At 35.1% G+C, this 57,671-nt stretch carries 62 protein-coding genes and 3 pseudogenes (2 of these 65 cut by a window edge); 51 read left to right on the forward strand and 14 right to left on the reverse strand.

The genetic code is table 11. The features are described from left to right. The 3 genes from B3D98_RS08370 to B3D98_RS08380 form a co-directional block, all read left to right on the forward strand. Positions 1–307: the 3' portion of an NADP-dependent oxidoreductase gene (locus B3D98_RS08370; protein ID WP_288582337.1), read on the forward strand. 692 nt of this gene lie to the left of the window's left edge; 307 of the gene's 999 nt are visible here — the last part of the coding sequence; its start codon lies beyond the left edge, outside the window; the stop codon is at positions 305–307. Positions 308–633: 326 nt separating this feature from the next. Continuing rightward, positions 634–1,176, forward strand: coding sequence for a pyridoxamine 5'-phosphate oxidase family protein (locus B3D98_RS08375; protein WP_066036685.1), 543 nt, complete (start codon positions 634–636; stop codon positions 1,174–1,176). 360 nt (positions 1,177–1,536) lie between these two features. Beyond that, entirely contained in the window at positions 1,537–1,821 is a 285-nt protein-coding gene (locus B3D98_RS08380; protein ID WP_259950213.1) for a hypothetical protein, read from the forward strand. A gap of 424 nt (positions 1,822–2,245) precedes the next feature. On the opposite strand, the gene B3D98_RS08385 is transcribed toward B3D98_RS08380, so the two are convergent. Next, on the reverse strand, positions 2,246–2,629 hold the full coding sequence (locus B3D98_RS08385) for a hypothetical protein (protein WP_004224262.1): 384 nt from the start codon (positions 2,627–2,629) through the stop codon (positions 2,246–2,248). 180 nt (positions 2,630–2,809) lie between these two features. Next, positions 2,810–3,352 (reverse strand): DUF402 domain-containing protein, encoded by a 543-nt coding sequence (locus B3D98_RS08390; RefSeq protein ID WP_259950211.1) that lies wholly within the window; start codon positions 3,350–3,352, stop codon positions 2,810–2,812. Positions 3,353–3,728: 376 nt separating this feature from the next. Between B3D98_RS08390 and B3D98_RS08395 the strand changes: the two genes are divergently transcribed. From B3D98_RS08395 to B3D98_RS08440, 10 genes are all read left to right on the forward strand, one after another. Beyond that, complete coding sequence (locus B3D98_RS08395) at positions 3,729–4,967, forward strand: IS110 family transposase (RefSeq protein ID WP_288582342.1); 1,239 nt, start codon at positions 3,729–3,731, stop codon at positions 4,965–4,967. Between the two features lie 584 nt (positions 4,968–5,551). Continuing rightward, positions 5,552–6,778 (forward strand): benzoate/H(+) symporter BenE family transporter, encoded by a 1,227-nt coding sequence (locus B3D98_RS08400; RefSeq protein WP_081011023.1) that lies wholly within the window; start codon positions 5,552–5,554, stop codon positions 6,776–6,778. A gap of 14 nt (positions 6,779–6,792) precedes the next feature. Continuing rightward, the gene (hemL, locus tag B3D98_RS08405; RefSeq protein ID WP_376748062.1) at positions 6,793–8,094 is read left to right on the forward strand and encodes a glutamate-1-semialdehyde 2,1-aminomutase; all 1,302 of its coding nucleotides are present in this window, start codon (positions 6,793–6,795) and stop codon (positions 8,092–8,094) included. A gap of 133 nt (positions 8,095–8,227) precedes the next feature. Continuing rightward, positions 8,228–9,667 carry a PLP-dependent aminotransferase family protein gene (locus B3D98_RS08410; RefSeq protein ID WP_066036688.1) on the forward strand — a complete coding sequence of 480 codons (1,440 nt, stop codon included), beginning with the start codon at positions 8,228–8,230 and terminating at the stop codon, positions 9,665–9,667. A gap of 40 nt (positions 9,668–9,707) precedes the next feature. Continuing rightward, on the forward strand, positions 9,708–10,070 hold the full coding sequence (locus tag B3D98_RS08415) for a hypothetical protein (protein WP_288582346.1): 363 nt from the start codon (positions 9,708–9,710) through the stop codon (positions 10,068–10,070). A 163-nt stretch (positions 10,071–10,233) separates the two neighbouring features. Next, complete coding sequence (locus tag B3D98_RS08420; protein ID WP_115673645.1) at positions 10,234–10,734, forward strand: sigma-70 family RNA polymerase sigma factor; 501 nt, start codon at positions 10,234–10,236, stop codon at positions 10,732–10,734. Continuing rightward, positions 10,731–11,987, forward strand: coding sequence for a DUF4179 domain-containing protein (locus tag B3D98_RS08425; protein ID WP_288582349.1), 1,257 nt, complete (start codon positions 10,731–10,733; stop codon positions 11,985–11,987). The genes B3D98_RS08420 and B3D98_RS08425 overlap by 4 nt, the downstream gene beginning before the upstream one ends. Positions 11,988–12,265: 278 nt before the next feature. Then, entirely contained in the window at positions 12,266–12,781 is a 516-nt protein-coding gene (locus tag B3D98_RS08430; RefSeq protein WP_288582351.1) for a hypothetical protein, read from the forward strand. 58 nt (positions 12,782–12,839) lie between these two features. Further along, positions 12,840–13,136: a hypothetical protein gene (locus B3D98_RS08435; RefSeq protein WP_048393027.1), complete on the forward strand. Its 297-nt coding sequence runs from the start codon at positions 12,840–12,842 to the stop codon at positions 13,134–13,136. Between the two features lie 72 nt (positions 13,137–13,208). Then, positions 13,209–13,961, forward strand: a complete 753-nt coding sequence (locus tag B3D98_RS08440) for an SDR family NAD(P)-dependent oxidoreductase (protein ID WP_288582354.1) — start codon at positions 13,209–13,211, stop codon at positions 13,959–13,961. 126 nt (positions 13,962–14,087) lie between these two features. Here B3D98_RS08440 and B3D98_RS08445 read toward each other — a convergent pair whose 3' ends face one another. Next, positions 14,088–14,855, reverse strand: a complete 768-nt coding sequence (locus B3D98_RS08445) for a sulfite exporter TauE/SafE family protein (RefSeq protein WP_269898423.1) — start codon at positions 14,853–14,855, stop codon at positions 14,088–14,090. 104 nt (positions 14,856–14,959) lie between these two features. On the opposite strand from B3D98_RS08445, the gene B3D98_RS08450 reads away from it, so the two are divergent. Next, positions 14,960–15,844, forward strand: a complete 885-nt coding sequence (locus B3D98_RS08450) for a LysR family transcriptional regulator (RefSeq protein ID WP_288582357.1) — start codon at positions 14,960–14,962, stop codon at positions 15,842–15,844. A 102-nt stretch (positions 15,845–15,946) separates the two neighbouring features. On the opposite strand, the gene B3D98_RS08455 is transcribed toward B3D98_RS08450, so the two are convergent. Beyond that, on the reverse strand, positions 15,947–16,846 hold the full coding sequence (locus B3D98_RS08455) for a PhzF family phenazine biosynthesis protein (RefSeq protein WP_281216396.1): 900 nt from the start codon (positions 16,844–16,846) through the stop codon (positions 15,947–15,949). A 124-nt stretch (positions 16,847–16,970) separates the two neighbouring features. Here B3D98_RS08455 and B3D98_RS08460 point away from each other — a divergent pair, with 124 nt between their 5' ends. Further along, positions 16,971–17,852: a LysR family transcriptional regulator gene (locus tag B3D98_RS08460; RefSeq protein WP_288582360.1), complete on the forward strand. Its 882-nt coding sequence runs from the start codon at positions 16,971–16,973 to the stop codon at positions 17,850–17,852. Positions 17,853–17,975: 123 nt separating this feature from the next. Here the strand turns inward: B3D98_RS08460 and B3D98_RS08465 are convergent, their stop codons facing one another. Then, positions 17,976–18,887, reverse strand: coding sequence for a DNA-3-methyladenine glycosylase 2 (locus tag B3D98_RS08465; RefSeq protein WP_288582362.1), 912 nt, complete (start codon positions 18,885–18,887; stop codon positions 17,976–17,978). Between the two features lie 161 nt (positions 18,888–19,048). On the opposite strand from B3D98_RS08465, the gene B3D98_RS08470 reads away from it, so the two are divergent. The 4 genes from B3D98_RS08470 (at position 19,049) to B3D98_RS08485 (ending at position 21,834) form a co-directional block, all read left to right on the forward strand. Beyond that, positions 19,049–19,762, forward strand: a complete 714-nt coding sequence (locus tag B3D98_RS08470) for a 2OG-Fe(II) oxygenase (RefSeq protein ID WP_288582364.1) — start codon at positions 19,049–19,051, stop codon at positions 19,760–19,762. 85 nt (positions 19,763–19,847) lie between these two features. Next, positions 19,848–20,468 carry a bifunctional transcriptional activator/DNA repair enzyme AdaA gene (locus B3D98_RS08475; protein ID WP_259419463.1) on the forward strand — a complete coding sequence of 207 codons (621 nt, stop codon included), beginning with the start codon at positions 19,848–19,850 and terminating at the stop codon, positions 20,466–20,468. Next, a complete protein-coding gene (adaB, locus tag B3D98_RS08480; RefSeq protein ID WP_259419687.1) occupies positions 20,452–20,985 on the forward strand; it encodes a methylated-DNA--[protein]-cysteine S-methyltransferase in 534 nt (177 codons plus the stop codon). The genes B3D98_RS08475 and adaB overlap by 17 nt, the downstream gene beginning before the upstream one ends. 30 nt (positions 20,986–21,015) lie before the next feature. Further along, on the forward strand, positions 21,016–21,834 hold the full coding sequence (locus B3D98_RS08485; RefSeq protein WP_288582369.1) for an SPL family radical SAM protein: 819 nt from the start codon (positions 21,016–21,018) through the stop codon (positions 21,832–21,834). Positions 21,835–21,921: 87 nt separating this feature from the next. Here the strand turns inward: B3D98_RS08485 and B3D98_RS08490 are convergent, their stop codons facing one another. Continuing rightward, positions 21,922–22,071 carry a hypothetical protein gene (locus B3D98_RS08490; RefSeq protein WP_016992948.1) on the reverse strand — a complete coding sequence of 50 codons (150 nt, stop codon included), beginning with the start codon at positions 22,069–22,071 and terminating at the stop codon, positions 21,922–21,924. 455 nt (positions 22,072–22,526) lie between these two features. On the opposite strand from B3D98_RS08490, the gene B3D98_RS08495 reads away from it, so the two are divergent. From B3D98_RS08495 to B3D98_RS08510, 4 genes are all read left to right on the forward strand, one after another. After that, a complete protein-coding gene (locus B3D98_RS08495) occupies positions 22,527–22,976 on the forward strand; it encodes a GNAT family N-acetyltransferase (RefSeq protein ID WP_288582372.1) in 450 nt (149 codons plus the stop codon). A gap of 1,802 nt (positions 22,977–24,778) precedes the next feature. Beyond that, a complete protein-coding gene (locus B3D98_RS08500; protein ID WP_288582374.1) occupies positions 24,779–25,189 on the forward strand; it encodes an SHOCT domain-containing protein in 411 nt (136 codons plus the stop codon). Positions 25,190–25,265: 76 nt separating this feature from the next. Next, on the forward strand, positions 25,266–26,144 hold the full coding sequence (locus B3D98_RS08505; RefSeq protein ID WP_288582378.1) for an SHOCT domain-containing protein: 879 nt from the start codon (positions 25,266–25,268) through the stop codon (positions 26,142–26,144). Positions 26,145–26,185: 41 nt separating this feature from the next. Next, positions 26,186–26,476, forward strand: coding sequence for a hypothetical protein (locus B3D98_RS08510; protein WP_288582395.1), 291 nt, complete (start codon positions 26,186–26,188; stop codon positions 26,474–26,476). 64 nt (positions 26,477–26,540) lie between these two features. Here B3D98_RS08510 and B3D98_RS08515 read toward each other — a convergent pair. Beyond that, positions 26,541–27,409, reverse strand: a pseudogene (locus B3D98_RS08515) (LysR family transcriptional regulator). Between the two features lie 182 nt (positions 27,410–27,591). On the opposite strand from B3D98_RS08515, the gene B3D98_RS08520 reads away from it, so the two are divergent. Continuing rightward, positions 27,592–28,485 carry a DMT family transporter gene (locus tag B3D98_RS08520; protein WP_054550207.1) on the forward strand — a complete coding sequence of 298 codons (894 nt, stop codon included), beginning with the start codon at positions 27,592–27,594 and terminating at the stop codon, positions 28,483–28,485. 188 nt (positions 28,486–28,673) lie between these two features. Here B3D98_RS08520 and B3D98_RS08525 read toward each other — a convergent pair whose 3' ends face one another. Then, positions 28,674–29,294, reverse strand: coding sequence for a class I SAM-dependent methyltransferase (locus tag B3D98_RS08525; protein WP_048392989.1), 621 nt, complete (start codon positions 29,292–29,294; stop codon positions 28,674–28,676). Positions 29,295–29,794: 500 nt separating this feature from the next. Here B3D98_RS08525 and B3D98_RS08530 point away from each other — a divergent pair, with 500 nt between their 5' ends. Next, a complete protein-coding gene (locus tag B3D98_RS08530) occupies positions 29,795–30,115 on the forward strand; it encodes an ArsR/SmtB family transcription factor (RefSeq protein WP_288582397.1) in 321 nt (106 codons plus the stop codon). Between the two features lie 548 nt (positions 30,116–30,663). Here the strand turns inward: B3D98_RS08530 and B3D98_RS08535 are convergent. Next, complete coding sequence (locus B3D98_RS08535; protein ID WP_048395961.1) at positions 30,664–30,939, reverse strand: YqhV family protein; 276 nt, start codon at positions 30,937–30,939, stop codon at positions 30,664–30,666. A 372-nt stretch (positions 30,940–31,311) separates the two neighbouring features. On the opposite strand from B3D98_RS08535, the gene B3D98_RS08540 reads away from it, so the two are divergent. From B3D98_RS08540 to B3D98_RS08565, 6 genes are all read left to right on the forward strand, one after another. Beyond that, the gene (locus B3D98_RS08540) at positions 31,312–32,022 is read left to right on the forward strand and encodes a cytochrome c biogenesis CcdA family protein (protein WP_112118605.1); all 711 of its coding nucleotides are present in this window, start codon (positions 31,312–31,314) and stop codon (positions 32,020–32,022) included. 38 nt (positions 32,023–32,060) lie between these two features. Then, entirely contained in the window at positions 32,061–32,594 is a 534-nt protein-coding gene (resA, locus tag B3D98_RS08545; protein ID WP_115673636.1) for a thiol-disulfide oxidoreductase ResA, read from the forward strand. A 31-nt stretch (positions 32,595–32,625) separates the two neighbouring features. Next, positions 32,626–32,808, forward strand: a complete 183-nt coding sequence (locus B3D98_RS21665; protein ID WP_082148192.1) for a DUF1541 domain-containing protein — start codon at positions 32,626–32,628, stop codon at positions 32,806–32,808. Positions 32,809–33,050: 242 nt separating this feature from the next. After that, entirely contained in the window at positions 33,051–33,923 is an 873-nt protein-coding gene (locus tag B3D98_RS08555; protein WP_288582404.1) for a C39 family peptidase, read from the forward strand. 50 nt (positions 33,924–33,973) lie between these two features. Further along, positions 33,974–34,513, forward strand: a complete 540-nt coding sequence (locus B3D98_RS08560; protein ID WP_115673635.1) for a TVP38/TMEM64 family protein — start codon at positions 33,974–33,976, stop codon at positions 34,511–34,513. A 125-nt stretch (positions 34,514–34,638) separates the two neighbouring features. Beyond that, positions 34,639–36,174, forward strand: coding sequence for a multicopper oxidase family protein (locus tag B3D98_RS08565; RefSeq protein ID WP_288582406.1), 1,536 nt, complete (start codon positions 34,639–34,641; stop codon positions 36,172–36,174). A 446-nt stretch (positions 36,175–36,620) separates the two neighbouring features. Here the strand turns inward: B3D98_RS08565 and B3D98_RS08570 are convergent, their stop codons facing one another. Beyond that, positions 36,621–38,048 (reverse strand): serine hydrolase domain-containing protein, encoded by a 1,428-nt coding sequence (locus tag B3D98_RS08570; RefSeq protein WP_288582408.1) that lies wholly within the window; start codon positions 38,046–38,048, stop codon positions 36,621–36,623. Positions 38,049–38,607: 559 nt separating this feature from the next. On the opposite strand from B3D98_RS08570, the gene B3D98_RS08575 reads away from it, so the two are divergent. Further along, on the forward strand, positions 38,608–39,102 hold the full coding sequence (locus B3D98_RS08575) for an NUDIX hydrolase (protein WP_054550199.1): 495 nt from the start codon (positions 38,608–38,610) through the stop codon (positions 39,100–39,102). A gap of 469 nt (positions 39,103–39,571) precedes the next feature. On the opposite strand, the gene B3D98_RS08580 is transcribed toward B3D98_RS08575, so the two are convergent. After that, positions 39,572–39,718, reverse strand: a complete 147-nt coding sequence (locus B3D98_RS08580; protein WP_081011020.1) for a YrzI family small protein — start codon at positions 39,716–39,718, stop codon at positions 39,572–39,574. A 605-nt stretch (positions 39,719–40,323) separates the two neighbouring features. On the opposite strand from B3D98_RS08580, the pseudogene B3D98_RS08585 reads away from it, so the two are divergent. The 4 genes and pseudogenes from B3D98_RS08585 to B3D98_RS08600 all read left to right on the forward strand — a co-directional run bounded on the left by B3D98_RS08585 (position 40,324) and on the right by B3D98_RS08600 (position 42,913). Next, positions 40,324–40,664 (forward strand): annotated as a pseudogene (locus tag B3D98_RS08585) (NUDIX pyrophosphatase). Positions 40,665–40,876: 212 nt separating this feature from the next. Beyond that, the gene (locus B3D98_RS08590; RefSeq protein WP_288582412.1) at positions 40,877–41,824 is read left to right on the forward strand and encodes a helix-turn-helix transcriptional regulator; all 948 of its coding nucleotides are present in this window, start codon (positions 40,877–40,879) and stop codon (positions 41,822–41,824) included. 67 nt (positions 41,825–41,891) lie between these two features. After that, on the forward strand, positions 41,892–42,428 hold the full coding sequence (locus B3D98_RS08595) for a DinB family protein (RefSeq protein WP_259950174.1): 537 nt from the start codon (positions 41,892–41,894) through the stop codon (positions 42,426–42,428). A gap of 11 nt (positions 42,429–42,439) precedes the next feature. Beyond that, positions 42,440–42,913 carry an EVE domain-containing protein gene (locus B3D98_RS08600; RefSeq protein WP_259950173.1) on the forward strand — a complete coding sequence of 158 codons (474 nt, stop codon included), beginning with the start codon at positions 42,440–42,442 and terminating at the stop codon, positions 42,911–42,913. Between the two features lie 401 nt (positions 42,914–43,314). On the opposite strand, the gene B3D98_RS08605 is transcribed toward B3D98_RS08600, so the two are convergent. Further along, complete coding sequence (locus B3D98_RS08605; RefSeq protein WP_066036717.1) at positions 43,315–43,767, reverse strand: hypothetical protein; 453 nt, start codon at positions 43,765–43,767, stop codon at positions 43,315–43,317. A gap of 458 nt (positions 43,768–44,225) precedes the next feature. Here B3D98_RS08605 and B3D98_RS08610 point away from each other — a divergent pair. The 10 genes and pseudogenes from B3D98_RS08610 to B3D98_RS08655 form a co-directional block, all read left to right on the forward strand. Then, positions 44,226–44,330 (forward strand): annotated as a pseudogene (locus B3D98_RS08610) (DNA mismatch repair protein MutT); the annotation flags it as partial. Positions 44,331–44,762: 432 nt separating this feature from the next. Continuing rightward, positions 44,763–45,089, forward strand: coding sequence for an ArsR/SmtB family transcription factor (locus tag B3D98_RS08615; RefSeq protein WP_066036718.1), 327 nt, complete (start codon positions 44,763–44,765; stop codon positions 45,087–45,089). Next, complete coding sequence (gene arsB / locus B3D98_RS08620) at positions 45,082–46,140, forward strand: ACR3 family arsenite efflux transporter (RefSeq protein ID WP_054550190.1); 1,059 nt, start codon at positions 45,082–45,084, stop codon at positions 46,138–46,140. Before B3D98_RS08615 ends, arsB begins: the two co-directional genes overlap by 8 nt. Before the next feature lie 12 nt (positions 46,141–46,152). After that, the gene (arsC, locus tag B3D98_RS08625) at positions 46,153–46,572 is read left to right on the forward strand and encodes an arsenate reductase (thioredoxin) (protein WP_103118159.1); all 420 of its coding nucleotides are present in this window, start codon (positions 46,153–46,155) and stop codon (positions 46,570–46,572) included. A gap of 1 nt (position 46,573) precedes the next feature. Next, positions 46,574–46,933 carry an arsenite efflux transporter metallochaperone ArsD gene (arsD, locus tag B3D98_RS08630; protein ID WP_103118158.1) on the forward strand — a complete coding sequence of 120 codons (360 nt, stop codon included), beginning with the start codon at positions 46,574–46,576 and terminating at the stop codon, positions 46,931–46,933. A 1-nt stretch (position 46,934) separates the two neighbouring features. Continuing rightward, entirely contained in the window at positions 46,935–48,704 is a 1,770-nt protein-coding gene (arsA, locus tag B3D98_RS08635; protein WP_288582417.1) for an arsenical pump-driving ATPase, read from the forward strand. After that, a complete protein-coding gene (locus B3D98_RS08640; RefSeq protein ID WP_288582419.1) occupies positions 48,701–48,982 on the forward strand; it encodes a Fe-S cluster assembly protein HesB in 282 nt (93 codons plus the stop codon). Before arsA ends, B3D98_RS08640 begins: the two co-directional genes overlap by 4 nt. A 64-nt stretch (positions 48,983–49,046) precedes the next feature. After that, positions 49,047–49,271: a hypothetical protein gene (locus B3D98_RS08645; RefSeq protein ID WP_103118155.1), complete on the forward strand. Its 225-nt coding sequence runs from the start codon at positions 49,047–49,049 to the stop codon at positions 49,269–49,271. A gap of 104 nt (positions 49,272–49,375) precedes the next feature. Further along, positions 49,376–50,731, forward strand: a complete 1,356-nt coding sequence (locus B3D98_RS08650; RefSeq protein ID WP_288582420.1) for an FAD-dependent oxidoreductase — start codon at positions 49,376–49,378, stop codon at positions 50,729–50,731. Positions 50,732–50,788: 57 nt separating this feature from the next. Continuing rightward, complete coding sequence (locus B3D98_RS08655) at positions 50,789–51,277, forward strand: GNAT family N-acetyltransferase (protein WP_288582421.1); 489 nt, start codon at positions 50,789–50,791, stop codon at positions 51,275–51,277. A 29-nt stretch (positions 51,278–51,306) separates the two neighbouring features. On the opposite strand, the gene B3D98_RS08660 is transcribed toward B3D98_RS08655, so the two are convergent. After that, on the reverse strand, positions 51,307–51,516 hold the full coding sequence (locus B3D98_RS08660) for an Lrp/AsnC family transcriptional regulator (RefSeq protein WP_376748061.1): 210 nt from the start codon (positions 51,514–51,516) through the stop codon (positions 51,307–51,309). A 503-nt stretch (positions 51,517–52,019) separates the two neighbouring features. Here B3D98_RS08660 and B3D98_RS08665 point away from each other — a divergent pair. The 3 genes from B3D98_RS08665 (at position 52,020) to B3D98_RS08675 (ending at position 54,955) form a co-directional block, all read left to right on the forward strand. Next, a complete protein-coding gene (locus tag B3D98_RS08665; protein ID WP_288582422.1) occupies positions 52,020–52,508 on the forward strand; it encodes a C39 family peptidase in 489 nt (162 codons plus the stop codon). Between the two features lie 23 nt (positions 52,509–52,531). Then, positions 52,532–53,014 carry a hypothetical protein gene (locus B3D98_RS08670; protein ID WP_288582424.1) on the forward strand — a complete coding sequence of 161 codons (483 nt, stop codon included), beginning with the start codon at positions 52,532–52,534 and terminating at the stop codon, positions 53,012–53,014. Between the two features lie 1,059 nt (positions 53,015–54,073). Continuing rightward, entirely contained in the window at positions 54,074–54,955 is an 882-nt protein-coding gene (locus B3D98_RS08675) for an alpha/beta fold hydrolase (protein WP_376748063.1), read from the forward strand. 990 nt (positions 54,956–55,945) lie between these two features. Here B3D98_RS08675 and B3D98_RS08680 read toward each other — a convergent pair. Further along, complete coding sequence (locus B3D98_RS08680) at positions 55,946–56,284, reverse strand: winged helix-turn-helix transcriptional regulator (RefSeq protein ID WP_288582426.1); 339 nt, start codon at positions 56,282–56,284, stop codon at positions 55,946–55,948. A 370-nt stretch (positions 56,285–56,654) separates the two neighbouring features. Here B3D98_RS08680 and B3D98_RS08685 point away from each other — a divergent pair, with 370 nt between their 5' ends. Then, complete coding sequence (locus tag B3D98_RS08685) at positions 56,655–57,206, forward strand: NAD(P)H-dependent oxidoreductase (RefSeq protein ID WP_288582429.1); 552 nt, start codon at positions 56,655–56,657, stop codon at positions 57,204–57,206. A gap of 33 nt (positions 57,207–57,239) precedes the next feature. Further along, positions 57,240–57,671, forward strand: the 5' portion of a protein-coding gene (locus B3D98_RS08690; protein ID WP_288582432.1) for an SDR family oxidoreductase. It continues 282 nt past the right edge of the window; the window shows 432 of its 714 coding nt (coding positions 1–432); its start codon is at positions 57,240–57,242; its stop codon lies off the right edge, out of view.

A 57,671-nucleotide genomic window follows, 5' to 3' on the forward strand; every position in this document is an offset into this window, starting at 1 on the left:
TGTCTCCGTATCAGGCACGCCGAATGCACGTTTCGCCAAAGAATATGGTTCAGGATTTTTCAAAACATTATTATTTTCAGCAGCAAGTCATAAACTGACCTCACTTGAAAAGAAATATCATGCTCAATATTCCTTCTTATTTATGAAACCAAGTGGCGATCAATTACGCATAATCGCCAATTTAATTGAATCTGGTAAAATCAAACCAGTCATTGATAGAACTTTTTCATTTGAAGATGCTCAAAAGGCGATGGAATATGCGGAGTCAGGTAGAGCAAAAGGGAAGATTATCGTAAAAATGAAATAGCCTTTATATTGTATTTTGTTTGTAATAACCGCAAACCTCAAGGATTCTCCTTTTATAGGATAGATGTAGCCCAATATTGAGATGAGCGATGGTTCACCACTTGCGTTCTTTGAAGGTAAATATAGCAAAGTTAGTCAGCCAATAAGTTTATAATTACCTATCTCCTAAACAATAGAAACCATCGTTTGAGCATTATTTGTTCGAACGGTGGTTTTGTCTTTGGTTCAAGTTGGAAAATGGATTGCTTAATTGCTGTAATTATGGACGTTTTTATTCAATCCAAAGGTTGATAAAATCACATCATACTACAAGTAGGAGTGATATCAATGGATAAGGTACGTTATAAAGTAAGAGAAGTGTTGGATAAGAACAAAATTGAGGCATTTTTGCAGCAAGCCCGCATTGGGCATTTGGGTATGGCTGATGGTCATTTGCCGTATGTTGTCCCCCTTAATTTTGTGTGGACAAATGGAGTGCTTTATTTCCATGGAGCCACTGGCGGGAGACGAAATCAAGTGATGGAAGAGAATCCAGAGGTTTGCTTTACGGTTTGTGATGAATATGGAACCATTACAAATCCAGTACCTGCAAAGACGGACACGGCTTATATGAGTGTCATGGTTTTTGGCAAGGCTCAGCCTATTTTCGATTTGGATGAAGCGACACACATGTTGCAAGAGATGATAAATAAATATGTACCTGGTTACTATAATCGCCCCTTATCCCAGCAACACGTGGACAAATATCGATCAGCCGTTTTCGGAGGGCCTGTTCAAGTTTACCGTATTGATCCTCAACATATTACCGCGAAAGAAAATCCAATTGCCTTAGGGGAGATGTTCAATATTGAGAAAATCCCACATACATAGTATTGGTTTTCAGAAATTAGTACATCAAATCACTGCAAGCACCACTAACTCTAGTCAGATGTAGCTTTGGAATAAAGATGGATTAACAAATAGCTCTTAATCCTTATCTAATAGCAACATCAAAAACTCCATTTTGAAAAATTGATCAAAATGGAGTTACTCTCTTTAGATAAGTATGAGATTTTTATAAAAAAGTTTGATCATTTTTCAGCTATGTTGTTCCACAATTGCGCCCGATTGTTGAATAACGAGTGCCATTACAAGGTTATGATCTGCAATACTCACAAAAGTCGCTTAGGGAACTTTATTATTCCATTTTATGTCTATATTGAAAATTGAAAGTTTAATGGGGGCATCATTATGTGGGTCATATTAGGTCTTATCGCAATAATAGCAACTTTTATTAACCTTTATATGTATGCAACAGGCAAAGACTACAAGCTTGCGATGGCAATGGGATTATCATTTACAGCATTAACGCTATGTGCAGAAAATAGTCTAATAGCTAATTGGGTAAAAGTAGAAGATTGGACAGCTTTATTGGATGTTGTACCTACTATGGAAAAGTCGTTATGGATACTTACAATTATTTCCATCCTACTTAATATAACACCGATACTTTTAGATTGTAAAAAGAAAAAATAAATTCCCTAAATGAATTCAATGGTTTTAGTAGATGCACATAGCGAAAAGTTTATCGATTTATTTGCAGTATTTAATTAAGCAGGGGCTATACAACTCTATACAAAAAAACGTTTCCAGTTTGGGCATACACCAAAAAGGCACGAATGTTGTTAAATAAACATTTGTGCCTTTTCGATAGAACAATTAATTATACAGTTTTCTATACATATGGCATAAACAGTTGAAGTAGCAGCGTTTATACTTGCGGAGCTTGTTCAAAAATTTGCATAAAAACTTGAATAGCATTTCTTATCGTCAAAAGTGTTATTCAACAATATGGCCCTTTAATGGCAACGAGCGCTGAATCTTTGTTACAGAATTGCGCCCGAGTGTTGAATATTGAATGAAATGATAACCAACCTTCAGTCATCTTTCTCTATATATTTTATTTCGCATCAGAATTGAATCGTATTAACGTTAAAATTGAGAACAATGGGAAAATCAAATATATAGACATAAAACCACCAAGAGTAAAGAACCAAATATCAATGCAACCCACCAAAATTAAACCGATAACATTTGTTAGAACAAAAGAAAGTATTTTGTTTTTTATTCTATTAGTTAAATAAATTTCAATAGGGACTACAAGGATAATAGTAAATAAATAGATTCCTAAATAGAGCAGTACAGAAAGCAGTATTTTCTCAGCCGTCGAAGGAGGCATTATATCCGATTGGAATATTCTCTCGATAAACACGATACTTAATGTGGTAACTAATGCTACTATTATCGGGAAAAAAAGTATCTTTGCTATAGAAATCTTTCTCATTCAGTCACCTCTTTTGTTTATTATAATCCAGTCTTTAAGATGACGGCTAACCTAAATTTCTTTAAAGGCGTTATTCCACAATCTGGCCCGATTGATGAACGTTTGTTGAACATCCTTTTTTTAATAGCCCCTAAAGTAAACCTCAAACTTTTATTTGGTAATGAAATATTAAAGCATGATTTATTCATGAATCTTACCTAATAAGTAGTCTCGATGCTTCAAACTTAAATCAAAGTATTTAAAAGTACCTTCGTGTATTTGTTTCAACACTTGATAAAAAACTCGATAGGCAAAATCGTATTGTGATTTTGTAATCCAATTATTGTGTAGAGCCTCTTCTAATTCATCTTTATCTTTTTCAATGATTTCTCCAGTTCGTAATACAACAATATCTAAAAATAAGTCCAACATATAGGGTTCTCCATTCTCAACGCCATTTTCATATGTGATATCTATGTACCACTGAATAATTTCTCCATTTTCATTAAACATTGATGTAATAGCGAAATTTTCATTGAGTGGTAGTTGTTGTAACCATAAGTAATTGTTATCAACAATACAAAGCTTTTTAATTAAATATTCAGTTATTAATGGTTCTTTTACTTCATTCATTTTTATAAGAGCAATAAATCCGTTAAAATCTTTGTGATTTATCTGCTCTAAAGAATAGTCGCGTTTTATAATTCTAGTCCAATCGTTTCTATGTAAAAACCGCTTTTTCAAAAGATAATCGCTCCTCAATTAATGTTATTGGTAAATTATAACATACTAGTGAGTTTAAAATATATATAACATATCCGTAGAGTTTTGCACCATTGCAAAAAAATGTTATTCAACAATCTGGCCCGTTCGTAATATGAGGTTAGCCAGTTTTTTCTGGTTGACCTTTTTCTTTTAGGTCTTATTATAACGGTAGTCGGGGTAGAACGTCTGGCCCGTGGGACTAGATCCCGTCCGCAAAACTGTTCACCCCCTACTTGTATAAACATGTTTCGAGCTGGTTGGGACAAGGATCCCGTTTAACAAGCGAACCTATGACATTACAAGCAGCTTTAGGGGTTACCGACGAATTTAGTTTTCTTTAGGAGGAGATGTAATTATGAATCCAGTCGTTGGTCTGGATGTTTCAAAAGGAGAAAGTCAGGTTCAAGCCTTTTTAGATAAAGGCAAACCATATCGTAAGAGCTTTAGTATTAAACATACTCTTGATGGTTTAGGTAGTTTATTAGAATTTCTAAGGGAAATAGAGAAACTAGCTGATGGTAAGCAACCTTCGGTTATTTTAGAATCTACAGGTCAATATCATATGCCTGTCATTCAATTTTTGGAGGAGCAACAATACGTTTATATTATTGTAAACCCACTCATCTCTCATCGAGCTAGAAGTACAAATTTACGCAAAGTAAAGACCGATGCCATTGATGCCTATCAACTATGTGAACTGTATTACAAGGAAGAGTTAGAACCATATAAAAAAAGAGGCATACACCTCTTAAATCTTCGTAATCTCACTAGACAACAAGAAACAGTATCAAGCACAGCTGTACAAACAAAATTACAGCTACAATCAATCTTAGATCAAATATTTCCTGAATATAGAGGTGTCTTTGGGGATCTCTATTCAAAAATTTCGTTACAGATTCTATCAATCTTCCCAACCTCCAAAGAGGTTTTAAGTGTTAGCGAATCGGATCTTACTAATAAAATTGCAGAATTATGTACAACCCGTTCAGAAAAATGGGCAAAAGAAAAGGCAATTAAATTGAGAGAAGCTGCATTACGTAATCCATTTCAAAACAACTTGTACCAAAGCCATATCTTTAACCTAAGAATGTTTATTAACATTGTTCTTCAATATCAAGAGCATCTATCGAAGTTAGCAGCAGAAATAGATGCCCTCGCTAAAGAAATTGAAGAATATGAGATAATCCAGTCTATCCCTGGTGTTGGAGAAAAGATTGCGGCAACAATCATCTCTGAAATTGGAGAAATAGAACGGTTTAACCATCCTAAAAAGCTAGTAGCATTCGCCGGGATAGATCCTAGCGTTTACTCTTCTGGCCGGTTTACTGCTTCCATCAATCGCATAACCAAAAGAGGTTCTAGCAGGTTAAGACAAGCGTTGTTTATGGCTGTACAATGCGGTATAAGAGATGCACGTAAGCAAAAAACAAGTGAAGAAATAATCCCTAGAAATAAGAAATTAAGAGAGTTCTACAATAAAAAACGCGAAGAAGGGAAGCCTTTTAGAGTAGCCATAATTGCATGTGCTAATAAGCTTTTACATTGGATATATGCCCTACTAAAAAGAAAAGAAGCCTTCCAAAATTCGGTTTAAAAATCACATTTAAGTACATTGAGAAAAACCTTCCAATTTTAAAGAGGAAGGCTTATTTGCTGTACCCTTTTTTAGTATATCATGCGAGTTTTAATTTTTTTATTGAAAAATCTTGACAACTATTAGCTGGTTTTGTTGACAAATCCTGCATATCAACACAGGATTTTTTTATCAAACTTAATATGAATGATCAATCTTTGTTTTTAACGATTAATCATTTTTATAAAACTCCTTAGAGGTTATTTTATTGTACCTAATTTTATGGACTGCTAAAATTCGTAGTTTTGGATGTTTTTTATCAATCCGTATTACGTTATGCTAAGACCGTTCATTTATTAGCAAGGAGGGGAAGTGCTACTGTTTAGTTCAGGGAGATTGACATTTTATCAAATAGCGGCAAGTAAAGTGTTACTTGGAATCAAGCAAATTGAAATTTTAAGGGAATGACACGTTACATAAAGAAGGCTAATGACAATAGGAAAACGACATTCTACAAGGGAACAGTCCTTAAAGGACGAGAATACGTGATGAATTTCTAGTATGAAGAAGAGATTAAAATAATTTGTAGAAAGGAAGGAAAGTGTATGAACTCAACATACGTTTCACTGAATGTACGGGATTTCCTGTCGCCCACCATCGCTGCTTTTATATCTGTCTTAGTTAACTATGGGGGCACTTTTATCTTGGTGTTTCAGGCTGCCAAGGTTGCCGGTCTAAGTCCAGAAATGACTGCATCATGGATATGGTCGATTTCCATTGGTGTGGGGGTAACGGGTATCTGGCTAAGTTACCGATATCGTGAACCCATTATTACAGCTTGGTCAACACCAGGCGTGGCGTTTCTTGTTTCGGCTTTAGCTGTTACCCCATATGCTGAAGCCATTGGAGCTTATATTATTTCTGCAATAGCATTTGTTTTGTTAGGTTTATCAGGTATGTTCGAACGTTTTGTCCAACTTATTCCTCCAGGTATTGCTTCAGGTCTACTGGCAGGTATTTTATTACAATTTGGTATTTCAGCCTTTGGTGGTGCGAAAGTGGAACCTTTACTTGTCATCGTCCTGTTTACTACGTATATCGTATTAAGAAGGTTTACATCTCGCTATGCAATTGTCGGTATTCTAGTCATTGGCTTGATTTATTTAATAAGTATGGGGCAGGTAGATTTCAGCCATATCGAGTTGGCCTTCGCGTCTCCTGTATTTGTTACGCCAACATTTTCTCTACATGCATTATTGGGTGTCGCTTTGCCGCTTTTTATTATTACCTTAACAGGACAGTACATGCCAGGCATGTTAGTGTTGCGAAATGATGGATTTAAAACGAGTGCCAATCCGATTTTGATTGTAACAGGATTGGGATCACTCCTGACAGCACCCTTTGGATCGCATGCTTTTAACATAGCAGCAATTACAGCAGCGATCTGTACAGGGAAGGACGCTCATGAGGATTCAAGAAAACGTTATATTGCAGGTATTGTCTGTGGCATTTTTTATATAATTGTCGGAATTTTTGGGGTAACATTGGCTGCATTGTTTTTAATTCTCCCAGCTACGTTCATTGCAACATTAGCGGGATTAGCGTTGCTAGGCACAATTGGTAGTAGCCTTGCCAATGCTTTAACAAATCCTATTGGACGCGAAACAGCACTCATTACTTTTTTGGCAACAGCCGCAAATGTTACTTTACTTGGAGTTGGCGGGGCATTTTGGGGGCTTGTAGCTGGTTTGGGCGCACATTTATTAATGAATGTTCCATTGCTCAGAAAACAGCAAAGTATAAATGAGGGACAACAAATTAGACAAAGATAATATCACTACGAAAGGTGGTTTTTAACATCGATACGACAAAATCAATAGAAGCCTTCGAAATAGCAAAAAAACTTATGCCTGGTGGGGTAAATAGCCCAGTGAGAGCATTTCAATCAGTTGGGATGGAGCCAATTTTTATGAGTCACGGGAAAGGCTCAAACATATATGATATTGATGGCAATCGCTATATAGATTATGTTCTATCTTGGGGGCCATTAATTCATGGACATGCAGATAAGGAAGTTTCAGATGCACTTCTTGAAGCCATCAAGAGGGGGACAAGTTTTGGATTGCCAACTTTACAAGAAAATAAGCTAGCAACATTAATAGCTACTCGCATACCTTCCATAGAGAAGATTCGAATGGTTAATTCGGGTACAGAAGCGACAATGAGCGCCATTAGACTAGCTAGAGGCTTTACTGGCAAAGACATGATTGTGAAATTTGATGGAAACTATCATGGGCACAGTGATCATCTATTAGTAAAGGCAGGCTCAGGAATTGCTACCTTCAGCCTTCCTGATAGTCTGGGTGTACCTATAGAGATCACTAAGCATACAATCTCCATACCTTATAATAATATCGAAGTCCTGAAAAAGATCTTTGATAAATATGGCTCACAAATAGCAGCAGTCATCGTAGAACCGTTTGCAGGCAATATGGCGGGAATACCAGCTAACCCTGAATTTCTTCAAGCAATACGTTCTTTCACTACAAAGTATGGTGGACTATTTATACTCGATGAGGTCATGACTGGTTTTCGTATAGATTACCACTCTGCTCAAGGGCTTTATAACATAAAACCAGACTTAACATGTTTAGGAAAGATCATTGGTGGAGGGATGCCTGTTGGGGCATATGGTGGAAAAAAAGAAATCATGAATCACATTGCACCTGAAGGTAGTATTTATCAGGCTGGAACCTTATCGGGTAATCCAATCGCTATGGTAGCAGGGTATACCACAATCAATAAATTAAATCATAACAGTTATACGTATATCGAAGCGTTAGCTGAGCGGCTTATTCAAGGCTTATCAAAAGTAGCTCATAACAATCATATTCCACTTAAAACAACGAAAGCTGGGACAATGATTGGCTACGCATTCATCGATCATCCCTTACAAAATTTTGATGATGCTCAAAAAATAGATGCTGAGATGTTTCGCCGTTTTTATAAAGAAATGCTTAAACAGGGTATACTTCTACCTCCTTCTCAATATGAAAGCATATTTATCTCGACTGCTCATTCCATACATGATATTGATAGAACGATTCATGCTGCGGATCTAGCCTTTAAAAGGATGTCGTGTAATTAGATGATGCAAAGTGGACTACAAACATCCTATATCTATAAAATGATCGATTTGATAGTATAATACTTATTGACGGTACAAAACGATTAATTTTCGCATATTTTAACAATCTCTATTCTAACTGGAAGTGAATTGAATGTTACAAGTTAACCGAGACGATAAAAATCCTATATGGCAACAGTTACTTGACCAAGCTATTCATCATATTACAACAGGCAAATGGCCACCAGGGGAGTTACTTCCTCCATCCCGAGAACTCGCCTTATTAGTAGGTGTTTCACGCTCAACCATACAAATTGTTTATGAGGAATTATTTAGTCGAGGATATACTGTGACAAATTGGCGTGGAGGAACAAGAGTAAGTGAATGGGGATTTAAAACCAACTTGGCAGAAGAGGTGATTCCTCAAGGACCATCTACGCCAACATTACCTTTATTAAACGTGGCAGTTGATGAATTAAACAGTTGGTTTAGAGGCAAAGAAAATGGAAACGTCGCAATCGATTTTTGTCCCCATGAGCCGTATTTGGACGAGCATTTCCGAAAAACTTGGCGACAATCGTTTTTACAGGCTTCAGCAGAAACAGATCTGACCAATTGGGGCTATGGCGATGCCTACGGTTTCACACCGCTCCGTGAACAGATTCAACGTTACCTGACATTTGAAAGAGGTGTACATGTAGAGATTGACCAAATCATCTTAACCTCTGGCGCCCAGCATAGCATTGATCTCATTGCCCAAGCCCTTCTTAAGGAAGGAGAAACGGTTTCTGTTGAAGATCCAGGCTTTCCTGCAGCCTGGATGACCATGAAATATCGGCGTATGAATGTTGTTGCTGTGCCCGTGGATGAGTATGGCGTACAAGTAGAGCAGATTGATCCACAAACCAAGCTTATTTTTGTTACACCTTCTCACCAATGCGCGGTTGGTGTCATAATGTCTGAGCCACGCAAACAACAATTGCTGCAAAAATCCGCGAAAAATCAATTCTGGATTGTAGAAGATGATTATGATGGTGAGTTTAGGTATCGAGGTGGCCCGCTTCCTACCTTGTTTAGCCAACAACCTCACAACACATTATATATGATGAGTTTTTCTAAAATGGTTGCTCCTGGCATACGAATATCGGCTGTTATCGGCCCCAAAGATGCTATTCGCCAGCTTGCGCAAGTACAACAATTAACCTATCGGCATCTTCCCATTATGGAGCAATTAACGCTTGCTCATTTTATTGAGCACGGTCATTTTATGCGTCATATGAGGAGAGCCAGAAATGTCTATCGACGTAGACATGAAGCGATGACAAAGGCAATCATGGCGACAGGACTAGCCGAACGTTTCAAGCTAAGTGGCATTGAAACGGGTTTGCATATGCTTCTTGAGGCGGAAGAATCGTTTGATGAAGAAGCAATGACGAACCTCGCACTCGAAAATGGGATACGTGTTTATCCACTGAGCAAGTATTGCTTAGAAAATAATCGAAAAGGATGGGTACTAGGCTTTGCTAAAATTGATGAGCAAGCCATTGAGGAAGGCATTTTTCGTCTTGCAAAGATCCTCTTGCAAGAAACGTAATCATTAGCCGGGCATAAAGGGAATTGGGGGTTGCGATACTATGCCATACATTCATGAGTTTGGAATCATTGCTTGTATAGAAAAAGACAAGGAGTATGCTGCTTATGAACCTGAAAAATACAATTGCATTGGTGTAGATGGTGACCTCTTTGATGAACTGCTTTCTAAGGATTTTGGCAAAAAAATACATCACCTCGAAACTTTTGCACACAACACAAATAGGCCATTTAAAAGTCTCGCCTATTGGGGGATAACCTTGATACCACCAAGCTCTCATAAACAATTTTTAAATATGGTGAGTGAAGCCAATGTCGAATACCAATCTGCAGAACTTGAAGAATTAATCAAAAAAATAGCTGATGCAATAAAACAAGATAAATTGATGATTCATTATGGTGTTTAATTTTTACCAATACATACAGGTAAGGGGAAGAGGCGATTGTTCAATTAGAGCAATCGCTTCTTATTATTAATGGGGAGATGAATGACAGTTCCCTGAAAAGTTTCAAAAATTTTGAACGAAATGCAACAATGTTGAGTCTAATGAGAGAAGGAGGCGAAAAAGGATGAAATTTGAATTAGAGCAGCGTGCTATACGTGGAGATCAAGAAGCGATACTTTCACTGATTGAAATGGATGAGGATATTTTATATCGCATGGCCTTTACATATATGAAAAATGAGCAAGATGCTATGGACGTGATGCAGGAGCTTGTTTACAAGGCACTCAAAAAAATGCATACCGTTCAACAGCACGAATATGCCAGAACATGGCTTGTGCGCGTCTTAATCAATTGCTGTAAAGACCATTTACGAAAACGTCCGCCGACTGTTCAGATTGAGGAACACCACTTATCTGAATGGGTCATCTACTCAGATATGGAGAGATTATTGGAACATTTATCTTTGTCAGAGCAGCAACTCGTCTATATGAAGTATTTCCAGCAATTGAAAAATAAAGAAATTGCTGAGCTCAATCAAATTCCTGAGGGTACTGTGAAATCGAAGCTTCATCACATTTTAAAGAAGCTTAGAAGCTTTGCTAGAGAGAAGGAGGACTGGCTATGAGTAAACCATTAATTGACGTTCCAAAGGAGAAACTGCAACAAGTTCGCATGGACATGTTTCGAAAGGTTCAACGAGAAAAAAGAAGAAAGAAGCGCATTGTTTCGGTTGCATGCATCTCCATGCTTTGCCTAAGCCTTCTCTTTTCAATTCGCGTCTCGCCAACGATTGCTAGTCAAGTTGCCAAAATACCCGGCTTTCAAGCAATTGTAACAGCGATTGCAATAGATAAAGGAATAAAAGATATTGTAGACCATGAATACTATGAAGAAATCAATGTGACGCAATCTAGAAAAGGTCTAGCACTTACATTGCAGGGCGTGATTGCCGACAATTTAGGATTTGTCCTGTTCTATGACGCTGATGCCTCATTTGATATTTCAAAATTAAACTTAGAGAAAGTTCAATTGTTTCAAGGAGCTGAGGAGATTGAATGCGGCTGTACGTTTACCATGAATGCTAGCAATCAAACATACATCTCTTCATCTGTGAAATATAGTTTTTTAAAGCCTATCGCCTATACTTCCAAGGATTTTAAAGCAGTCTTTCACTTTCAGGATGAAGAGAAAGGTAACATTGTAATATCTTTACCGTTTTCACTGAAAAACGAGATCGCAAAGGAGAAAATTTTTACTGCAAATCGTACGATCGATGTCAATGGGCAGAAATTTACGATTACACAAATTCGTCGTTCGCCATTAAAAGTGGCACTCGATATTGAGGTAGCCAAAGATAATACAATGCAACTATTAGCGCTAGATGATGTTGCCATCATGACAGAAAGCGGTGAACGTAGAGAAAGTATTAGAAATGACATTTCAACAGACGGGAATATTCGCGATGGCAAATTTACGCTCTATTTGCAAAGTAATTATTTCGATGATCCAGCGTCATTGACGGTTATGATTGGCGCCGTTCAAGCTGTGCCAAAGGGTGAGGATTTTATCGAAGTTGATTTTGGCACAAAAGAGATACTCACGAAGCCTACTTATTTTAAGGGGGACATTTCAATAGTGAAGCAAAGTGTAGCAGTTAAGATGAAAAAAAATAATGAAGGCAAATTATTAATGCTCTCTGACGCCATAAAAGAAAATGGCACGCCATTAGAATTCAAAAGTTTGACTATTTCTCGAGACGAGCAGTATGTAGTGGAGACATCACAATTTGAAGAATATAATGGAAAAGCTAAGCTATATTTAAACTATTACCCTAATCCGATTGGGGAGAATATTGAAGTAAACATTCCATTGCAATAAAATGCAGCAGCTGTTCAAAAAGACGAACCTTTTTGAATAGCTGTTTTGCTATTTTGACTGCAAGGGTTGGGGGCTTCTTTTCTGAACAACTTGATAGATGATAGATTAAAGAGGCACTTGATTTAGTTATAACAGAGGTAACGATATGTTTAGATTCGAAGCGGTTATCTTTTCTAGAATTAGTTACATAGCTAGCTCTTTTTTCTTTTTGAACTTACAATGGTTGTAGAGCGATGATGGTATAATTTAAGTAAACTTACTTTAAACGGAGGTGGAAAATGGACTCTTTAGAATTAAACAAATCAAAATATACGGTCTCTAATATCAAAGACATTTTGCAGAATAAGCTTATTCTTGCAAAACCGTTGACTAAAGATGACATCAAAGAATTAAAGCTAGTCAATCCCCCTGTATACAATAAAGAAAAGTATCTTATTCAGGAACAGTGGTTATACAGCATGAATATTGGGGAATGGGAGGATGTAGAGATTATTATCCAAGGAAATAATGAAAATCCTGAGGTGAGAATAATCGAACTAGCAGAAAGAATTTTCGATGAACTCCATTTACATATAAGCCGCGCATTGGCGTATTTACATAAGTTTTTTCCTAATCAAGAAATAAACAGTTATTATTTATCCACAATAAGCTTTGGAAATATGGCTAACTTTGATAGTTATATCTTTTCAGGCTTTAGTTTAGATTTTATTTATGAGGGTCACTTTGAGTTTCAGTATAAAGTGAAATTTAAAGAAAATGGTTGGCCTATTGGTTTTGAGGGTGGACCACTTTAATTCAAGGGGGAAGAAATAGTTATCCCATGACAAAATCGTTTTGAAAAGAGGGAGTTGAATGGAAGGTTTTTTCTTCATACTGATAGGCTTTTTAATTGTTGTTGCAAATGTGATTGGGTTTGTATTCTACAAAAAAAAGAAAAATCTATATAATGCTGCTTTTATCATTTTACTACTGGCAGGTGTGTTTGGTGGACTAGGAAGTGTATTAGCACTAATTATTATTCGTGATCCCTTTGCGTTATTCTATGGATTGAACATTGCCTATTACTTACTCATTAATAGTTTGATTGTATTTATTCTGGCGATTTTAGTTACGATCATTAAAAAATATACTAGTAGTAGAACCATATAATTAACTATCGTGGTGCGTGAGCATTGAGTTGTTTATGAACGAATTACTATTAAAAACGTTAGGTGGGACGCTGTGCATAACTTGTTAGGAAAGGTTATTCTTATCACAGGTGCAAGCTCAGGTATTGGATTTGCCACGGCTGAGCTAGTGGCAAAACACGGGGCTAAAGTAATTATCAATTATCATACAAATGTGGAAGGTGCCAACGAAGCTGTCCAACGAATTCAAGAACAAGGTGGAGACGCCATTGCTATTCAAGCTAATATTGTGAATAAAGAAGAAGTGAACGCAATGATTGAGCAGGCTATTTCTACATTCGGCACGATTGATGTTTTAGTGAATAACGCTGGAGGCGGCATCCGTCAAAGTACTTTTATGGAGATGAGTGAAGAGCTATGGGAAGAAACATTCAGGCTAAATGTCAATAGTGTGCTCTTATGCTCTCAAGCTGTATTAAGACATATGATTCCGAAGAAATGTGGAAAAATTATTAATGTCTCTTCTGCAGCTGCACGTATTGGTGGGGCAGGGGAAAGTATTCATTACGCATCTGCTAAGGGAGCTATCAATACAATGACGATTGGTATGTCCAGAGAATTAATTGAATATGGAATTATCGTGAACGGGGTAGCGCCTGGAATGGTAGAGACACCCTTTCACGATAAATTTGCTCCTAGCGACAATCGGCTTGAACGAATGGCTTCCGCTGTACCAATTAAACGAGCTGCAGCGCCTAAAGAGATAGCAGAAGTAATTGCCTTCCTTTCTTCTGATGCCTCAAATTACATCCTTGGAGAAATTATACATGTGAGTGGCGGTAGATAAATAAAAAATAGGCAAATTATTATTGCTTTCGTCTATTATACTAACAGTCGTAAATTTCGGATTCTAAACAAGCTCCACCTTAGATGTCCTTAAATTTGGGGGCAAAAAAGGTAGGACTTGTTTCGCTTATTTTATTAAATCCGACACTACTTGAACAATTAAGAACAAAAAAATGATTGGTAAAATAATTTGAATCCATTTTGTTTGGATATACGGAACGATCTTTAAACCAAAGAAAGAGCCAGCAATAGAGCCAAGTGAAACAGGGATAGCAATTCCCCAATTAACAATGCCAGTAAAGTAATAAAAGAGAAAAGCACCTGTACAGCTTGATAACGAGAGCATTCTTGTTAACTCGACTGCTTTTAAATAATGGTATTGTTTTTTCAAGAAATAGGTTATATTCATTAGAGCTGAGCCTGGTCCAAAACCACCGTCATATATGGAAATTGCAAATGGAATAAGCTTGTTCAAGGGTTGTTCCTCTGTTTCTTTTACATCTTTGACAATCCATTTATTACTGCAAAGGACAATCAGAAATGCAAAAATTAAGCTTATACAAGCGACGACATTCATGATTTGTTCCGATAAGAGGATTGCGAATAATGCCCCAAATACTCCACCTATACTAGCAACAAACATGAAAGAAAAATATTTTTTTACAGATAAATGTCCTTTTATGACAAATGAAACAACATTTGATAGGGCTGATAAGCCTGTCGCAAATTTATTAACAGCAACGGTTGTATGAATTGGAATGCCGACGAGCAACAATGAAGGCATCAAAATAAAGCCTGCTGCACCAAAAAGAACGCCTATTATGGCTGCGAGTAAACCAATTGTAAATAAAATAACTCCTTTTACTGTTAACCATTCATGTAGTAAAATTTCCATTCAATCACCTCTATACTTAAATTACTGATAAACTATACATAAAACAAATATATAATTATTGCTTATTCATAAATATTATTTATGGATAGAAAGGTTGGGATGGAATGAATTTACATGCATTGAGGATCTTTACGAATGTAGCCAAGCTTGGGGGAATTACTGCAGCAGCGAATAGTATGCTACTAAGTCAACCTGCTGTTACCATACAAATTCGAAAATTAGAGAATGAAATAGGGGCAAAATTGATTGAAGGTAAAGGGCGTGGAATTCAATTAACGCCAGAGGGGAAGTTTTTATACGAGCAAGGCATGCGTTTATTTTACTTAGAAGCACAAATCGATGAGAAGCTTGGTAAGTTTTTAGCAAAGGAAGACAAAATACATATTGCGTCCTCTTACATCCCTATTAATTATATACTTCCGCCTATCATAGCTAAATACAAGCTTGCGCATCCTCAAATTGAATTTTTTGTATCGTTAGGCAATGTTCAATCTGTGGAGGAGCAAGTTCTGAATTATGAAGTAGATTTTGGCTTTGTCGTTCAAAGTAAATTTGGTCATGAAGATTTACAATTTGAAAAGGTATTGGATATCCCGTTTTGGTTTATAGTCCATCCTTCACATCCTCTAGCAAATCAAACTGTCTCCATCTATGAATTATCGAACGAGGACTTTATTTATCGGGAACGTGGTAGCTCGACACTCGATTTATTGGAGTCCATTTTTTACACATTTAATGCGCCATTACCTAAATTAGGGCTTCAGATGCAGGGCTTACACGAATCCATAAAAGTAGTGGAAGCGGGGTACGGCATGACTTTAGCTCCGTCCTATAGTGTGGCTGAAAGTATAGCAAACGGGAAACTTGCTCAAGTGTATGTTGAGCAGGCAGCTATTCAGCAAAGTTTATTTATTTGTTCTCGAAAAACCGATCTCATGGAGCAACCATTTTTGCAATACTTAAAAACGCATTTAAATGCATTAAACTAACCACTTTATTTGCCATAAATAAGACTTCTCTAAATTTAAGTGAAGAATTTAGAGAAGTTTAATTATGATGATGATTAACACAGAAAATTCAGAAAAATAGTATTATAAAAGTATTTTTCCTTCTATTGAAACAACTGCTGCTCCTGCTACTTCAATAACAGCATTCTCCCCATCAGGAGTGATCGTGACATAAAGAGTCCCAGGTCTATTAATCGTATGTCCTTGCCCAATTACTAATTGATGTTTTTCTTGTGGAGCTAGTATATTTTCTAGATATAAATAACCACCTAATGCACCGTTTGCTGCCCCTGTAACTGGATCTTCATCAATCCCTATATTTGGGCAAAAATCTCTTGTATAAATATCAAATTCCCCATTGGTGTCAAAGGTAAAGAGGTGAGTGGTTGATATGTTAAAATGATTGTTCATCTTTTTAAGCTCATTTAATTTAGGTTCTGCTTGATCAATTGCTTGACGTGTTTTAACGGGAACCATAAGATGTGGGACACCTGTGTTCGCTATTTTTATCGGGTATCGATCATCAATGTCCGTTTCCTCTAAACCCACAAGGTCCGCAACGACTTCAGGGCTAATGTCTATACTTTTTACATGGGGACGTACTTGAGTCATGGACACGCTCTTTAAGTGATTGTTTTCCGTAATCCATTTTACAGGAATTAGTCCAATGTTTGATTCAAAGATTATTTTCTCGTCCTTATCAATCCAATTGTACTTATTAGCCATTAACCATGCTGTACCTAACGTAGCGTGACCGCAAAAGTCAACTTCTTTTGTAGGAGTAAAATATTTTATTTGATAATCTGCATTGTCATTTGTTGATGGTAAAAGAAAGGCCGTTTCCGAAAGGTTTAATTCATTGGCTATGTTTAGCATTTCCTCATCTGTTAAATTTTCTGCATGAGGTATGACGCCAGCTGGATTTCCTCCAAACGTTTCTGTGGTGAATGCATCAACATAAAAAAACTCTACCACTTTTTTCATTGCTATCTCCTCCTTCATTCTAAGATTATTGTAGTATGATAGAATTGATAAGTAAAATTCATGTTTTTAATCTTAAACATGAGGAAGTCGAATGGAAAGTTAAATCTTATACGGAGGTTAGTTTGTGAACCTTTTGCAAATAGAAATATTCGTCAAAGTAGTCGATATTGGAAATTTCACAAAAGCAGGAGAAATATTGGCGATGACACAATCGGGCATAAGCCATAATATCGCTTCATTAGAGTCAGAACTCGGTATTAAACTTTTGAATAGAGGAAGAAACGGCATCTCATTAACAGATAGTGGAGAACGTATCATCAACAATATGAGAAATATCTTATCCGAAGCAGAAAGCATTAAACAAGAAGCGGCTTCTATTTTAGGAATACAAAACGGAAAAATAAATATTGGCAGCTTTTCAAGTTTCGCTTCAAAAGTGTTGCCAACGATCATATCACGGTTTAAAGGAGAGTTTAAGGGAATTGAAATCGATTTTTATGAGGGGAGCTATGACCAAATTACACGTTGGGTAGAAGAGGGGAAAGTGGATATAGGTTTTACATCTTTAAGTAACCCTATGGATCATTTGGAGGCTACTACCATAGTAAGAGATAGATTAGTAGCAATCGTACCGATTCATCATCATCTTGCCATAAATGAACAAGTAAAGGCGGAAGAACTTCAAGGGGAGGCTTTTATTATGCCTCAGCTAGGATGTGAAGTGAGTGTTAAGAAGTTTTTACAGGAACAAGAGGTATCCCCAAACATAGAGTTTAATGTGGAAGAAAATCAAACAATCATTGCAATGGTACGTGAAGGATTAGGCATTACAATCATACCAGAACTAGCTTTACCCTATAATTTAGCAGGTACCATTGTAAAACCTCTCTTACCCGAACCTTTCCGAGAAATAAGCATCATTACTCGCTCAAAGAAGCAACCCCTTCCCGCTGTCAAAGAGTTTATAAAAACAACCATGGATTGTATTAAAGAATTACAGCTATAAGAATTCTGTGTCCATTGCGATTGTTCATCATCATTGTGCTTTTCTAGAAGCATAAAACATACCTACGTAAGAGCATGTTTTGGTTCATTTTTTCAAAACATGCTCAAATCAAGGTGATGATATTTAGTAAAGAACACGCCATAAATAGAAGGTAGCGTAGGATTCCCAGTTTTTCCATGGTATCGAGAGCGCTAAAATTTCCTCTTTCGTAGGCTTTTGGTTCATATTACGTAATGTTTTTATTGAATTAATCAGACCTACATCATCGATTGGAAAAGCTGTCTGAAACCGTAGGCAGCGCATTAGCACGTAATTGGCTGTCCAAGGTCCGATTCCTCGTATTTTGATTAAGCTTTTTTCTGCCTCTTTAAAATTCATTTTCATTAATTGTTCCTTCGATAATTCTCCGCATGCCATTAATCTTGCAATGCCAATGATATATTCACTTTTTTTAACCGTCATTTTAATAGCTGCTAGGTCAGTAGGTTCTAACTGTGCAATTCGTTCGTATGGAGGGAATACCCAATACTTTTTACCATTCCATTCGATAGAATCGCCAAAGCTTTCTACAAATTGTCTCTTTAAAGAGTAGGCAAAGGCAAGGTTGATTTGTTGCCCTAAAACGCCCCAGCATAACGCTTCAAATAAATCGGGAATGCCGATAACTCGTAATCCATAGAATTTTTGGGCAGGTATTTGAAGTAATGGATCTGTATTTGCCATTTCATAAAATGGCGTTAAATCGTTATCAAGATCAAACCATTCAATTATATATGTTGCAATTTTTTCCCTCTCCCTCTTTTCAATAGGCCTAGAACCATTTAGGAATTGAACAACCATTTGTTGATTATCGATTACGCTTATCTGTACTAAAGACTGCATTTCTCCAATGGCTATCACTTTTGTGATGATATTGTTCTCTATTTCATACAGGCATTCATTTTTTTCTCTTGTTAAATAGCCTAGATTTGCATTCATATCAAAATTTGCTGGTAAGGTAATGATCATCACATCGTCAACGTCATGCCATATCACTTTTTCATTCTCCTTTTCAACTACACAGTTTGTTAGTTTACTTTATCATAAAAGTAGCTTTACTCATTTTGTTATCTTGCTATTCCATTCTAAACGCCTTATTTTTTTCTATTGATGAGGTTATAGTGTTAGTTATTAAGAAGGCTAAGGAGGGAATAAAAATGGTCCAAGATATTCAAACACGTGTTGGCAGCTTGGAGTGGGATTCCATTCAACATGAACTAGATAAGCAAGGATTTGCAAAGCTTCCAGTAATTTTAACAAAAGAGGAATGTGAATTCTTAATAGGGTTGTATAGTACAGAAGAGCCATATAGAACGACCATTAATATGACCAGGTATCGCTTTGGGGAGGGGGAATACAAATATTTTTCCTATCCATTGCCTGAAATTATCCAAAGTTTAAGAGAGTCCTTTTATCAAGAATTGGCCAAAACATCTAATCGATGGTTAGGTTATTTAAAGAAAACAGTACATTTTCCAGCTCAGCTTCAAGATTTTTTGAACACTTGTGAAGAATTTGAACAAACTAGACCGACACCGTTACTCTTAAAGTATGAAACAGGTGGCTTTAATTGTTTGCATCAAGATTTATATGGCGATGTGTTTTTCCCGTTTCAAGTAGTATTTGTATTAAATCAACGCGAACAAGACTTTTTTGGTGGAGAATCCCTCCTAGTGGAACAAATTCCACGTGCTCAGAGTAGGGGACATGTCATTACGTTAGATCAAGGCAGTGCGCTCATCTTTCCTACAAACCATAGACCTGTTCTAGGGAAAAGGGGATATTATAAACATACGGTTCGTCATGGAGTAAGTACGATTACTGCTGGAGAACGATACGGTCTTGGCATCATTTTTCACGATTCTAAATAAAAAAACTTCAATATCTTGCTATTCCATATCTAGAATTGTACATTGTGAATTTTTAGGGAGTATATTGTAAGGAGAGGTGAGATAAATGCTGGATCCTATGAATGATGAAAATGATATTTTAAATAATGTAGAAATGATGACAGATGAAAAATGGCAAGCCATTATCACGAATGATACAGCGTACAACAATCAATTTTTTTATGCTGTCAAGTCAACAGGGATATTCTGTAAACCATCCTGTAAGTCTCGCGTTCCGAAAAAAGAGAATGTATGTATTTTTGCAACCGCAGAACAAGCACTCCAAGCAAATTTTCGCCCTTGTAAACGTTGCAAGCCTACTAATGAAAATTTGCCTGATAGCGAGTGGGTTGATATTATCACAGCATACATTGATCAAAATTTCGCTGAAAAATTAACGCTCGAATCATTAGCAATGATTTGTCATGGGAGTCCCTATCATATGCATCGAACATTTAAAAAGATTAAAGGCTTGACGCCCATTGAGTATATACAACAAGTTCGCGTACACGCGGCTAAAAAGTATTTGATTGAGACGAATAAAGCAATAGGCGATATTGCCATATGTGTGGGTATGGCGAATGCACCCTATTTTATTACTTTATTTAAAAAGAAAACAGGTGAGACCCCAGCGCAATTTCGTCAAATGAGAAAAATGGAGGAAATGAATGATGGAAATAAAAAATAAACCAACCCTCTTTTGGTCTTTACTCAAGTTTGAGGATTGGCATTTTTATATTGCTGCTACCTCCAAGGGCCTTGTGTTTGTTGGTTCACAGAACAAACCAATCGAGGAAATGTTTGAATGGGCGAAGAAACGCTTTCCAGGAAGTCCTTTTGTTGAAGATGAGGAAAAGCTTGAACCCTATGTCAATGAAATCATTCAGTATCTAGCAGGAAAGAGGAAAACCTTTACTATCCCATTTGAGTACGTAGGTACGCCATTTCAGCTAGCAGTCTGGCAAGCACTTTGTGAAATTCCTTATGGGCAGACGAAATCCTATTCAGACATTGCCCATGCTATCAATAAACCAGCAGCTGTTCGTGCTGTTGGAGCGGCTATTGGGGCTAATCCAGTGTTACTTACTGTACCGTGCCATCGTGTAACAGGAAAGAATGGCTCTTTAACAGGCTATCGGGGCGGATTAGCAATGAAGAAATTGCTCTTGGAACTTGAAAAGCGAGGTTCATCTAGCAATGCGTAATACTTGCTTTACATGGAATGGAGGTTTCGTATGAAAAGCGAATTATTCTATAAGCATCCAAAAACCATTTTGAATAAAGGAACTGGCTTTCTTTCTGGCTATACGCATTCGCTCAATCCTTATACAGGCTGTTCATTTGGATGTTCTTATTGCTATGTACGTCAAATGCCTGTATCTCTTTTTCGAGAAGGGGAATGGGGTAGTTGGGTCGATGTTAAAAACGGTGCGGCTAATGTATTAAAAAAGGAGCTTCATCGTGCTAAAGCCAAAGGGCCTGTAACCATTTTTATGTCCTCAAGTACAGACCCGTATCAGCCAATAGAGCATAAGGAAAAAGTGACGCGATCTTTACTAGAGGTTATGCTAGATGATCCCCCTGATTTCTTATTTGTACAGACGAGAAGTCCACTTGTCAGTCGAGATATTGATTTGCTGCGACAATTTAAAGAAAAAGTGCGGGTAAGTATGACAATTGAGACAGATTCGGAAACGATACGTAAACATTTTACGCCAATGGCACCTCCAATCCAAGCGCGTTTTAAGACATTGGAAAAATTAGCAGCTGCGGACATACCGACCCAAGTTGCTATCGCTCCCATTTTACCAAGTGGAGAATATTTTCCTTTGAAATTGAAGCAACTCGTCGATCGGATATGTATAGATGACTACTTCATGGGAGATGGCAGTGGTGGAAAACGCACAAGAAAACTTGAGATTGAGAAAAAATATGACCAACTTGGTTTAGAAGAATGGTATGGACCAGATGTAATAAAAAAAGTATACAACCGATTTATTGAAATCTTTCCAGAAAATCATGTTTATATAAGTCAGGCTGGGTTTGAGCCGTAAAATGCTGTAATAGATGGATTATAAAAATAGCCCCAATACCCATCTTTACTGAAGTGAGTATTAGGGTTTCTTCACATGATAGTATGATTAACGTTTGTTTTCATTTTGAATTTGACTGAAATCTACTTCTTCAGCAAACTCTTCTCTGTTTTTACGCTCATTGTTAGCATTTTGATTTTGATTCTGCTGTTTTTTGTTGTCTTGCGTTTTATTATTTTTATGTTTATTATTTCCCATTTTCATCTCACCTCCACCATTAGTGTGAGTGGAAGATGTTTTTTTATCCGTAGAACTTACATTTAATTCTTCAAGTAATGTGCTTTACTTTATTAAGGAGTATAGTATGAATGAAAATTATCCAAATTTAAATCTACGGTTCAAACTATGGTAGGAAGTAATTGATAATGATAGCAGGTGGTTTATAAAAGGGCTATCACGCTGTTTGAATTACGACATTGACAAGACGAGAAAATAATTATTATAGTCGATTAAAAATTGAAGCATACAGGAATGTCTTATATTTTTCCAGAAGATGTGAGGAAATACAAACTACATAGGTTTAGTCTTGAATGTAAAATATTTGATTTAAAGTATATTGCATTGCTAAAGTCGTATGCAATCAGGATTTAGGAATCCAACCAAGTATTTTTCATAAGATCTATTTTTTACATTATGCTTAAGGAGGCATCGTAGTGAACCAACACAAAATAATTATTACGCAATATACCCCCCAATACGCTGAACAAACAGTTGCTATGTGGCGAGATAGTAAGGAGCAGGCGATTGGTCAAAAAGAAATTCATACCTTTGAAAGTCATGTATATTTCTTAAATCATCTATTAGCTGAGCAGTTTCACATCGATTTAGCGTTAATAGATGAAAAAGTAGTTGGCATGATTGCCTATAACGAAGAAGAAATAAGCCAACTATATATTCATATTGACTATCAAGGGATGGGCATAGGTCATACATTACTAGATAAAGTAAAGGCACAATCAAAAGGGCGATTAACTTTATACACATTTGAGGTTAATGAAAATGCCCAACGATTTTATGAAAAACATGGATTTAAAATCATAGGGAGAGGACATGAAAATGAAGAAAATTTAGCTGATATTCAATATGAATGGATAGCCAAATAAAAAATTTCACTAACGAGCTACTAAAAAGCGTTGTACATTTTGTATATACGCTTTTTTGTTTTTGATAAGATCTAAAAATGATGAAGATGCAAACAATTTCCTTAACAGCTAAGATCACTCGAATGAGTAGTAGTCGAGCTTAGTTGCTTTTAATGCTCTTAAGAAGTTAATCAGTATCATCTGGTATAATAGAAAATAGATTTTTTTAGAACGGAGTAGGCAATACAAAAAATATCTCGATATTTGAAAAAGTTTACAGAAAAATGAATGCCTATATTACACTAACGCAATTAAAGGCACTGTAGAAAGTACCAGAGGATGGAAAAGAATATGTTAGTTAATTTCTCAATCTTTAAATCTTATTAGTTCAAGAGGAATTGATATTTAAACAAAAGGACACCCTTTTGTAGGATGTCCTAAGCTAACTTTTTATCTATCTGATTCAACCATTCTAATACGATTTACGAGTGAAAATTTAACCTGGAGGTGCCTTAACTTATCTGATATCTGTGTCAATCACACTCCATATAGAGGTATGTTATATGTCCTAACTTACCTTTTTTATTTTAAGGTTACTAGAATATTGTTCAACAAGTTCTTCGTATTGAGTAAGTGTAGCACGAGTTACTTCTATCTAAATGTTCCCCTAAGAGAATTTTGGGTTTTCATAATGAAGGTGCCTTAATTACTCCAATATAAGCGTGAGGTCCTATATAAATTTTAAAATCAAATTCTTCTGATTCTGGATAAATAGCATTATAACGGTCCTTATTTAGTATTTCATTTAAAATATTAAATTCCCTTATATTTGGTCGCCATGAAGATATGTACTCTGGATGTGACTCGCCGTATTCATTAAGGCTTTCCCTTAACTTTTTATTTAGCCTTTTAGAAGCAGCTCTCTTAGAATTTCTCTTTGAATTATCGTGTACGGAGCATTTAAAGTATAAGCTTTCTACAGCTTCATTGAATCCGATAATCCTAATATCATTTTAATATCTTAATATTATAACTTTCGTTTTCTTTCACTATTATTTTCTTTATTTTACTATATCGAATTACATTAATGAGGGTTCTAAGGTGAAATGCTTCCCTTGTATACTTATAATTAAATTTTGTAATCAATTCATGTATTAATAACTTATAAGGGTTAGCAGATGATGCTACAAATGAATTCCCTAGGTATGTAAACACTCCGACAAGCAAGGCAAATATAATTCTAATGATCCACCCCCATACATTTTCATACAAATATTCAGATAAGAACATAAATGCAATTACACTTGGCATTACAATTATTAAATAAGAGAAAACAGGAATAAAGCCATACAAAATACCTAACAAATAAGCAAGTATTAACGTTCTTAATAACACAAAATACCAAGCTGGTAAATCTATATTATTCAATACTAGTATGTACTTAAAGATTAAGTAATTTTCGTTTAATAAAGTTATTGGAATTAATAGTATTAGCCAGTCTAGTCCCTCAAGTTTGTAACTAACTCGAGTACTTGGTTCTCTAAGGTCTTCGGCTGATACTTCGTTTCCATCAATATATATTGCATAAGGTCTAATTTTCACACTTTAGTCGGTTAGTTGAATAAGCAACAATTATTATCTTTAAACACCTATTTTGTTCAATTATTTTAGAGCTGTTATTGTAGAATCTTTGTCTTACTCTTCGTGGTTAAAAATGTTACTATTGTATTACATCCATCTTAGGAGGTTTTTGTACAGAAATCAAAAATATGTAATGTTTAAAAACTAAGTAGGTAAAAAATTTTTAAAAAAGGATGATTAAAATGACAGCACCTATTCCACCACAATTAGCTCTTCTTGCAGCTAATCCTAAATTAATAGGCGAACTCTGTAATTTAATTGGAGATATGCCAAATATTGATTTCCCTACAGCAGGAGGGAAGGTATGTTGGAACACTTTAGAAGAAAACTCCGGATGGAGGCTCCAACAAAATAAATTTACTGGGCATTGTAGATTATTAAATCCAGAGAACATACGAAAAGCGTGGGGATCAAAAGAATGTATGTTTAATGCATTCGAAAGATTTAATAAGCAATTTGGACAGGCATCTACGAAGGTGGCGAATTCCTTGTCCGTAGATACTATTGAGAAATTAAGTGAAATAGCTCGAATGTACAAGGATGGTATATTAACAGAGGAAGAATTCAATAAACTAAAGCAACAACTAATATAAAAAATATGAAGCATCGATATTTACTGGTGCTTCATTTATTTTCAGAAAAAATTGTATAATTAAGGGGGTAACCCGTATGGGAGTTGGAATTGGGTGTTTAGGACTTATAATAATTGCAATTATATTTTTTTCTGCTCTAAGTAGTGGCGATATTAGTAGTGGATTAATTTGGTTTTGTATAATAGGTGGAATAATCAGTGCTTTTGGTGGACTAATTATTGATGCAAAACGAAAAGGCAATCTTTCTGCTGAATTAGTTAAAAAAATGAGGGAAATATTAGAAGGAATTGAGAATTTCAACGCCACGCAAGAATTTTTTTCCACAGATATGGAAACTATGATTGCAATTGATGAAGACAACAAGAAAGTCTTAATAATCAACAATAAAATTGAAAACGTGGCTCAATTATCTCAAACACTTAATAAATATGACTATGAATATAAGATCTATTTATATAAGGACATATTACAGTCAGAAATAATAGAGGACGATGTAACTGTTACTCGAACTTCGAGAGGAAGTCAAATCGGTGGTGCATTATTAGGTGGTGTACTGGCTGGAGGAGTAGGAGCAATTATTGGTGGATTGTCAGGATCAACCACATCTACTAACGAAGTAAAAAAAGTTCAGTTACAAATAGTAGTGAACAATACAAAAAAATCATTTTATAGAATTACTTTTATGTCTTCTGATACTGTAGTTTCAAAAAATAGCAGTATTTATATTAATTCCAATAAACAAATAACGCATTGGCATAGTCTATTAAAAATAATTATCGATATAGCAGATAAAGAAGATAAAAAAAATACTATACAAAGTATTAATAATAACAATGATAATAAAATAAATCCTTCTAATGTTGCTGATGAAATTAGAAAATTGCACGATTTACTCAAAGAAGGGATAATTAATCAAGAGGAATTTGATTTACAAAAGAAAAAAATAATTTCTTAAAAAGAGGTTACAAAGTTTAATATTGAAATCCCATCCCGTTAATGGCTGTGTATTCACAGAAGGCGTTAAAGCAAATCGTTTCACCTCAGGAATTACCAAAGAAAGCGTCGAAAAGTCCGAGGAAAGCATTAAAGCAATACCGTAATGACAGGACAATTACAACGGAGTCAGCGTTAATCGTTGGCTCAAAGGTGAAGCATGTGATGTTTGGAGAGGGAAAAATTTTGGAGGTCACAAGTAGCACGATCAAATTGTCATTTGATGCAGGGATAAAGCAGTTTATGACGGATACATGTTTACAGCAAGGCTATTTAGAAGCGGTGGAAGATTAATGCAGCGTATTCGAGATTTTTTCGAATACGCTTTTTATAGTGTGCAAAATAATAGCTAAACTTCTTATTTTCTCTTTCTATAGGATAAATATTCTATAAATCTCTTTGCTGCAAGTGACAGCGATTGTTGCTCTCTCATCGCAATCCCAATAGTTCGAAAAGCAGGGATCTCAAGCTCTTTCGCGATAATTTGGTACGGAATGCGTTCTAAAATCAGTTCAGGTAATATACTGATTCCCAACCCGTTTTCCACCATTGACATAATGGCATAGTCGTCCCATGTTGTAAAAGAAATGTGCGGCGAGATATTGTGCTTCTCAAAAATTTCGGAGATTTCAGCTTTTGCGCCTTTTTCTAAAAGCATGAATGGACTGGTCAATAGTTCGCTTATAGGAAATTTATCGCAATCAGCAAGATGATGATTCTGATGAATGACTACCAACAGTCGGTCTTGCTCTACAAAGATTGTTTCCATTTTAGCTTTTGTTGGTAGTCGCAAAAATCCAAAGTCGACCCTACCTTCGATAATCCAGCTTTCGATTTCGGTGTAATCTCCTAAGAGTAACTCGAAATCAATCCCTGGATAATCCTGCTTAAAGAATTTGATCTATAAGGTAGCCAATGTGTTGCTACACTAGAAAATGTACCAATTCGGATGATTCCTGATTGGATATCATGTAAGTCTTCGATCTGCATCATTAACATTTCATGCTCATTACATATACGTTGTAATTGGGGCAGTAACTTTAAGCCATCGGATGTTAAACTGATTCCGGCATGACCTCGTTCAAAAAGGGAAATTCCCCATTCTGATTCTAAATCGTTGATCATACGGCTGATACCAGACTGTGTATAGTTTAATGCATCGGCAGCACTTGTAAAACTCCCATATTCTACTGCTTTGACAAAGGCCATATATTTTTGGATATTCATTGCGCTATCCCCCTTGCATGCTATTTTGTTATGTGTAGCATGACAAACATTCAATTTTGTAATACATATAAGTATGCTATGCTATTCCCATTACAAAAGCAAGTTGAAAGGGAGTGGAAGGAAAGGACGGAAAAAACACCTAATAGTTCCTATTAAATTGCGGTAGGTTAGGGGAGTAGGCCATGAAATCTAAATTTCAATTTATCGTATCAATGATTATTTTTGGCACAATCGGTTTAGTTGTGCGTTACATTGATTTAGCGGCGAGTGAAAGAGCTTTACTAAGTAGTTTACTAGGATGCTTATTTTTATTCTTCATTTTCTCCATAATGAAGAAAAAAATATCCTGGAATTTAGTGAAATCGAATGCTTTATTTTTGTTTCTCTCAGGCGTTGCATTGGGAGGAAACTGGATTTTTCTCTATCAATCCTACGACCACACATCACTTGCCAATGCCACACTAGGATATTACTTTGCACCAGTATTTGTAATGATTCTTTCACCTGTTGTACTTAGGGAACAATTATCCATAAAGAAAATAATATGCATTGTCATAGCAATTATCGGTATGATAATGATTGTAGGAGAAGGGGTGAGTGCAACGGAATCAGATGATTTCCTTGGACTTACCTTTGGATTGATGGCAGCTGCGTTTTATGCGGCATTGTTACTTTTAAACAAATTTATTAAAGAGATGGACAAGCTAGAGATGACCATTATTCAACTTGGAACGACTGCATTATTACTGCTGCCGTATGTTTTTTTGACAGAAGGCTTTGGGATTTTTGGATTATCAAGCGCATCTATTCCTTTTATTTTAATTTTAGGTATCGTTAATACAGGGATTGGATTTTGGTTGTTTTTCTCGGGAATGGAAAAATTGAAAGGGCAGAGTATTGCGATGCTAAGTTATGTCGATCCTTTTGTAGCAATATTGATTTCTGCAATGATATTGCAAGAGCAAATGACCCTAGTGCAAATTATCGGAGGGGTATTTTTATTAGGTTCTACATTTGTTAGCGAAATTCGATTTTTTAACTTTTCAAAACAACTCATGAAAAAACAAATAGAGTAACAATTTATCACGGGAGACTTAAATCGATAGTACATGGTATTTAACATTTATAGGGTTGTTCAATTACTAAGACAACAATCAGCCAATTCAAGTTGGCTAATTGTTGTTTTTTAAACTCTTGATAAGATGCTTGAGCTTCTTGATGAGTTTCTCCAAAACGTTAACTGCTAGTTCAGCTATGCCCTTAGCTAAGAGAGTTTAAGAACTTCAATATATCTATACATACCCTTTAACATAACAGATTCATCTCTTATAATTCTGAGCCTTTGATCATTTTGTTTAAACAACTCCTCAAAACTTCTACCAATATCTGTTCCTAACATACTTATAAATGGCCTTACCAATTTTTTTGTTAGCGTTAGTTTTTGATTTTTAGGAGCAAATTTATCAAAGATAAGAATTCTACCATCCTTCTTTAAAACTCTTATCATCTCTTCAAAGCATTTATTTTCATTAGGAACCACAGAAAGTATTAAACTAGCTACAATATAGTCAAATGATTCATCTGCAAAAGACATTTTTTGAGCATCCATTTCTAAAAAATTGATAGAAGAGTGCTCGAATTTATGTTGAGCTTTCGCTAGCATATCAGGAGAATAATCAATGGCAGTTATATCATAATCAACATAGTTGATTAATTCTAAATCAGCCCCAGTACCAATACCTACATAGAGGATTTTTTGTTTACGCTGAAAAGGCACTTCTTGAAAAATCCTCTTTCTAGTCTTTAAAAAAGTACCTGTATTAAAAAATTTATCGTAAAAGGAAGAGCCAATTTTATAGATAATTTTGTTCCACGTATTATTCAATGCTACATCCAGCCTTTCTACAGAGCGTATGAACTTCTAAAATCCTGTGTCCCCTCCGAAAATAGGAGTGACCCACGCAATAATCTTTGTCATCATGTCAAAATATAATAAAATCCCATTAAAATCAATAATCATAAATGGCTTCTTTTTGGAAGAAACGTAATTTGAGACAGCTTAAGAAAGGAAATTGAAAAACCAAGTACATTAATAAGTATGTATAATAAGCCTTTATCAGGGTTTGTTAGCCCTAAAGCCATTATTACAAGTGTCCAGCCAGTTGTGAAACCTGTCCCAAGTTTAATCTAATATTCCTTTTCAGACAGTAAAAAATCTAACTTGAGGATGCCTACGTTTATTAGCTGAAGAGAGATCCATATTTTTTAAAATTTTTGACAGACATATTAGGTAGTGCTAGTATGTTTGACACACATATTAGTGATATCGAATATGATCATATCAAAACATATTAGCTAAGTCTAATATGAATTGGAGGAGATTTTGTGACAGAAAAAAATATTGACTTAAAAATTAAACTAATTCATGGATTTTCAAACAAGGTAAGACTTCAAATTTTAGAGTGTATCAAAGAGAAAGAGAAGACAGTATCTCAAATCGTCAAGGAATTAAAGGGGAATCAGTCTAATATCTCTCAACACTTAGCCTGTTTAAAAGGGTGTGGCATTATTGTTGGTCGTAATGAAGGAAAATATTGCTACTATAGTTTGAGAAATGAGCGTATTCGCGAACTTCTTGAAATGTTTGATACGGTTTTAGAAGATGTTCATTCTGATGTTGCGTGCTGTGCAAACCATGTAGATTAAAGATATATATAAATAAAAGCAGATTCCATAATATATAGGGAAGGATGCAGGAGATTTAAAATTATGAGGAAATAGGTGTTCCTTAACTATATGAATGAGCTAGTACAGAAAAAATCAAAGATAGAGGAACATCTTTACCAATAGGGTTAGTGGTCGTAAAGGTTTAATTAAGGTTAGTCCAAAGTAGAAAACTACCTGATCTGAATAGAAATTATAAAAGGGTTACTGAGATAATGTAACCCTTATTGAGGGAGGTCGTGACGGTCAACCAACGCCACCACCGTATAAGTGCGTGCGATACACTCAATATAAATTTGTGCAAATAAAGGCTAATTATACATAAAAAAAAGCAGCGTCGTCACACGCTACAGTAATTTAATGAACATGTTAGGTGATTCATAAAAGAGTTTAACAAAGATTATGAATGGAACCATGCTATAAAGATACAGAAGATAACTTGGATCCAAAAGGTTGTGAAGATTATTTTTTCGTCAAACTCATATTCTGACACTTGTATGCTTTTGCTGAATTTTAATAATATTTTATATTTATTTAATATGTGAGCTAATAATAATAAGTGTTATACCCGTAAATAAGCAAACGATTCTTGTCACAGGTATTTTATCTGCTAGTCCAAATAATGCAATTGCTGTCGTTACGATTAAAACTGTTGGACCAACCAAAGCAAGCATGGTATTAATATAAAATGCTTTTTCTAGATTATTTAACTTTAGCATCAACAATCCAGCACTTACTTCAATACTCCCAGACAATACACGTAAAATAACCATAGCAAGAACCGACTTTTCAATAATTGTCATCATCCTATCTTTATAGAAAATTTAATATAATTCCATCATGAATAGAATAATAGATTTTTGTTTTAATGAAATACTAAAATCAATATATGTATGATTCGTGTCTAATATTCTTGTTAGATTATGCTTTAATCCTTAGACTAGGAATATAATTAAAGATTTTTCCAATGTTTAGAATTAGCATAATAAATGAGCTGTGTTTCTAAAGTTGAAACACGGCTCATTTTTTATTTTTAATCCCTATTTAGATTAATGAAAAATTAGAAAGCTATCAAAAAAATTCTAATTCTTATATCACGCTGCATATGCATATATTCTCCATATTTATAGTCTATACTTTATTTTCAAATGGACTATAGAAAGGTTGAGTGAGCGTATTTGTTAGAGCATTTAAATTTACTTCTTGCATTTGGTGCTGGATTATTATCATTTTTATCACCTTGTTCATTACCATTGTATCCAGCTTTTCTATCTTATGTAACAGGAATATCCTTTAATGAACTAAAAGAAGAAAAAGGGATTTTGAGGCGAAAATCTCTGATACATACCCTGCTTTTTTTACTTGGTTTTTCTATTATTTTTATGGCATTAGGTTTTTCAACTTCTTTTATCGGACAGATTTTTATTCAGTATAAAGAGTTCCTAAGACAAATTGGAGCAATTATCATGGTCTTTTTTGGATTAGTTATTCTAGGTTTTTTTAAAATCGATATTTTACAATCTGAAAAAAAGATTCATTTTAAAAAAAGGCCCAAAGGATATTTTGGTTCGGTACTTATTGGTATGGGTTTTGCAGCTGGATGGACACCTTGTACTGGACCAATTCTTGCAGGAGTAATAGCTTTAGGCGTGTCTGATCCCGGGAAGGGTATGTTGTACATGCTATTTTATGTGCTAGGTTTTTCTATACCTTTCCTAATAATGTCTTTATTTATCGGAAAAATGAAGTTTCTTCAAAGAAAAAATGGACTGTTTATGAAAATAGGTGGTGCAATAATGATTGTGATGGGGGTTTTATTATACTTTGATATGATGACTAAAATTATTGCGTTTTTAACACCGATTTTTGGAGGGTTTACTGGTTTCTAGTTTTACATATATAAGAGAGGAAGGAGCCTAACTTCATTATGGATAAAAAAAAGAGAAGATTTCTTATGCGTTCAATTATATTAATTATATTATTTGGGGCAATATTCTTCACAGTCTATACAACTTTAACGCAAGATAAAAATGAAGTATTAAAAATAGGGGACGATGCTCCAAATTTTACTCTAGTTGATATGCATGGTGAGAAACATAATTTGGAAGAATACAAAGGACAAGGTGTCTTTTTAAACTTTTGGGGTACTTGGTGCAAACCTTGCGAAAGAGAATTTCCAATTATAGATAGATATTATAATGATTATAAAGAAAAGGGTATACAGGTATTAGCTATAAATATAGCAGAATCCGACTTCGTGGTTCAAAATTATATTGACCGAAAAGGTCTAACTTTTCCGGTTTTAATAGATAAAAATAAAAGTGTAATGGAAGCATATAATATCAATCCATTACCAACGACTATTCTTATTAATTCTGAGGGGAAAATAGAAAAAATAATCACTGGAGAAATGAAAGAACAAGATATAAAGAATTATATGGAACTAATTCTACCAGACTAAAAAATGATTCTTAATATCACTAAAGTCAATTTTGGGTAATTCAAAAATTGTTACATTGCATGTGCAGCGAAGACAAAATGAAGGAGATGGAAGAGGAATCAATTCCGCAGAAGAAACAACTGTGTATATGGTTAACTACACTTCTACTTCTGGTGTAAAAGTAACAATTCATAAATGGCTAACGGAAAGTGATGATCTACTCCGTAAAAATTAAATACTCAGAGATGTTCGACGAGTCAAGTCAATTTTGACAAATGGAACATCTTTTTTTATGAAGAAATTCTAAAAATCCATTTTAATTTTAATCCATAATTTCTCCATAATTATTCGTTATATTCATTTTGAATCATGTAATAATAACGGGAGGAGGTATGGGGCATTAGAAAGTGGGGAATTATTTTCACTTTAGGATTATTAGCAGTTATTTTAGAGGGTTGTACAAATAAAAATACAAACTTGAATACCATAACAGTGTTAACCGTTGAATTTTTTAGTGGAGATCCACTTAATGATCTATATGTGGTGTTACTTAATGAAGAAGGGAAAGAAATAGATTCAACAATTAGTTTGAATAAAGGTGAGGCTCAATTTAATAATTTGCAACCGAATGAAACCTATACAGTAAAAGTAGGGAATCCAAACAATTTTACAACAGGAATGTATTTAACAGAGAAAAAATTTACGTATACGTCATCTACACAATCCATATTAGTGCAAACATATGCAGTAAATCATAATAAAGGATTTGGAGTTCCTGTAATTCTACAAAATCCTGAATTACCAAATGGGTGTGAAATAACTACTCTTACAGCAGTACTTAATTACTATGGTGCAGAAACATCTAAATTAGAAATGGATCAAAATTATTTACCTAAACAATCGTTTGAATACAAAATGAAAAAAAAGTATGGGCCAAATCCTAATCAAGTATATGGCGGCGAGCCAAGCAATCTAGAAACGGGTACATATGTTTTTGCAGAACCAATTGTCAAAGCAGCTAATAATTTTATCACCGAGAGAAAGTTAGATTTACATACAAAAAATAGTAGTGGAAGTACAATAAAAGAAATAACAAATTATATTAGACAGGGAATACCAGTTATTATATGGGTAACATTGGACCTCTCACCACCAAAGGTTAAAGGGGGATGGATTATGGAAGAAGCAGGTGAGTACCATCAAATGTATCAAAATTTACATACAATGGTACTATTGGGAAATACGACTGTGGAAGTAATGGATCCACGTAAGGGATTGATAACATTGGATAAGGGAGCATTTTTTAATAGCTATGAAGCATTAGGCGAACAGGCAGTTGTTGTTTATTAACAATAGTTCATTATATGCAAGTAATAGGTTAAAAAAGATAGCGTTTAATCATGGAAGAAAAATTACTTCAATTACTTGAACAATCTGGATTATTTGCAATTTTGGTTAGTTTAATGATAAATACTTTGGTTAGTATTATAGGTATACTACCAAGTGTTTTTGTTACAGCTACTAACCTTGTGTTTTTTGGCGTATTCAACGGTTTGTTGATTTCTATTATCGGTGAATCACTTGGTGCAGTTATTAGCTTTATTTTATATAGAAAAGGAATCAATAAATGGAAAAGACCGTTCGTATTACACCCTAAACTTTTAAAATTAAAGGAGTTGGAAGGGTCTGATGCATTTTGGATAATTGTCAGTTTAAGGATTTTACCTTTTATGTCATCAGGTCTTGTGACTTTTACTAGTGCATTTTCTAAGGTGTCTTTAGGCACATTTGCGCTTGCTAGTACGATTGGAAAAATACCAGCCTTAATCTTTGAAGCAGGAGCCGTATATGGTTTTATGCAAGTAAATTTAATAGGGAAAATTGTAATAAGTATCTTATTAATGTCAATTATCATTTTGATTTGGAAAGTTAAGAAGTAAAAAAAGTCATATCAAAGTTTTCTTAGATAGAGTGGTTAATACTTGTCTTATTTAATTACAAATCCATAATTTCTCCATACTTCTTTGTTATAGTGCCTATGTAAAGAATAAAAGGAGGAAACATAATGAAATCTAAACTTTTGATTGCTTCATTATTGGTAGGCGCTATTATAATGGGGGGATGTAGTGCGGGTAATTCGGAATCTAATACTAATTCAAATATGGACCATTCTACTATGTCTGGTATGGACCATTCCAATATGAGTGATGAAGAAATGAAAAACATGGAGGGTATGGATAATAAAGATAGTAACATGGAAAATGGTCATGCGAGTCACACCAATCCATTAGCATTAAATAATTCAACTGGGGAAAATGAGCTTGCGCTTCCACCTATTATTGAACCTAAAAATGGAATTGTTGATATTACTGCTCAAAAAGGAACGACAGAAATCCTTAAGGGAACTAAAACAGAGACATATGGATATAATGGTTCCTTTTTAGGGCCAGTCATTCGTATTCATAAAGATCAAAGGGTAACGTTTAGAACTAAAAATGCTTTATCTGAACCAACAACATTTCACTGGCATGGATTAGAAATTCCCGGAAATGGTGATGGCGGTCCACATCAAGTCTTAGAGCCAGGTGTAACAGAAGATGTAAATTTTACAGTTAATCAAGGAGCATCTACGCTGTGGTTCCATCCACATCCAGAAGGTGCTACAGCAGAGCAAGTATATAAAGGTTTAGCTGGCTTAATTTATATTGATGATGAAAATTCGCAAAAAATCAATTTACCGAATGAGTATGGTGTGAATGATTTTCCGTTAGTATTCCAAGATAGACAATTTACTGAAGAAAAGCAATTAAATTATCAAGCAGTCCTTAATGAGGATGGTACAATAGGAGATACTTTGTTAATTAATGGTACTTTGAATCCTAAACTTACTGTCGGTAAAGAAAAAATAAGACTTCGATTATTAAACGGTTCTAATGCTCGTAATTATACGTTTAAATTGAATAATGGAGCTACATTCCAACAAATTGCTACTGATGGAGGTTTCTTAAATCAACCAACTGATATGAAAGAAATTACCTTAACACCAGGTGAGCGAGCAGAGGTAATAGTGGATTTTTCAAAGATGGATGACAAAACTGATATAGCATTAATAAATGAAGAAGGAATTACTCTTTTACCATTTAAAATTGAACAAAAAGCTGCAAGTACAAGTAACATTGCACAAAAATTAAATGATTTTGGTGTTACGGAAGAGGAAAAAACCTTACCAGTTACAAAGAAACTTGAACTTTTTGGTATGGGCACAATGGTTTCAATCAATGGTTCACAGTTTGATATGAATCGCATTGATTTCACTCAAAAACAGGGAGATACTGAAATTTGGGAAATTTATAATAAACCTGATATGATGGGTGGCATGACACATCCTTTCCACATACATGGCACTCAATTTAAAATCGTGTCGATTGATGGGAAAGAACCTCCTTTAAATTTAAAAGGGTGGAAGGATACGGTTTCAGTTGAAGCTGGTCAAACAGTTAAATTAGCAGTGAAGTTCAATAATAAGGGCATTTACATGTTCCATTGCCATGTCCTTGAACATGAAGAAAATGGGATGATGGGTCAAGTTGAAGTAAAATAAAAATAGTTTAAAAACCTCCATATATTTGGAGGTTTTTTAGATGTCATTCAAGAGTGGATTTTAAACGACTTAAAACACCAGATAAAGCCATTTCGAGCCATTTAAATGCTTTCTGTTGCTTTAAAGACTTCTAGGATACGACCTTTTTGTAACTTAACAATTAAATAAGCTACCATTAGTCTGAAAACTAATTTTTGTTCAACAAACGGGCCAGCTTGTTGAATAACAGTCTTTTAAGAAATGTTACCTAACGACGCTTTTGTAAAAATAATATTGTTGTTTAATTTACAATTAAGTCATTTAAAAAATAATATAGTTGTTTTTATTCCACGAACAGAGCAGGTTAGTGGAAAGCAATCTAAGTGTCTTATGTTTTTCAAATTAAGCATACCGATAATTTTATATTTTATTACTTAACATTATGATTATCTTGGGAGCGAGTTATTTTATCGGTGAGTGTATACAAACCATGTAATGCTGGCTGTTAATAATGCTGACGAAATCAACGCTGTAAGAATACTATATGTTTGCCAAATAAGTATCGTTGACCAATCGATAGCATAGCACAGTATACCAAGGACAATCGTAGCCATCAGGAAAATAACTGTTATGATTATTCTCTTTTTTGTCATTGGCTGTCTCTTATTCATTTTCTTTTTTCGTAATCCTAAGAGAAATAGCAGAACAGCCAATAGGCAAAGAATAATAGTGATAGACGACAAAATGATATCCAAAAGCTGTGTGCGACTTATTTCATATGACTGAGTTAGATTACCGTCTAATATATCTTTAACTTTTAGTACCAAGTTTATATTGGTATTTGCGCCGTTGCTCAGCAAGCAGACGGCTGTTCTGTCATTTAGCAGTATGGCTACTTCGGTTCGGAAATTTGGATTGCCCCCAGTATGTTCGATAATTGTTTGGTCGGCGTTTACCGACCAGCCTGCCGCATAATACATATCGTTGACAGCCGAGACAGACATATCACCCCTATGTGATTTTTCGATAACCGTGTGAAATATTTCGGGTATGTCCTGCACAATACCCATCTGTATGCCCATCCAACGTGCCATATCTTTTGTATTAGAAATGATGTAGCCTGCGGGTTTGTTCCCAGCATAATCCGGAGCTTTAAATGGAGTTGTCATAAAAAAGGAAGAACGGTAGCCTTGTGCCAACTGTCCAGTGGCTTGAGCATCTTCTTTATAAACATACGTCTGGTGAAGACCTAACGGCTGAAATACTTGTTCCTTCATAAAGTCTTCATAGCTTTGTTGCGACACAATCTCAATAACCAAACCCAATACGTCATAATTAACGGTTCCATAGTTATACTGTTCACCAGGATTGAACGCCAATTCAGCATCTACGAGCATTTCCACAGTCTTTTGCAACATATCCGGTGTATTGCCTTGTGGAATATTTTGAGTATGCCTAATATTTGTTAGACCACTGGTATGGTGAAGAAAGTTATTTAGTGTAAGGCTTTGCGTATCAACAGGTTTTCCTTGATACTTTAACGTAAACCAAGGTAAATATTTTTGCACAGGGTCCGTCATTGAGAGCAGCCCTTGCTCTTCCAACAGCATAATACCCATACCAGTAAAAGCTTTACTGACAGAAGCTAACTCATAGAGTGTATTTTCACTTGCAGTCAACCCCTTTTCACGGTCAGCATACCCTGAAGAAAAGTAGAACACTTCATCATCGACAATTATTGAGATTGAAATTCCTGGAACACCTGATATTCGAGAGGCATCATCTAGCAACGCTTGTATTGCCGCAGATTTCGAATCTGACAGTGCATAACTTTGTGTTGTGGATCCTAAGAATAATATAAATATCATTAATACAACAACAATAATCTTTTTCATAAACACTCCTTTTTGAAAAATTATAAGAGAATAATATAAATAACATACTTTTACAACTATTAAACTAAATTATAACTTATCTTTCTATTCACCTTTATAATATTAAGTAAAATGTGAAGAGTTACCTTTAACGAACAGATACGTTAGTTCAATAAGTAAAACGATCTTCAACAAAAGGGTGCATTCTGTAATAAGGATCAGCGCTTGTTTGCATTAAAGGGCCAGATTGTGGAATAAAAGTTGTAAAACAAACAAGAAATCTATTACCATGAGGGAGGCTTTGCTGATAAGACTTTTAAATCTACTAGATGACGAGAACTCGAATAAGAGTCAGAAGCCTCATTCTTTTAAACGGACCAATATGCAAATTCCAAATATATTCTATTGGCATAAGAATGGTTACTCGTAATATATTCTACAATTGATGCAACATAAAAAACGTATATTTACCACGTTTTAAAATCTATTTCCGGTTTGTTGTATAAGAGGGATTTTTGAAACAGTGTAGAAAGTTAATATTAGGTGATAAATTGCATTTAACAGGAGATGGGATAGATATATGCAGACGATTTTTGTAGACTGGGGTGGAAATAATGTGAAGCTAACTTGGATGCCTCGAATGAAATTAACAGAATCTTTAATAGTGACGAGTGTTCATGCAGTGTGCTTTAGAGATGGGAAAGTGTTATTATCACAAATAAAAAATCGAGGGTTTAATTATCCAGGTGGACACGTAGAGATTGGGGAGAACGTAGAAGAAGCTATACTACGCGAAACATATGAAGAGGGGTATGTAAAGGGAACAATTAAATACATAGGTTCTATTGAAGTAAGCCATAAAGAAAATCTGTCCTTTGATTCAAGTGGAAAATATCCATTGATTGCTTATCAGGCATTTTTTAGAATGGATGTTACCGAATGCTTACCTTTTCTCCGAGAACATGAATCATCTGCTCGAATTTGGGTAGAACCCTCTGAAATACCATTTGTAATTAATGACCATAAACTTTCAAAATTAATCTTAGACGATGCGTTAACCTTTTGTTCTTCTTAAACTAACGTGTGCTTTAATTTAATAACAACGATCTTCAACAATCGGACTCTTTCCTGGAAAAAGGAAAGCTCATTTTTCAGTTTAAGGGCTATTTAATTGAATAACGTTTTTAAAGGAATTATGTTGAAAATTAGGTTAGTTGGAAAAGTAATGTATTTAACTAACTGGGAAGGTTAATGTAATAAGGATTTAATGATTTTCTAAGCAAGAAGGATTATCACTGTGTAGTCTGGAATAGTTAGTTAGTTTATAAGTTTCTTTTTAACTTAATTAACATTGCGATTGGAGTAAGCAACCCGTCCTAGATTAGAACGGGTTAGCTCAACTGAGATTATAAAATTAGCTATATTATCACTTTATATTACTTCATCTGGTGGTTGTGTCTTTCTCCAGCCATAAAACTGCATGACGTCTTTTGATCATATAAAACATTTCAATTCCCACCTTTCATGTTTTTTAATTAACAAGATTAATATTGACGAATACGAATATAATCGTCAATTTTTTTTCGGTTCTCTTCAAAGATTTTTTTCACATATTCATCATGAAGTGCTTTCTCAAGAGAGACCTTACGTTTGGTAATAGTTATCGTGAGCGCAAAAAAGTTTAATATCATTTATTATCACCTCCTTAAAGTGCCATGAAAAATGAAAAAAACCGTAGAGAGACTCCTCTACGGCGAAAAAAGGCACAAAAATACCGCAGGGGCACACTTCTCCCTGCGGTATGGGTATGCTTATTTACAAAAAAACCTTAAGCGATCCATTCCGATGCGGTCGAATGTGTGATTTTCATTTTTAATGAAGTTGTAGCTACCAATGACATCAATTTAACGATAACGATCATTTTATTCGACCTCCTTAAGAATTTTTTGTTTACTTTGTAAGTATATCTAAATTTAAGTTGTTTGTAAACATCTTTTACAAAGCTTTCCTAATTATTGAAGAGAGAGCAGTTATGGATGCTACGATACATGGGGGGAATCCAAATCCAGTAATTTCTACAGGGATATAATTACAAAATGAATAAGTATTAGCAGATCATAAAGTATGGTATCCCAACTATAAATACGAATACGAAAGAAAATTACAGTTTTGGGTGGTGGCCATTCTGTTATTGCTAGCACTTGCGGAATTACAGGTAGAGAATTCTGCAACAAAGCTAGTGTGGAATGCGTAAAAAGTCTGTAGAAAAAGCCTATAGGTCGAAGAAAAAGATGCTTTGGCCAGCACATGGCGCACTCGGTGTTTACTTTCACGGGTTGAATATGCAATTTTTAAGAGAAGTGATTATGGATATTGGCAGGGATTAGCTGGTGCTGAAGAAGAGGGTGAGACTCCTACTAAACGAGAAGCATTTGAAGAAGCTGGCTTTACAAGAGATTATCATATTGCATTAGATTCTAGTTCTTCACTAGCAGTAGAAAATGTAGTTGGGAATTTCCTTTGGGGACAAGACGTTTAAGTATTAAAAGAATTTTCATTTGGTGTTAAAGTTCCTACAAAAGATATATCATTATCCAAAGAGCATGTTTTGAAGAGGCAGTAACACTTTTGAAATAGGATAGCAATAAAACGGCGTTATGGGAGGTTATTAAATCTGATTAACACCAAACATATGAAAGAAAATATTTAAGCTAAAACGGGTGCTTTGCTTGAAGAACACGGAGTTGCATAGGCAGCTCATTTTTAGGAATACAGCTTCAATATTGCTTGCTGTTATTCAATTATCGGGCAAGTACTGTAATAGAATGCAGAAATTGTGGAGGAAAAAAATGAATAAAACGGAGAGGCAGCTTGCGATCACGCTTGAATTACAGCGAAGCAAAACATTGAGAGCAGAAGATTTAGCTTCTCAATTTGAGACAAGTGTACGTACGATATATAGGGATATTCAAGCACTAAGTGAGGCTGGGGTTCCCATTTTAGGTGCCCCTGGTCAGGGTTATTCCTTAATGGAAGGATATTTTCTACCCCCGGTTAGGTTCACAGCAGAAGAGGCCGTCTCCCTGCTCATGGGAGCTGATTTTATCGAGCAAAGGTTGGATACAGATTATGGTATTAATGCAAGGTCCGCTAAACGCAAAATCGAGGCTACTTTGTCGGAGTCAGTTCATAATGAGTCAAGGCTTGTTCGGGAAACAATGCGACTGCTTCATATAGGTGAGCAGTCAACTGAAGAGCGGGTAAAAACGTATCTTAATCAAGTTCGCGATGCAATTTTGAAACAGTGCAAAATCAGTTTTATGTATATTAAAAAAATGCCAGGAACAGATGGGAATCGGAAAAATAAACGTGTCGTCTCTCCATATGGATTAACACTTGTCCATGAAAATTGGGTTTTACTAGCATACTGTGATATGAGGCAAGAAATGCGTCATTTCCGCTTGTCCCGGATGTCCGAGCTTTCTGTGTTGGAAGATCAATTTCTTCTACCAAATGATTTTGACCTAAGTAGCTATCGGCCACCTGACAATCGAGATGAAAGAATAATAATGAGGGCAAACCCCGAAATTGCCGACAAAATCATTGAGGCAGTAAATTTTTATATTGAATCTATTGAGGAGCGGAAGGAGGATGTAATCTTTCAATTTCGTGTTCGGTATCCAGAGGAACTATTACAGCATTTACTTGGCTGGGGCGGAGATATCGAGGTGATTGAGCCGAAGTCTTTACGCTTCAAGATTCGGGAAGTAGCGAAAAAAATTCTAGAACACTACTGACATACACCTGTCAGTAGTGTTCTTTTATACTGTGACTATACCAAGATGAAGAGGAGCTGCTTGAAGGATGAAAAGTACAAAGGAAGTATTGAAGTCATTTGAACTTACAGTAGAAAGATATTTGGCAGAACTGACAAAACTCAATATTGATAAAATACATAGAAAGCTGAACGAAGAAGATTGGTCCATAGGACAGATGTATGTACATTTAATTCAATCAGCTTTCATGCATCTACATAATGTCGAGCAATGTTTAGCTGGTAGCGAATCGACATTGAACCCAGCGAAGGAAAAAACTGAGCAGGGTAAGATTGTTTTTAAACTAGAACAATTTCCTGCTGTTCGTATTAAGGTCCCTGCTTCGCCAAACTATACTCCGCAACCACCAGAGAGCATGGAGCAATTGGTAGAAGGACTTCACAGTGTAGTGGAACGGATGAGGAATACGGAATCAGTTCTACTTCAAGTGCCTGTAAGTAACAAGATACTTCATCCGGCGTTCGGTGCTTTAAACGCGCAGGAATGGTTTATGTTGATTGAAATGCATTACAGACATCATTTTTTACAACTGGATCGGTTGAAAAGTTTAGTATTTGAAGAGTAGGGGGATGCATCATGTCGAATATAACAAGTCAGAAAAGCAGATATTGGATTGGCGTTGTATCCGCTTCTCATGTGAATTTAGCCATAGAAGGTGGTTTTGCACAGTTATGTCACGGTAAGGTAGCACCTTTGCGTAAAATGTCTCCAGGTGATTGGCTGATATACTATTCCCCTCGCACAGACATGTCCAAAGGGAAGCCAGTTCAAGCATTTACTGCTATTGGTCAGGTTACGGATAACGGTGCTTACAAACATCAAGTGTCGGAGTCGTTTGTGCCATTTCGCAGAGATATGCGTTATATTCCTTGTCGAGAAGTTAAGATTGCACTGTTGTTAAACCAGCTCACTTTTACGCGTGGAAATCGCAATTGGGGGTTACCATTCCGTCGAGGTCATTTTGAAATTGGAGCTGAAGATTTTATGACAATCGTTACTTCGATGTTAGATGGTGAGGAACAGGCATTATCCGAGATCCTTAAACACTGATTGTAAGTTGTGAACAGTTTCACTTAAACTTTAGAGTGCTTTAGTTAGATAACAATATTCAACAATTGGACGCTATTGTTGAATAGCGTTCTGTTCTTCTGAATTCACGAGACGAGGATTGTTAAGTAAATAAGAACAAATTAAAAGCGGTCCTCCACAGATTAGTTTGTGGAAGGCCGCCTTTATTATAAAAACAGTCACCATTTATAATTGTTCATCTTGGTTCACTTAACCATATAGATGTAAAATAAAAGATCTATTTAGCTTACGGAGCTTTGCGCAATGATTGCACGAATCAGAAATCAGAAAATTTATGACTTCACCATACAACAAGCATTCCACCAATCCATGCGAACTTGCAGCGGAATACAAGGTACTTGAGATTCATCATTCTCGATTGATTATTCATAGTTAGCGATATTAAGTAATTCAACTAAATCGCCTTTGACAAGTTCGTATTCTCTTGAGTTAATGTTAACCATACCATCTTTTGAAATTAATATATTAATTGGATTAGTAGTATCGTCGTTATTAGTGAAAACTATTTTGTAATAAGAGTTAGAGACATCCATACTTTTGAATAAAGTTCGTTTTGCTTCCCAATTATTCAAAATGCTGCGTACTTCGTTATATAATTCATCGTCTTTGTTTACGATAAATATATTTTTGTTATCTACACCACCGTTCATTTCCCAAACGGAAATGCTATCAACAACTTCTTCAAATTTATCAGTGTTTGTAATGAGTTCATCTCCAAAATTCTTTGTTCCATATTCTGAATAAAATAGAATACCAGTTATACAAAGGACAAGAATAATTGCGACAATTGCTAATTTAATTCGTTTACTTCGCATAATATAGCCCCTCCCAAGTTGTAAAAATATGTGTCTTCCGTTTTATTTTACAAAATTTTAACATAAAAGCAAAAAAAACTTATTTACATTTTAACAAAAATCAAGGGATTAGTTTTTAAAGTTGTCGCGTTTTTATCGACTTTTAATCTCTAAAGCTCAATGTTTACACAAAATATAAAAGCAAGATTTTTTCTTGTTCCACAATCGTGCCATATTGTTGAATAAGGGTTTTGGAGAAATTAGGAGGATTAATATTGAGAATAATCTAAAAAATTAGTTTATTATTAGTTCAAATTAAAGTGCTTGAGTCGTGGTGGTAATAATTGGTGTGTGATATGAGTAACAGAATATTGTTTGAAGGTTCTATAACCGGGCGCATTTCTGCAGAAAAAAATGCGTCTACGAAATAAAAAGGGCCATGTGTTTATGGATAAAGTATAAATTATAGGGGGTATTTTATGTTTGTAGTAAATGTAGAAGGGGCTATTCGTCGCAATGAGAAATGGCTTTTAATCCGTAGAAGTGAAAAGGAGGAGCATGCTGGTGGAGGTCTCTCATTAGTAGAGAGGTTCTTGCACATACGGAACTACCTTTATTTCTAAAAGAAAACATTAAACTTGCAGAGAAAATACTACAAGATAATATGCAGATGAAATATTAGTTATACATTTTCCATTATAGGGCGCCATTGTGGAGCAACAAAGTTGGAAAATGATCAGACTTTTTTATAAAAACCTAACTTAAAACTGCTAAAGAAAAATCCCTTTTGATCAATCTTTTTCAAAAAGGGATTCTTCTTATTTAACGTAAAATAAAGGTTTGTGAGGTGTTTTTGCTCAATCTTTATTCCAAATCTACAAAAATCTGTTGCAATTCAAAACATTAAATCATAATATAAGAATATAGTTATATATGGATTAATTCACCTTTCTTTAACGAGGTGATTTTATTTAAAATAATATATAAGCAAATAATTATATAAGGAGTGCAGATAAATGGAAAATACACTAATTGAAAAACAACTAAAAGCAGCTGCAGATTTAAACCGCATTAAATTACTTGCATGCATGAAGAATGGGGAGGTATGTGTATGTGATTTTGTAGATGTTCTCGGAATATCGCAACCAGCTGTTAGTCAACATCTTCGAAAATTAAAGGAGGCAGGCATTATTACAGAACGAAAAGTAGGGACTTGGAAACATTACCGTTTAGTAGAGGATCAAACTCCACTGATGAAGGGCATTTTAGAACAAATTCAACCTTTAAACGGGTGTAACTGTGGCACAGATTGTTGCCATGTAGGGGGAAATATAAATGAGTAATGACTCTTTAACCAAGCAGCTTTCTTTTCTAGATCGTTACCTTACCTTATGGATATTTGTTGCTATGGGAATAGGTGTTTTATTAAGTTTGACAATGCCTAATATTGGAGAAGCATTAGAGGCCATGTCTATTGGCACAACATCCATACCGATTGCTACCGGGTTAATTGTCATGATGTACCCACCATTAGCGAAAGTAAAGTATGAAGAAATGTGGCGTGTGTTTAAGGATTGGAAAGTGCTTTTACTTTCTCTTTTTCAAAACTGGTTACTCGGACCGTTCTTAATGTTCTTTTTAGCCATCATTTTCCTGCACGATTATCCAGAGTATATGGCTGGACTGATTATGATTGGTTTAGCTCGTTGTATTGCAATGGTCATTGTATGGAACGATTTAGCACGTGGAGACCGTGAATATGTAGCTGGTTTAGTTGCGTTTAACTCCATCTTTCAAATCGTGACGTATTCAATTTTTGCTTACTTTTTCTTAAATGTATTACCTGGTTGGTTTGGTTTAGAGAATTTCCATGTATCCATTTCTATGTGGGAGATTACTAAGAGCGTACTTATATACTTAGGTATCCCGTTTGCTGCAGGGTTCCTCACACGTTGGATAGGGATTAAAACAAAAGGGAAACATTGGTATGAGGAAAAGTTCTTACCGAAGATTTCACCACTGACACTAATTGCACTGTTGTTCACGATTGTGATGATGTTTGCTTTAAAGGGTGAGCAATTAGTAGAACTGCCACTTGATGTAGTGCGAATTGCTATTCCATTATTTATTTACTTTGTGATTATGTTTGCTGTGTCATTCTTCTCTTCCCGTAAAGTTGGGGCATCTTATCCTGTCACAGCAGCTCTTTCTTTTACAGCTGCAAGTAACAATTTTGAGCTAGCGATTGCGGTTGCAGTGGGTGTGTTTGGCCTGCATAGTGGCGTGGCATTTGCTGCTGTTATTGGTCCACTTGTAGAAGTACCTGTTCTCATAGGACTTGTATGGGTTGCCCTACGTTGGCAGAAAAAATACTTTAAAACCATTAAATTATAAGGAGCAATTACTATGACAAATATACTTTATTTCTTATGTACAGGAAACTCATGTCGAAGTCAGATGGCTGAAGGATGGGCAAAGAAATTACTACCTACCAATTGGACAGTTAAAAGTGCGGGTATTGAAGCACATGGTGTAAACCCGAATGCTATAAAAGCGATGGCCGAGGTAGGGGTTGATATTTCAAATCATACATCCGATTTAATTGATAGGGAGACATTAAACAACGCCAGGTTAGTTGTCACGTTATGTGGGGATGCAGCAGATAAATGCCCGATGACACCTCCTCACGTTCGTCGTGAGCATTGGGGATTTGAAGATCCTGCGAAAGCGACAGGTACAGATGAAGAAAAATGGATTGTATTCCAAACTGTACGTGATGCAATTGGAAAACGGATTGAGCAATTTGTAGCTGAGGAGCTGAATTAAATTGAAAAAAATTCATATCTATGAGCCAGCAATGTGCTGTTCTACAGGCTTATGTGGACCCTCTATTGACCCAGAATTATTGCGTATGTCATTTATTATGAATAATTTAAAGAAAACAAACATTGAAGCTGAAAGGTTTAATCTTACAAACGAGCCAAATGCTTTTGTAGAAAACGAAGCTATCAATCAACTATTAATGTCAGAAGGAATGGATGCCTTGCCTGCAACGTTTGTGGATGGAGAATTACTTTGTAAAGGGATCTACCCAACAAATGAACAATTTTCACTGTGGTCAGGACTTTCAGAAGACGAATTACTACAAAAGCCAAAAGTACGCTTGTCACTAAAAGGAGAAGCCTAAGATGGAACGCTTTACAAGAAGTCATTTCCCTGACACCCCATTCCTATTTTTCACGGGGAAAGGGGGCGTTGGGAAAACATCGGTTGCTTGTAGCCTATCAATAGCCATTGCAAATGAAGGGAAAAAGGTACTTTTAATTAGTACAGACCCCGCATCCAACTTACAAGATATTTTTGGCCAAACGTTTTCTAATAGTCCAACAAAAATTGAAGGCATAGATAATTTATTTGCGATAAATTTGAATCCTGAACAGGCGGCACAGCATTACAAAGAACAAATGGTTGGTCCGTATCGTGGAAAGCTACCTGAAGTTGTATTACAAAATATGGAAGAGCAACTTTCTGGTGCTTGCACAGTAGAAATTGCTGCTTTTAATGAATTTGCAACACTATTGACTGATACTTCAGTCATTGGGAATTTTGACACTGTCGTGTTTGATACAGCGCCAACAGGGCATACGTTACGATTATTACAACTGCCTTCTGCATGGTCTACGTTTCTAGATGATAACACGACTGGTACTTCATGTTTAGGTCCTTTAAAAGGACTAGAGCCACAACGTGAAATCTATAAAGAAGCAGTTGAACGTTTAAAGAATGCCAAACAAACGACGTTAATGTTAGTGACGCGTCCTGAAGAAAACCCTTTAAAAGAAACTGCACGTGCTTCTCACGAATTGTTTGAAATAGGCATTCAAAATCAGACTCTACTAATTAATGGATATATGAGCAATACCAATTCTACTGATGATATCGAAGAGGCTTTCATTGCGTGTCAAGCTAATGCATTAGCAAGAATTCCTGAAGAACTAAATCGATTTGAACATTTCTACTTACCATTTGTACCGTACTCATTATCAAGTATTGAGCGTATGCAAGCATGGATGACTGACCAAGAAGTTATACAAGAAGATGAATCAAATGAAGAAACTAAGATTCCAGAGATAGAAGAAATGATTGCAGATTATTTAGAACGTAAGCCGAAACTCATTTTTACGATGGGTAAAGGTGGGGTTGGCAAAACAACTGTGGCTTCTTATATTGCATTACGATTAGCAGAAGAGGGTACTCATGTACATTTAACTACAACCGATCCTGCCGCACACCTCGATTGGACATTTGGTGATGACAACGTTAAAAATTTAACAATCAGTCGTATCGATCCAAAAGCAGAAGTGGCAAACTATGAAGCAGAAGTGCTTGCAAAGGCAAGTGAAACGATGAATGAGGAAGGTTTAGCATTTGTGAAAGAAGATTTGGCTTCTCCTTGTACAGAGGAAATAGCTGTATTCCGAGCATTTGCTAACGTTGTAGAAAATCATCAAGATGAAGTCATTATTATTGATACCGCACCAACAGGGCATACGTTGCTTTTACTAGACGCAACAGAAGCTTATCATCGGGAAATAAGCCGTTCACAAGGGGATATTCCTCCAGCTGTTTCTAACCTGTTACCAAGGTTGCGTGATGCCTCTTATACGAGTGTTGCCATTGTAACTCTTCCTGAAGCAACACCTGTTTATGAAGCTTCGCGCTTACAAGAAGATTTACACCGTGCTGGATTAACTGTTGATTGGTGGGTTGTTAATCAGACATTTTCATCTATCTATACAACAAGTCAAACATTAATTCAAAAACAACAAGCAGAAACGAAATGGCTAAAAGAAGTTAGATCCATCAGCAATAATCAATTTGTGGCCATTCCATGGGTAAAAACGCCACCGGTTGGAACACAAGGCTTACATGAATTAAAAGGAGAGAAAATCAAATGAAAATGAGTCCAGAAGGTAAAAATTATTTAGAACAGGTATTAGCTGATTCCGAGGTTAAAACACTTCGTTTCTTTGGTATTACAGGCTGCTGTGGGGTTAATTTAGGTGTAGGCTTAGAAGCACCAGCAGCAGAAGATGCAATTCAAACAATTGAAGGTATCGAAGTCGCGATTCATCCTGATATTGCACCGCAATTAACAGATGTTACGATCCATGCAGAAGAAGAGAATGGTGAACTAGGTTTAGTATTAGTTGGATACTCTCCGACATCTTGCTAAAGAGTAATTCTAAATATACTGTCTGTCTTAGCAATTATTCTATCTGTGAATGGAGGATACAATAATGACAGTAAATCATGCTAGCGTATTAACAAAAGATTATTTTATCGCTTATTTAAAGTTAATTATGAATAGTAGAGAATACACATTGATACAGGCTAAAGAATTTGCTTTTGATTTCTTCTTTAAAGGAGATATGGAGCGTTACGGCCCTTCTACATGGTTGCAATTTGAAAAAGCTATAAAAGAAATTGATAAAATCATGTGTGAAATTGAAGTGTGTTCATAACTATTACAAAAGCTTAAATAAATTACGTCTAGCTAACTGCTAGACGTAAAAAAATATATTTTATATAAGAAAATGCTTATATAGAGAAAAGAGGAGAAATTTATATGAAAACACTAAAAGTAATCAACCAAAATCAATCTTGTTGTACTACAACTAAGGATATTGAAGTACAGGAGAGTGTTAATATCCCAAATAAGAATTTACCGATTGTCATAATTGGTGCAGGTCCTATAGGGTTAGCTACTGCTGCTCATCTAGTAGAGCAGAACCAGTCATTTATTTTACTTGAAGCTGGCAATGAAATAGCACACAATATTCGTACTTGGGGTCATGTCACATTATTTTCTCCATGGCGTTATAACATCAATAAAGCTGCTAAATCATTATTAGAGGGGGCTGATTGGATAGAACCTAACTTAGAAACAATACCTACGGGGCATGAATTAATAGATCTTTATTTAAAACCTTTGGCAGAGTTAACACAAATAAAACCAAGTATCCGATTGAACTCAAAAGTAGTAGGTATATCAAGACAATTTAATGATAAAATGAAATTAAAAAATCGATTCAATCAGTCCTTTAATATATATGTTGAAAAAGATGATGATATCGATATTATTGAGGCAAAAGCAGTTATTGATGCAACAGGAACATGGGGGAATCCAAACCCAGCAAATTCTACAGGTGTTTGGCTAAAAAATGAAAAAGCAATAGCAGATCACATTGAGTATGGTATTCCAGATATAAATACGAACCCTAAGAGATATGCAAATAAGAAGGTTGCTGTCATTGGTGGTGGTCATTCAGCGATCAATACTTTATTAGCTTTGGCTGAATTACAAAAAGATAATCCTGCAACAAAGCTTTTGTGGATTATGCGTAAAAAATTTGTAGAGGAGGCCTATGGCGGGGAGGAAAAAGATGCGTTGGCAGCACGTGGCGCACTGGGTATTCGCATCCATGAGTTAGTAGATACAGGTAAGGTTGAAGTAATAACTCCTTTCTATATCTCACAGGTGAAGAAAGAAGAGAACATCCATATTGTTGGTACTATAAACGGAGAACAAAAAGTATTAACAGGATTTGAAGAGCTTATTGTCAATACAGGAAATCGACCAGACCTATCAATTAACAGCGAATTACGCCTTTCGATTGATTCAGCAACAGAAAGTGTGCAAGCATTAGCGCCCTTAATTGATCCTAATGAGCATAGTTGTGGCACAGTAAGGGCGCATGGAGAAGAAACACTACGACAACCAGAAAAGAACTTCTACATTGTCGGTGCAAAAAGTTATGGACGCGCACCTACATTCTTAATGGCCACAGGCTACGAACAGGTTCGTTCCATAACAGCTTATTTATCAGGAGATGAAGAAGCGTCGAAACGTGTGGAATTAGAATTACCAGAAACAGGCGTATGTAGTATTAATCTTGTTAATCAATCCAATACATGTTGTTAAAAATTTGACTGTTAGCGCAAGCTAGCAGTCCTTTTAAAATACCAAGGGGGAAATGGGATGGACACACTTATTATTCGTAAAATGGAAAAGAAGGATTTACAAGAGGTATTAAAGATTTATAAAGAGGGAATCGAAACAGGAATGGCAACTTTTGAAACAATAGTGCCAAGTGAACAGGTATGGGATGAAAGACACCATGCGACCTTGCGTTTTGTTGCAGAAGAACACAATAGAGTGGTTGGTTGGATTGGCATTTCACCCGTCTCTACACGCTCCGTCTATTCTGGAGTTGGAGAAGTTAGTGTTTATATATCGAGTGAAAGTAAAGGGAAAGGTATTGCCTCTAAGCTATTTAAAGTACTAATTGAAGAGAGTGAAAAGGAGGGGTTTTGGACACTCCAATCATCCATCTTTGCGATCAATTCATCAAGTATCCAATTACATAAAAAGATGGGCTTTCGAATTGTTGGTACAAGAGAAAAAATTGCTCAATTAAATGGGATATGGCATGATACAGTTTTAATGGAAAGAAGATTAAACATATAGTATGCGCTCCCTGCTATGCTAACAAAATTCTATACTAGGAAGTTTCTCGATATAATTTTAAAAAGATTTATAGTCACCATTTTTATAGTGGCTTCAATTATGCATTGGATTGGTAAACCTAATTTCTCATAATCAATTTCTAAAGTGTATTTTTTTATAATTCCCAATGATTCCATTTGTCTTACACGTTCTGTTACTGATGGGTAGGACAGATGTACCCTTCTTCCAAGCTCGCACATTTATAAATGGCTGTTATTATGGAGTTCATCTAGAATTTTTTTATCAATATCATCTTTTTTCATTTTTAAAGTTTATCTTCCGAAAATCGTCAATTTAGAAAAGATTTGTTTGATAATTGATGAATTTAATGTGATTTAGTTATCTTGTTTTTTATAATTAATAACAAGGGGGAACTTACATGGCAAGAATTGTGGATTCTAATTTCAGAAAAACACCTATTCAACGACTATGGGGGCATAATAAAGACGATAATGGTAAGGTGAAAATAGTTAAAATTGTTTGAAATATCTATCTGATGTTATATTATAAGAAGGCTCAGAAAGCTAAGGATTTCGAGGGTGCTAGAGAACTTCAAAGATATAAATTTGGACTTCAATACAAGCAAAAGCAAGATCAAATTCAAACGAATGAGGTTTCCACATTTTTAGAAAATATTTTAGATATTACTCCGTTGGGCGTTATAGGTCCAAAAGAATAAACTATCACAAGAGTGTGGCAGAGATTGACGAACGTTGCCAACCCCGATTCATCGTGTGGACCTGCTACTGGTGCAATGATCACCAATTACTATAAAACTCAAGGTTATTCTGTTAGAGCTTATAACTACTATTCGTATTCAAATGCAAATCTTATAAATCATTTATATTTTGATATGAATTCATCTTCATGGGGTACTAATGCGTATTCTTTTGCAAATGGTCTAAAACTTCACTTAAATCATGACATGACAGGATGGAACTATAATTCTAGTGGTGCACCAACATTTGGAGGTATCCAAACAGCGATAAACGGTAATAATCCTGTTGGAGCAGTATGGTTATTACTTAGTGGAGAACACTACCATTGGAGACTAATACATGGTTATGACACTGAAGGTGGAAATTATGTAGGTTATAAAGATCCAGACGGTGGACAATATAATACATCTACTAATTATGTAAGTTGGACAAGTATATCTGATAAAATCAATACAGTTTACATGAGTAGATAATTTAAAGATTGTGAGGGGGAAAAGTGAATAAATTATCATTGTTTTTTTATTCTTTAAACATTATTGTAACTTCTATCGCCTTTTACTTGATTAATTTTTTAACTGAACCAGTTTTGATAGGTAGTTCAAAGAATAATATTAGTAATGGTAATCCAGGACTCTTTCCTTTAGTATTTTTAATCCCGTTCTTGATAGTTTCGATTATTGGTACATTTAAAATTGCATATTCTTTTGCTAAAAGAACTTTCAAGACAATGCAATATAAAATAATAATTATATTTTCATTCCTTCTTTCGAGTATTATATATTTCTTTACTTTTAAAGAAGCAAGAGAATTTAGATTATTAGTCTTTGAAAATAATGATTCAGTTACTAAAATAACTCAAATTCCATTACTTAACACATATTCAAATAATATCTTCTTTAATGGATGGACATTACTTGCGTTACTATTTACCACTGTTTTTATAGCTTATTGTTTCGCATTAGTTAAGCAAAGAGATTAATTTTTAAACAAGATGAATAAATGAAGCGTTGATCCAAATGGATTAACGCTTTTTATGTGTGCCCAGCATGTACAACAACTCGATGGTAAAAGTCCATACAGGCTTGGCAGTAGGATCTGTTAGCAAAAGACAGGGGTGTCCATGGAGACGTGGAATCTGGAGGTAATAGGACGCAAACTCTCAAACTGTTGAACAGAAATCAGATAGAAGGCTGGCTTGGGATGGATAAACTTGCATAACAAAGCGAAGTCTAATACTGTTCGAATCCCATACAGTAAATCTGGCGGTTATATGAGAGGAAAGTGGTTGTGCTTACCCGGGGAGGTCTCTTGAGGGTTATTTTAATTAACAATTTGACTAGTGATAGTCAGATGAGCCAAGTCAATTATGGTGAATGAAAGAACAAACTCAAATCTTGAAAGAAACAAGGAGGAGGTGGAGACATCCCGCCGAAGCACAGAAAACATCGGGATATAGACCAAATAGATGGCTACTTATAGAGGGATAAGCTGGAAGCAAAAGAGCATATAAGAGTTTGTAGGGATGTAAACATGGAAATGAAGAAACAAGATGGTATCGAACTAATTGACAAAATCATAGCTGATAAAAATTTATGGAGAGCCCAACAACTGTTGTAGAGTTTGAACCAATATCATGAACGAAGGGTCTGTAGATTCTTGTCCATATACAAATCTGGACATTTCTTATTCTTATATTTAAGAATCATTTCAAACGCAAAAGAAGTCCGTATTATTGTCTCAGAAAATGAAAAAGAAGTTTTAAGGACTGAACCGTTTATAATGTTGAAAAAACTCCCATGTGATATTCAACATTGAGTGTGATACTGTAATAAGAAACAGCGCTCGTTCTCATTAAAGATCCAGATTCAAGATAATGATCGTGCAATTCTTTTCTCATCTAAAAAGGCAGGGTTACGCATTTTTTTGTAGAACTAAATGTACAAGAAGTTAATAAAAGAATAAAACGATATTAGATCCTATATATGTATCAATATTCTAAGTTTTTTTAAAAAAAGGGGTGTAAGTTGTGCAAACTTCAATGGGGGAAACGGAGCTTTATCAGGAAAGAGTTATCGATCATTTTATTGACGACATTGGAAGAAAAATGGAATATTCAATTATAGGAAAAGGTACACCAATACTTGTGTTTCATGGTGGACATTCTAATTGTAAAGAAGAGTTTGGCTACGCTGAATTATTGGAACAAGGTTATTCAATAATAACTCCTTCTAGAGCTGGATATGGTAATACAGATCCACTTCTCGGGAAAGATCTTCAAACAGCCTGCCATGCTTATTTAAATATACTCAATCATTTGAATATCGAAAAGGTACATGTAATTGCCATTTCTGCTGGAGGACCAAGTGGAATCTTTTTTGCTTCTAATTATCCAGAACGTGTAAGAAGTCTTACTCTACAATCGGCCGTAACGAAACAATGGCTTACATCTAAAGATATGGAATATAAAGCAGCCAAAATTTTATTTCGTCCTACTATAGAAAAATATACTTGGAGAATAATTAGTCACTTAAGTAACCGATTTTCCGAATTTATGTTTAAACAAATGGCCTCTTCTTTTAGTAAACTTCCTTATATTGAAGTAGCCGCTCAAATTACTGATGTTGATATTGAGATGTTTCGTAAAATGAACAATAGACAACGCTCTGGATATGGTTTTATGATCGACTTATCACAAACTGGAACAATTTCTGCAGCTGATTTATGCTCAATTAAGTGTCCTACATTAATTTTACATAGTATAAATGATAGTGCTGCACCTGTTGAACATGCTTATCATGCACAACATAACATCACAAATTCGAAACTTTGTATTCTTCAAAATTGGGGTCATTTAATTTGGCTCGGGCATGATTCCGATAGAATGTATGATGAATTAATAAAATTTTTGATTACCTATTAACAACTTCATATGTATTTAAATTAGTATACGAATCACCTTCTTGTATTTTGTAATAGATATTTCTACTTTAGGAGGTGCATGAAAAGGATTATTTATTTGATTAACTAGAGATATGGATGACTTTACAATATTCAATGTAAGGTTGTCCATTTTTATTTTGGACTCTTTGACTCTGTTTATTTAGTAATATTCAAAAAATTAGACTGTTAGAATACTTCGAACAGCCAAGAACTTCAGAATTACAAGTCGAAATGTACAGATATAATGGGAAGTTGACGTATTCAAGCCCTCCTCCTCGCCAAATGATTTTAGTTTACATAATATAAATACCTCTGACACAACCTTCTAGTTATCCAATGGTTCTTATAGATTATCGTTCAAAAGGGGATTATTCGTTTAAATAATGTTAATTATCGTTTAATGTAGATTTGTCTAATATTCATAAAAATTATTCTAAGAGAGATGAACTTAGCTTGTTATTAAAGAATCACGATTCAAGTTCATAAGAAAATATATATTGAGATTTTAAAACGGGAATACTTAAAGAGTCGAACATACAAATTTGTATGTTCGACTCTTTTTTACACATTATATAGAACCAATGGATAACTTTTTTATTGTTGAATTGACTGAGAAAAGATTACTAAAGGATTGAAGTAGCGACAAGTAATAAATTTGATACTCTGAATTTTTAAAGAGTATTTAAAAAAGGTGTTGATTATGATCTTGCAAAATCTAATAAAAGACAAAAGTGAAGCAGCCTAGGTTCATTTAAATAAATTTAAACAATAAAAAGGGTCACTTGGGATAGGAGTGACCCTAAGTAACAAAATTCGGAGGTTTAAGGCTAAAATAGCTTTACTTTACTATCAATATGCGGTGATAGCGTAGTTTGTATAGTTCATAGCCTGAGAAATAGATTTAAAAATAAAAATGCTCTTATATGATTCATAATTAACTTACCAAAATTTAAAGAATGACTTTAATTTTTTATAAATTTAATCCAAATCTCTTTAATTCAATGAAAATACCTTCCAATTGTTTTCCTTTGTCTGTTAACGTATATTCCACACGAGGGGGAACCTCCGGGAATACCTTTTTATTCAATATCCCATGATCTTCTAGTGTCTTAAGACGGAGTGAAAGTGTTTTCGGGCTAATTCCATTCATTGATTTCAATAGGTCACTGAATCGCATTGTTCCTTCTATAAGCAGATCGCGAATAATTAAAAAAGTCCATTTAGTCCCAATCACGTCGAGCGTTTTAGCAATGGGGCAAGTCTCACCTTGTGCTCCTTTGGTTAATATTACTGGCTCAATAACACTCATATGAAACATCCTCCCGAAAAATTTTTTTGTTTAATTCACCTTATCATATCACAATAGTATACTTTCAGAAACTTTGTGAAATAAATATCACTACTTCCTTAAATGAAGTTACTATATTTATAATATCGTAGTACTTATAATTTCAACCCTTATTGAGGAGGTGACTAAAATTATTGCAAGAAATCAACGAAACAAACTACCGTTTGCTCTCATTGCTATATAAATCAATGCTTTTGCTATTGATACATCATCATGAGTATTCTTCCGGATGAAGCAAACGATTTGAATTTTACCTTAAGTACAGTATGGTTATTAACTACACGCTAGGCAGTTTTTTAGAAATCATATAAATTGAAGGAGCTAGATAAAGATGAAAAATATACTTATAATTAACGGCCATCAGAAGTATAGTTCAGCAGAGGGGAATTTAAACCAAACCTTGATGAACAAAATGGTCAGTTTTTTAAGTGAAAAAAACAATGTAAAAACAACAATTATTCAAAAAGGATATAAAATCGAAGAAGAACAACAAAAATTTATATGGGCTGATATTGTCATTTACCAAACACCTATCTATTGGTTCAGTGTCCCGGGCTTATTGAAGTCGTATATGGATGAAGTATATGCTTATGGTTTATTTTTTAGGGGTGCTGATCAGTATGGAAAAGGTGGGTTGTTGACTGAAAAGAAATATATGTTTTCGACTACCTGGAATGCTCCTGAAAAAGCATTTAACGATCCAAGTCAATTTTTTGAAGGGAGCAGCCTAGAAGATGCATTAAGTCATTTACATCGTATACAGAAATTTATCGGAATGAAACCTTTAAAGAGTTTCTCTTGTTATGATGTAGTCAAAAATCCGAAAGTTGAAAAGTTTGTATCCGAACTTGATTTACATCTGCAAGAGGTATTGAATGTTTAATCTATTAAGTAAACGTATAAGGGGAGAAAAAACATGTTAAAAGATAAAAAAGTTGTAATTATCGGTGGAAGCTCTGGGATTGGTTTGGAATCAGCTAAACAGCTAATAGCTCATGGGGCAGAAGTAATCATTGCCAGCCGATCCGAAGATAAATTACGGAATGCAATAGAGCAACTAGGAGATAGAGCAACGGCTTATACTCTAGATATAACGCAAGAACAGCAAGTCCAGTCTTTCTTTGAAAAGATCGGCCAGTTCGATCATCTTGTAGTAAGCGCGGCAGAAACCTCCGGCGGATCATTCCTCCAAACGGATACAGCCCAAGCCCGAGAACTGTTTGAAAATAAATTCTGGGGACAATATTATGCAGCGAAATACGGTGCTTCAAAAATTTTACCAAACGGTTCAATCACTTTGTTCTCGGGGGTTGTAGCCTACAAGTCTATGGTTGGCTCAGCAATTCTA

The sequence above is a fragment of the Lysinibacillus sp. UBA5994 genome, assembly GCF_002429725.1.
Classification (GTDB): Bacteria; Bacillota; Bacilli; order Bacillales_A; family Planococcaceae; genus Lysinibacillus; species Lysinibacillus capsici.

Coding starts and splice junctions, on each gene's coding strand:
- B3D98_RS08375 (WP_066036685.1), top strand. CDS start 634: ATGGATAAGGTACGTTATAAAGTAAGAGAAGTGTTGGATAAGAACAAA.
- B3D98_RS08380 (WP_259950213.1), top strand. CDS start 1,537: ATGTGGGTCATATTAGGTCTTATCGCAATAATAGCAACTTTTATTAAC.
- B3D98_RS08385 (WP_004224262.1), bottom strand. CDS start 2,629: ATGAGAAAGATTTCTATAGCAAAGATACTTTTTTTCCCGATAATAGTA.
- B3D98_RS08395 (WP_288582342.1), top strand. CDS start 3,729: ATGAATCCAGTCGTTGGTCTGGATGTTTCAAAAGGAGAAAGTCAGGTT.
- B3D98_RS08400 (WP_081011023.1), top strand. CDS start 5,552: ATGAACTCAACATACGTTTCACTGAATGTACGGGATTTCCTGTCGCCC.
- B3D98_RS08410 (WP_066036688.1), top strand. CDS start 8,228: ATGTTACAAGTTAACCGAGACGATAAAAATCCTATATGGCAACAGTTA.
- B3D98_RS08415 (WP_288582346.1), top strand. CDS start 9,708: ATGCCATACATTCATGAGTTTGGAATCATTGCTTGTATAGAAAAAGAC.
- B3D98_RS08420 (WP_115673645.1), top strand. CDS start 10,234: ATGAAATTTGAATTAGAGCAGCGTGCTATACGTGGAGATCAAGAAGCG.
- B3D98_RS08425 (WP_288582349.1), top strand. CDS start 10,731: ATGAGTAAACCATTAATTGACGTTCCAAAGGAGAAACTGCAACAAGTT.
- B3D98_RS08430 (WP_288582351.1), top strand. CDS start 12,266: ATGGACTCTTTAGAATTAAACAAATCAAAATATACGGTCTCTAATATC.
- B3D98_RS08435 (WP_048393027.1), top strand. CDS start 12,840: ATGGAAGGTTTTTTCTTCATACTGATAGGCTTTTTAATTGTTGTTGCA.
- B3D98_RS08445 (WP_269898423.1), bottom strand. CDS start 14,855: ATGGAAATTTTACTACATGAATGGTTAACAGTAAAAGGAGTTATTTTA.
- B3D98_RS08450 (WP_288582357.1), top strand. CDS start 14,960: ATGAATTTACATGCATTGAGGATCTTTACGAATGTAGCCAAGCTTGGG.
- B3D98_RS08455 (WP_281216396.1), bottom strand. CDS start 16,846: ATGAAAAAAGTGGTAGAGTTTTTTTATGTTGATGCATTCACCACAGAA.
- B3D98_RS08470 (WP_288582364.1), top strand. CDS start 19,049: ATGGTCCAAGATATTCAAACACGTGTTGGCAGCTTGGAGTGGGATTCC.
- B3D98_RS08475 (WP_259419463.1), top strand. CDS start 19,848: ATGCTGGATCCTATGAATGATGAAAATGATATTTTAAATAATGTAGAA.
- adaB (WP_259419687.1), top strand. CDS start 20,452: ATGGAAATAAAAAATAAACCAACCCTCTTTTGGTCTTTACTCAAGTTT.
- B3D98_RS08485 (WP_288582369.1), top strand. CDS start 21,016: ATGAAAAGCGAATTATTCTATAAGCATCCAAAAACCATTTTGAATAAA.
- B3D98_RS08490 (WP_016992948.1), bottom strand. CDS start 22,071: ATGGGAAATAATAAACATAAAAATAATAAAACGCAAGACAACAAAAAA.
- B3D98_RS08500 (WP_288582374.1), top strand. CDS start 24,779: ATGACAGCACCTATTCCACCACAATTAGCTCTTCTTGCAGCTAATCCT.
- B3D98_RS08505 (WP_288582378.1), top strand. CDS start 25,266: ATGGGAGTTGGAATTGGGTGTTTAGGACTTATAATAATTGCAATTATA.
- B3D98_RS08510 (WP_288582395.1), top strand. CDS start 26,186: ATGGCTGTGTATTCACAGAAGGCGTTAAAGCAAATCGTTTCACCTCAG.
- B3D98_RS08520 (WP_054550207.1), top strand. CDS start 27,592: ATGAAATCTAAATTTCAATTTATCGTATCAATGATTATTTTTGGCACA.
- B3D98_RS08535 (WP_048395961.1), bottom strand. CDS start 30,939: ATGATGACAATTATTGAAAAGTCGGTTCTTGCTATGGTTATTTTACGT.
- resA (WP_115673636.1), top strand. CDS start 32,061: ATGGATAAAAAAAAGAGAAGATTTCTTATGCGTTCAATTATATTAATT.
- B3D98_RS08560 (WP_115673635.1), top strand. CDS start 33,974: ATGGAAGAAAAATTACTTCAATTACTTGAACAATCTGGATTATTTGCA.
- B3D98_RS08565 (WP_288582406.1), top strand. CDS start 34,639: ATGAAATCTAAACTTTTGATTGCTTCATTATTGGTAGGCGCTATTATA.
- B3D98_RS08570 (WP_288582408.1), bottom strand. CDS start 38,048: ATGAAAAAGATTATTGTTGTTGTATTAATGATATTTATATTATTCTTA.
- B3D98_RS08575 (WP_054550199.1), top strand. CDS start 38,608: ATGCAGACGATTTTTGTAGACTGGGGTGGAAATAATGTGAAGCTAACT.
- B3D98_RS08580 (WP_081011020.1), bottom strand. CDS start 39,718: ATGATATTAAACTTTTTTGCGCTCACGATAACTATTACCAAACGTAAG.
- B3D98_RS08590 (WP_288582412.1), top strand. CDS start 40,877: ATGAATAAAACGGAGAGGCAGCTTGCGATCACGCTTGAATTACAGCGA.
- B3D98_RS08595 (WP_259950174.1), top strand. CDS start 41,892: ATGAAAAGTACAAAGGAAGTATTGAAGTCATTTGAACTTACAGTAGAA.
- B3D98_RS08600 (WP_259950173.1), top strand. CDS start 42,440: ATGTCGAATATAACAAGTCAGAAAAGCAGATATTGGATTGGCGTTGTA.
- B3D98_RS08605 (WP_066036717.1), bottom strand. CDS start 43,767: ATGCGAAGTAAACGAATTAAATTAGCAATTGTCGCAATTATTCTTGTC.
- B3D98_RS08615 (WP_066036718.1), top strand. CDS start 44,763: ATGGAAAATACACTAATTGAAAAACAACTAAAAGCAGCTGCAGATTTA.
- arsB (WP_054550190.1), top strand. CDS start 45,082: ATGAGTAATGACTCTTTAACCAAGCAGCTTTCTTTTCTAGATCGTTAC.
- arsC (WP_103118159.1), top strand. CDS start 46,153: ATGACAAATATACTTTATTTCTTATGTACAGGAAACTCATGTCGAAGT.
- arsA (WP_288582417.1), top strand. CDS start 46,935: ATGGAACGCTTTACAAGAAGTCATTTCCCTGACACCCCATTCCTATTT.
- B3D98_RS08640 (WP_288582419.1), top strand. CDS start 48,701: ATGAAAATGAGTCCAGAAGGTAAAAATTATTTAGAACAGGTATTAGCT.
- B3D98_RS08645 (WP_103118155.1), top strand. CDS start 49,047: ATGACAGTAAATCATGCTAGCGTATTAACAAAAGATTATTTTATCGCT.
- B3D98_RS08650 (WP_288582420.1), top strand. CDS start 49,376: ATGAAAACACTAAAAGTAATCAACCAAAATCAATCTTGTTGTACTACA.
- B3D98_RS08655 (WP_288582421.1), top strand. CDS start 50,789: ATGGACACACTTATTATTCGTAAAATGGAAAAGAAGGATTTACAAGAG.
- B3D98_RS08660 (WP_376748061.1), bottom strand. CDS start 51,516: ATGTGCGAGCTTGGAAGAAGGGTACATCTGTCCTACCCATCAGTAACA.
- B3D98_RS08675 (WP_376748063.1), top strand. CDS start 54,074: ATGGGGGAAACGGAGCTTTATCAGGAAAGAGTTATCGATCATTTTATT.
- B3D98_RS08680 (WP_288582426.1), bottom strand. CDS start 56,284: ATGAGTGTTATTGAGCCAGTAATATTAACCAAAGGAGCACAAGGTGAG.
- B3D98_RS08685 (WP_288582429.1), top strand. CDS start 56,655: ATGAAAAATATACTTATAATTAACGGCCATCAGAAGTATAGTTCAGCA.